Origin of the sequence: Marivita cryptomonadis (genome assembly GCF_002115725.1) — a bacterium.
In the GTDB taxonomy this organism is placed as follows: Bacteria; Pseudomonadota; Alphaproteobacteria; order Rhodobacterales; family Rhodobacteraceae; genus Marivita; species Marivita cryptomonadis.
The window spans coordinates 1-56,384 of the sequence record NZ_JFKD01000009.1 but is presented as its reverse complement, the minus strand read 5'-3'; the positions used below and the strand labels follow the sequence as shown (position 1 = coordinate 56,384).

Annotated in this window: 53 protein-coding genes and 2 tRNA genes (1 of these 55 running past the window's edge); 31 read left to right on the top strand and 24 right to left on the bottom strand. The window is 61.1% G+C overall.

Features of this window, described 5'->3' with window-relative positions; all coding sequences use genetic code 11:
* The 7 genes from MCRY_RS11515 to MCRY_RS11485 form a co-directional block, all read left to right on the top strand.
* Positions 1–574 carry the 3' portion of a sulfite exporter TauE/SafE family protein gene (locus MCRY_RS11515; protein ID WP_085629976.1) on the top strand. 185 nt of this gene lie to the left of the window's left edge, so the window shows 574 of its 759 coding nt (coding positions 186–759); its start codon lies beyond the left edge, outside the window; the stop codon is at positions 572–574.
* 15 nt (positions 575–589) lie between these two features.
* Entirely contained in the window at positions 590–955 is a 366-nt protein-coding gene (locus MCRY_RS11510) for an Mth938-like domain-containing protein (protein ID WP_085629974.1), read from the top strand.
* A 111-nt stretch (positions 956–1,066) separates the two neighbouring features.
* Positions 1,067–1,681, top strand: coding sequence for a heme ABC exporter ATP-binding protein CcmA (gene ccmA, locus MCRY_RS11505; protein WP_085629972.1), 615 nt, complete (start codon positions 1,067–1,069; stop codon positions 1,679–1,681).
* Positions 1,678–2,334, top strand: a complete 657-nt coding sequence (gene ccmB / locus MCRY_RS11500) for a heme exporter protein CcmB (RefSeq protein ID WP_085629969.1) — start codon at positions 1,678–1,680, stop codon at positions 2,332–2,334. The genes ccmA and ccmB overlap by 4 nt, the downstream gene beginning before the upstream one ends.
* Before the next feature lie 58 nt (positions 2,335–2,392).
* Complete coding sequence (locus MCRY_RS11495; protein WP_085629966.1) at positions 2,393–3,121, top strand: heme ABC transporter permease; 729 nt, start codon at positions 2,393–2,395, stop codon at positions 3,119–3,121.
* The gene (gene ccmD, locus MCRY_RS11490) at positions 3,118–3,270 is read left to right on the top strand and encodes a heme exporter protein CcmD (RefSeq protein WP_085629964.1); all 153 of its coding nucleotides are present in this window, start codon (positions 3,118–3,120) and stop codon (positions 3,268–3,270) included. Before MCRY_RS11495 ends, ccmD begins: the two co-directional genes overlap by 4 nt.
* Positions 3,270–3,809, top strand: a complete 540-nt coding sequence (locus tag MCRY_RS11485) for a DsbE family thiol:disulfide interchange protein (RefSeq protein WP_085629961.1) — start codon at positions 3,270–3,272, stop codon at positions 3,807–3,809. Before ccmD ends, MCRY_RS11485 begins: the two co-directional genes overlap by 1 nt.
* A 400-nt stretch (positions 3,810–4,209) precedes the next feature.
* Here MCRY_RS11485 and acnA read toward each other — a convergent pair whose 3' ends face one another.
* Positions 4,210–6,999, bottom strand: a complete 2,790-nt coding sequence (gene acnA / locus MCRY_RS11480) for an aconitate hydratase AcnA (protein ID WP_085629958.1) — start codon at positions 6,997–6,999, stop codon at positions 4,210–4,212.
* 216 nt (positions 7,000–7,215) lie between these two features.
* Between acnA and MCRY_RS11475 the strand changes: the two genes are divergently transcribed.
* Positions 7,216–7,914 (top strand): DUF1223 domain-containing protein, encoded by a 699-nt coding sequence (locus tag MCRY_RS11475; protein WP_085629955.1) that lies wholly within the window; start codon positions 7,216–7,218, stop codon positions 7,912–7,914.
* Here the strand turns inward: MCRY_RS11475 and MCRY_RS11470 are convergent.
* On the bottom strand, positions 7,878–8,804 hold the full coding sequence (locus tag MCRY_RS11470; RefSeq protein WP_085629953.1) for a lysophospholipid acyltransferase family protein: 927 nt from the start codon (positions 8,802–8,804) through the stop codon (positions 7,878–7,880). The genes MCRY_RS11475 and MCRY_RS11470 overlap by 37 nt on opposite strands.
* Before the next feature lie 210 nt (positions 8,805–9,014).
* Between MCRY_RS11470 and MCRY_RS11465 the strand changes: the two genes are divergently transcribed.
* Positions 9,015–9,782: an SDR family NAD(P)-dependent oxidoreductase gene (locus tag MCRY_RS11465; RefSeq protein ID WP_085629951.1), complete on the top strand. Its 768-nt coding sequence runs from the start codon at positions 9,015–9,017 to the stop codon at positions 9,780–9,782.
* Positions 9,783–9,812: 30 nt separating this feature from the next.
* Complete coding sequence (locus MCRY_RS11460) at positions 9,813–10,532, top strand: sirohydrochlorin chelatase (protein WP_085629949.1); 720 nt, start codon at positions 9,813–9,815, stop codon at positions 10,530–10,532.
* Between the two features lie 31 nt (positions 10,533–10,563).
* On the opposite strand, the gene MCRY_RS11455 is transcribed toward MCRY_RS11460, so the two are convergent.
* Positions 10,564–10,640, bottom strand: a tRNA-Ile gene (locus MCRY_RS11455).
* A 114-nt stretch (positions 10,641–10,754) separates the two neighbouring features.
* On the opposite strand from MCRY_RS11455, the gene purM reads away from it, so the two are divergent.
* From purM to rnd, 3 genes are all read left to right on the top strand, one after another.
* The gene (gene purM / locus MCRY_RS11450) at positions 10,755–11,801 is read left to right on the top strand and encodes a phosphoribosylformylglycinamidine cyclo-ligase (RefSeq protein WP_085629947.1); all 1,047 of its coding nucleotides are present in this window, start codon (positions 10,755–10,757) and stop codon (positions 11,799–11,801) included.
* Complete coding sequence (gene purN / locus MCRY_RS11445) at positions 11,798–12,391, top strand: phosphoribosylglycinamide formyltransferase (RefSeq protein ID WP_085629945.1); 594 nt, start codon at positions 11,798–11,800, stop codon at positions 12,389–12,391. The genes purM and purN overlap by 4 nt, the downstream gene beginning before the upstream one ends.
* Before the next feature lie 92 nt (positions 12,392–12,483).
* Positions 12,484–13,641, top strand: a complete 1,158-nt coding sequence (rnd, locus tag MCRY_RS11440) for a ribonuclease D (RefSeq protein ID WP_085629943.1) — start codon at positions 12,484–12,486, stop codon at positions 13,639–13,641.
* A gap of 12 nt (positions 13,642–13,653) precedes the next feature.
* Here rnd and MCRY_RS11435 read toward each other — a convergent pair whose 3' ends face one another.
* Positions 13,654–14,160, bottom strand: coding sequence for a hypothetical protein (locus tag MCRY_RS11435; RefSeq protein ID WP_085629941.1), 507 nt, complete (start codon positions 14,158–14,160; stop codon positions 13,654–13,656).
* Positions 14,161–14,294: 134 nt separating this feature from the next.
* On the opposite strand from MCRY_RS11435, the gene MCRY_RS11430 reads away from it, so the two are divergent.
* On the top strand, positions 14,295–14,708 hold the full coding sequence (locus MCRY_RS11430) for a SufE family protein (RefSeq protein WP_085629939.1): 414 nt from the start codon (positions 14,295–14,297) through the stop codon (positions 14,706–14,708).
* Between the two features lie 125 nt (positions 14,709–14,833).
* On the opposite strand, the gene trpE is transcribed toward MCRY_RS11430, so the two are convergent.
* The 6 genes from trpE to fabI all read right to left on the bottom strand — a co-directional run bounded on the left by trpE (position 14,834) and on the right by fabI (position 21,484).
* The gene (gene trpE, locus MCRY_RS11425; RefSeq protein ID WP_085629937.1) at positions 14,834–16,348 is read right to left on the bottom strand and encodes an anthranilate synthase component I; all 1,515 of its coding nucleotides are present in this window, start codon (positions 16,346–16,348) and stop codon (positions 14,834–14,836) included.
* Positions 16,349–16,353: 5 nt separating this feature from the next.
* Positions 16,354–18,198: a peptidyl-prolyl cis-trans isomerase gene (locus tag MCRY_RS11420; protein WP_085629935.1), complete on the bottom strand. Its 1,845-nt coding sequence runs from the start codon at positions 18,196–18,198 to the stop codon at positions 16,354–16,356.
* A 42-nt stretch (positions 18,199–18,240) separates the two neighbouring features.
* A complete protein-coding gene (locus MCRY_RS11415; protein ID WP_085629933.1) occupies positions 18,241–19,437 on the bottom strand; it encodes an aminotransferase in 1,197 nt (398 codons plus the stop codon).
* A gap of 111 nt (positions 19,438–19,548) precedes the next feature.
* A complete protein-coding gene (gene gpt, locus MCRY_RS11410; protein WP_085629931.1) occupies positions 19,549–20,052 on the bottom strand; it encodes a xanthine phosphoribosyltransferase in 504 nt (167 codons plus the stop codon).
* A gap of 19 nt (positions 20,053–20,071) precedes the next feature.
* Positions 20,072–20,674: a LysE family translocator gene (locus MCRY_RS11405; protein ID WP_085629929.1), complete on the bottom strand. Its 603-nt coding sequence runs from the start codon at positions 20,672–20,674 to the stop codon at positions 20,072–20,074.
* Between the two features lie 3 nt (positions 20,675–20,677).
* Positions 20,678–21,484 (bottom strand): enoyl-ACP reductase FabI, encoded by an 807-nt coding sequence (gene fabI, locus MCRY_RS11400; RefSeq protein ID WP_085629927.1) that lies wholly within the window; start codon positions 21,482–21,484, stop codon positions 20,678–20,680.
* 164 nt (positions 21,485–21,648) lie between these two features.
* Between fabI and pdxH the strand changes: the two genes are divergently transcribed.
* The 6 genes from pdxH to MCRY_RS11370 all read left to right on the top strand — a co-directional run bounded on the left by pdxH (position 21,649) and on the right by MCRY_RS11370 (position 28,106).
* Positions 21,649–22,254, top strand: coding sequence for a pyridoxamine 5'-phosphate oxidase (pdxH, locus tag MCRY_RS11395; RefSeq protein WP_085629925.1), 606 nt, complete (start codon positions 21,649–21,651; stop codon positions 22,252–22,254).
* 111 nt (positions 22,255–22,365) lie between these two features.
* Complete coding sequence (locus MCRY_RS11390; RefSeq protein ID WP_138488148.1) at positions 22,366–22,890, top strand: cold-shock protein; 525 nt, start codon at positions 22,366–22,368, stop codon at positions 22,888–22,890.
* 65 nt (positions 22,891–22,955) lie between these two features.
* Positions 22,956–23,348 carry a DUF192 domain-containing protein gene (locus MCRY_RS11385; protein ID WP_409645242.1) on the top strand — a complete coding sequence of 131 codons (393 nt, stop codon included), beginning with the start codon at positions 22,956–22,958 and terminating at the stop codon, positions 23,346–23,348.
* Between the two features lie 59 nt (positions 23,349–23,407).
* A tRNA-Pro gene (locus tag MCRY_RS11380) sits at positions 23,408–23,484 on the top strand.
* 522 nt (positions 23,485–24,006) lie between these two features.
* Positions 24,007–27,678: a vitamin B12-dependent ribonucleotide reductase gene (locus MCRY_RS11375; RefSeq protein ID WP_085629921.1), complete on the top strand. Its 3,672-nt coding sequence runs from the start codon at positions 24,007–24,009 to the stop codon at positions 27,676–27,678.
* A 113-nt stretch (positions 27,679–27,791) separates the two neighbouring features.
* Positions 27,792–28,106 carry a DUF3892 domain-containing protein gene (locus MCRY_RS11370; protein WP_203276007.1) on the top strand — a complete coding sequence of 105 codons (315 nt, stop codon included), beginning with the start codon at positions 27,792–27,794 and terminating at the stop codon, positions 28,104–28,106.
* A gap of 190 nt (positions 28,107–28,296) precedes the next feature.
* On the opposite strand, the gene MCRY_RS11365 is transcribed toward MCRY_RS11370, so the two are convergent.
* Entirely contained in the window at positions 28,297–28,746 is a 450-nt protein-coding gene (locus MCRY_RS11365) for an RNA polymerase sigma factor (protein ID WP_176234506.1), read from the bottom strand.
* 235 nt (positions 28,747–28,981) lie between these two features.
* Here MCRY_RS11365 and MCRY_RS11360 point away from each other — a divergent pair, with 235 nt between their 5' ends.
* Positions 28,982–29,239, top strand: a complete 258-nt coding sequence (locus MCRY_RS11360) for an EF-hand domain-containing protein (RefSeq protein WP_085629917.1) — start codon at positions 28,982–28,984, stop codon at positions 29,237–29,239.
* A gap of 87 nt (positions 29,240–29,326) precedes the next feature.
* Here the strand turns inward: MCRY_RS11360 and MCRY_RS11355 are convergent, their stop codons facing one another.
* Entirely contained in the window at positions 29,327–32,527 is a 3,201-nt protein-coding gene (locus MCRY_RS11355) for a reductive dehalogenase (protein ID WP_085629915.1), read from the bottom strand.
* Positions 32,528–32,583: 56 nt separating this feature from the next.
* Positions 32,584–33,249: a helix-turn-helix transcriptional regulator gene (locus tag MCRY_RS11350; protein ID WP_085629914.1), complete on the bottom strand. Its 666-nt coding sequence runs from the start codon at positions 33,247–33,249 to the stop codon at positions 32,584–32,586.
* A gap of 174 nt (positions 33,250–33,423) precedes the next feature.
* Here MCRY_RS11350 and MCRY_RS11345 point away from each other — a divergent pair, with 174 nt between their 5' ends.
* The 4 genes from MCRY_RS11345 to MCRY_RS11330 are packed head-to-tail and all read left to right on the top strand — an operon-like array spanning position 33,424 to position 35,895.
* Positions 33,424–33,648, top strand: a complete 225-nt coding sequence (locus tag MCRY_RS11345; protein ID WP_085629913.1) for a twin-arginine translocase TatA/TatE family subunit — start codon at positions 33,424–33,426, stop codon at positions 33,646–33,648.
* 6 nt (positions 33,649–33,654) lie between these two features.
* Positions 33,655–34,107, top strand: coding sequence for a Sec-independent protein translocase protein TatB (gene tatB / locus MCRY_RS11340; protein ID WP_085629912.1), 453 nt, complete (start codon positions 33,655–33,657; stop codon positions 34,105–34,107).
* Position 34,108: 1 nt separating this feature from the next.
* Positions 34,109–35,062 carry a twin-arginine translocase subunit TatC gene (gene tatC, locus MCRY_RS11335; RefSeq protein ID WP_085629910.1) on the top strand — a complete coding sequence of 318 codons (954 nt, stop codon included), beginning with the start codon at positions 34,109–34,111 and terminating at the stop codon, positions 35,060–35,062.
* 8 nt (positions 35,063–35,070) lie between these two features.
* Positions 35,071–35,895 carry an ATP-binding protein gene (locus MCRY_RS11330; RefSeq protein WP_238939506.1) on the top strand — a complete coding sequence of 275 codons (825 nt, stop codon included), beginning with the start codon at positions 35,071–35,073 and terminating at the stop codon, positions 35,893–35,895.
* Between the two features lie 118 nt (positions 35,896–36,013).
* Here the strand turns inward: MCRY_RS11330 and MCRY_RS11325 are convergent, their stop codons facing one another.
* The 4 genes from MCRY_RS11325 to MCRY_RS11310 are packed head-to-tail and all read right to left on the bottom strand — an operon-like array spanning position 36,014 to position 39,012.
* Positions 36,014–37,096 (bottom strand): methyltetrahydrofolate cobalamin methyltransferase, encoded by a 1,083-nt coding sequence (locus MCRY_RS11325; protein ID WP_085629906.1) that lies wholly within the window; start codon positions 37,094–37,096, stop codon positions 36,014–36,016.
* On the bottom strand, positions 37,093–37,752 hold the full coding sequence (locus MCRY_RS11320; RefSeq protein ID WP_085629904.1) for an HAD family hydrolase: 660 nt from the start codon (positions 37,750–37,752) through the stop codon (positions 37,093–37,095). Before MCRY_RS11320 ends, MCRY_RS11325 begins: the two co-directional genes overlap by 4 nt.
* 9 nt (positions 37,753–37,761) lie before the next feature.
* Positions 37,762–38,688: a methylenetetrahydrofolate reductase gene (locus MCRY_RS11315; protein ID WP_085629902.1), complete on the bottom strand. Its 927-nt coding sequence runs from the start codon at positions 38,686–38,688 to the stop codon at positions 37,762–37,764.
* A 27-nt stretch (positions 38,689–38,715) separates the two neighbouring features.
* On the bottom strand, positions 38,716–39,012 hold the full coding sequence (locus tag MCRY_RS11310) for a virulence factor (protein ID WP_085629900.1): 297 nt from the start codon (positions 39,010–39,012) through the stop codon (positions 38,716–38,718).
* Between the two features lie 266 nt (positions 39,013–39,278).
* Here MCRY_RS11310 and MCRY_RS11305 point away from each other — a divergent pair, with 266 nt between their 5' ends.
* Positions 39,279–40,391 carry a Ppx/GppA phosphatase family protein gene (locus MCRY_RS11305; protein WP_085629898.1) on the top strand — a complete coding sequence of 371 codons (1,113 nt, stop codon included), beginning with the start codon at positions 39,279–39,281 and terminating at the stop codon, positions 40,389–40,391.
* A 3-nt stretch (positions 40,392–40,394) separates the two neighbouring features.
* Here MCRY_RS11305 and aroQ read toward each other — a convergent pair whose 3' ends face one another.
* A complete protein-coding gene (aroQ, locus tag MCRY_RS11300) occupies positions 40,395–40,832 on the bottom strand; it encodes a type II 3-dehydroquinate dehydratase (protein WP_085629896.1) in 438 nt (145 codons plus the stop codon).
* 193 nt (positions 40,833–41,025) lie between these two features.
* Here aroQ and MCRY_RS11295 point away from each other — a divergent pair, with 193 nt between their 5' ends.
* The 3 genes from MCRY_RS11295 to MCRY_RS11285 are packed head-to-tail and all read left to right on the top strand — an operon-like array spanning position 41,026 to position 44,072.
* Positions 41,026–41,961 carry a dihydrodipicolinate synthase family protein gene (locus tag MCRY_RS11295; RefSeq protein ID WP_085629894.1) on the top strand — a complete coding sequence of 312 codons (936 nt, stop codon included), beginning with the start codon at positions 41,026–41,028 and terminating at the stop codon, positions 41,959–41,961.
* A gap of 15 nt (positions 41,962–41,976) precedes the next feature.
* Positions 41,977–43,425 (top strand): dihydropyrimidinase, encoded by a 1,449-nt coding sequence (gene hydA / locus MCRY_RS11290; protein ID WP_085629892.1) that lies wholly within the window; start codon positions 41,977–41,979, stop codon positions 43,423–43,425.
* Positions 43,422–44,072: an aspartate/glutamate racemase family protein gene (locus MCRY_RS11285; RefSeq protein WP_085629890.1), complete on the top strand. Its 651-nt coding sequence runs from the start codon at positions 43,422–43,424 to the stop codon at positions 44,070–44,072. Before hydA ends, MCRY_RS11285 begins: the two co-directional genes overlap by 4 nt.
* A gap of 13 nt (positions 44,073–44,085) precedes the next feature.
* On the opposite strand, the gene MCRY_RS11280 is transcribed toward MCRY_RS11285, so the two are convergent.
* From MCRY_RS11280 to MCRY_RS11265, 3 genes are all read right to left on the bottom strand, one after another.
* A complete protein-coding gene (locus MCRY_RS11280; protein WP_085629888.1) occupies positions 44,086–45,171 on the bottom strand; it encodes an FAD-binding oxidoreductase in 1,086 nt (361 codons plus the stop codon).
* A 4-nt stretch (positions 45,172–45,175) separates the two neighbouring features.
* Entirely contained in the window at positions 45,176–46,417 is a 1,242-nt protein-coding gene (locus MCRY_RS11275) for an aromatic ring-hydroxylating oxygenase subunit alpha (RefSeq protein ID WP_085629886.1), read from the bottom strand.
* A gap of 249 nt (positions 46,418–46,666) precedes the next feature.
* A complete protein-coding gene (locus MCRY_RS11265) occupies positions 46,667–48,712 on the bottom strand; it encodes an NADH:flavin oxidoreductase (RefSeq protein ID WP_085630213.1) in 2,046 nt (681 codons plus the stop codon).
* 115 nt (positions 48,713–48,827) lie between these two features.
* On the opposite strand from MCRY_RS11265, the gene MCRY_RS11260 reads away from it, so the two are divergent.
* Positions 48,828–49,463: a TetR/AcrR family transcriptional regulator gene (locus MCRY_RS11260; RefSeq protein WP_085629883.1), complete on the top strand. Its 636-nt coding sequence runs from the start codon at positions 48,828–48,830 to the stop codon at positions 49,461–49,463.
* Positions 49,464–50,005: 542 nt separating this feature from the next.
* On the opposite strand, the gene MCRY_RS11255 is transcribed toward MCRY_RS11260, so the two are convergent.
* The 3 genes from MCRY_RS11255 to MCRY_RS11245 form a co-directional block, all read right to left on the bottom strand.
* On the bottom strand, positions 50,006–52,390 hold the full coding sequence (locus MCRY_RS11255; RefSeq protein ID WP_085629881.1) for an AAA family ATPase: 2,385 nt from the start codon (positions 52,388–52,390) through the stop codon (positions 50,006–50,008).
* An 89-nt stretch (positions 52,391–52,479) separates the two neighbouring features.
* A complete protein-coding gene (locus MCRY_RS11250) occupies positions 52,480–53,049 on the bottom strand; it encodes a PDDEXK-like family protein (RefSeq protein ID WP_139834096.1) in 570 nt (189 codons plus the stop codon).
* A gap of 66 nt (positions 53,050–53,115) precedes the next feature.
* Complete coding sequence (locus tag MCRY_RS11245; protein ID WP_085629877.1) at positions 53,116–54,144, bottom strand: hypothetical protein; 1,029 nt, start codon at positions 54,142–54,144, stop codon at positions 53,116–53,118.
* Positions 54,145–54,590: 446 nt separating this feature from the next.
* On the opposite strand from MCRY_RS11245, the gene MCRY_RS11240 reads away from it, so the two are divergent.
* Positions 54,591–56,339, top strand: a complete 1,749-nt coding sequence (locus MCRY_RS11240; protein ID WP_176234505.1) for a DUF927 domain-containing protein — start codon at positions 54,591–54,593, stop codon at positions 56,337–56,339.
* The last annotated feature ends 45 nt before the right edge of the window (positions 56,340–56,384 follow it).

Sequence of the window (56,384 nt, the reverse complement as noted above, 5' to 3'; positions counted from 1 at the left end):
GTCTGTTGTGACGGTGTTTCCCAAAGCTTTGCCGCTGGTCAACCGCAAGGCTGTGACGGTTCTCATATTGTCGGCCACGGTATCGGCTTCGTTCGGGATATGGGTGCTGCGGGTGACGGATGTCATCGTGATCCGCTGGGCTGTTGTGATCTTCTGCGGTTTGACGCTTGTCGCGTTGATTGCGGGATGGCGCTACCGCGTGGAGCCAACCACGGGCACCCGGGTGATGATTGGTGGCGCCGCTGGCTTTGTCGGCGGGTTGAGCGGATTGATGGGGCCAATCATGGTGCTGTTCCAATTGGCTGGGCGCGACAGCATTTCCACGACCCGAGCGACCACCGTGGTGTTCCTCACGGTGACCAGCATGCTGATGCTGCCTTTGATGGCGGTGCAAGGGGTGCTCACCGCGAAGGCAGTGGCGCTTGGGGTCGTGTTGCTGGTGCCGTATGGGATCGGCGCGTTGATTGGACAGGCCTTGTTCCGCCCCGAGCGCGAACGGTTTTATCGCGCAGTGGCCTATGCCATTATCGGGCTTGCCACGCTGGCCGGAGTGCCGATCTGGAACGGAATGTAACGGAAAGGGAAAGAGATGCGTTTGAACGAAGTGGTCTATACCGACGCGCACCCGATCGAGGGTTATGGTCCGGGGTTCTTCCGAATTGGTGGTATAAGACACGCCGCTCCGCTGGTGACTGGCCCGTCAGGTACGGCCCCTTGGGGTGGGTATGATGATGCGGAAACGCTTTTGCCCTTTGAGGGAAACGTGGATGTGCTGTTCATCGGCACGGGCGACGACATTGCACATATCCCAGCCGGGCTGCGCGATGTGTTGGAAGCACGTGGGATCGGTGTCGAGGTGATGAGTTCGCCCGCCGCGTGCCGGACCTACAATGTTCTCCTCTCCGAGGGGCGCAGGGTCGCTTTGGCATTGCTTCCCGTTGGAGCAGAGAGCTGATGCGTCGACGCATCGTTGCTTTTCGTTGACGGAGAGCACGCGCGTCTTCGAATTCGGAAAAGCGACACTTTCGCGCTTTTGCCCGCGACAGGCTTGGTCTAAGCCGAACCCATGGTTCTGACTGTACGCGATCTGGCTGTCACCCGTGGCGGCCTTGCCATTCTCGAAGGGGTGTCGTTCGAGCTGAACGCAGGCGAAGCGCTGGTGCTTCGCGGCCCGAACGGCGTTGGCAAAACTACCCTGTTGCGCAGCATTGCCGGGTTACAACCACCCGAGATTGGCACCGTCACCGGAGCCGAAGACCAGATCGCCTATGCCGCGCATTCCGATGGCCTCAAGGCCATGTTAAGCGTCACCGAAAACCTGACGTTCTGGGCCTCGGTCTTTGGTCTGTCGGACATCGAACACGCGATCGAGGCCTTCGATCTGGCGGACCTGCGCAACCGGATGGCGGGCACGCTGTCGGCGGGGCAGAAACGGCGACTGGGGCTGGCCCGACTGATGGTAACCGGCCGTCCGATCTGGGTCTTGGACGAACCGACTGTGTCACTTGATGTGGCGTCGGTCGCGCTCTTTGCGGATGCGGTGCGCGGGCATCTCCATAATGGTGGCAGCGCATTGATGGCCACGCATATCGACCTTGGCTTGGCCGAGGCCCGTGTTCTTGACCTGACACCCTTCAAAGCTGCCCCCCGCACGCGCCAAATGGACGAGGCCTTTCTATGAGGGCGCTCTTGGCTCGCGACCTGATGCTTGCGATCCGCGCAGGAGGGGGCTTCGGCCTTGGTCTGGCATTTTTCCTGATCGTCACCGTTCTGGTGCCCTTTGGCGTCGGACCGCAGACAGACCTCTTGTCGCGCATCGCACCCGGCATCCTGTGGATCGGTGCGTTGCTGGCTTGCCTCTTGTCGCTCGACCGCATCCTTGCGCTTGATTGGGAAGACGGATCGCTTGATCTGCTGGCCACAGCCCCCTTGCCGATGGAAGGCATCGTGTCGGTCAAGGCGCTGGCGCATTGGATCACCACAGGTCTGCCTTTGGTGCTGGCCGCGCCGGTTCTGGGCGTGCTGCTCAGCCTGCCTCTGCCAGCATACCAATGGGTGGTGATCAGCCTCGCGGTCGGCACACCCGCGCTCAGCGTGATCGGCACCTTCGGCGCGGCGCTGACCGTAGGGATCAAACGCGGTGGTCTGCTCATGTCGCTGCTCGTTCTGCCGCTTTACGTGCCGACACTGATTTTCGGGGCCGAGGTTGCGCGGCGCGGGGCCGAGGGGCTGACCGTGCAGGCGCCATTGCTGCTTTTGGCGGGGATCAGCTTTGGTGTGATCGCGCTTTTGCCCTTTGCCAGCGCTGCCGTGCTGCGGATCAATCTGCGGTAACACGTCCCATGCGTTTTTTTGAATTGAAGACGCCCCCAAAACCGCCTACCTGACTGTCATGTCATTGTGGGAATACGCAAATCCTGTGAAGTTCATCCGCACCACCGATAAGGTGTTGCCGTGGGTATGGGCATTGACAGGCATCTGTCTTGTGACAGGCTTGGTCTGGGGCTTTTTCTTCACGCCTGACGACTTCCGGCAGGGATCAACCGTCAAGATCATCTATATCCACGTGCCGTCGGCGCTGATGGCGATCAATGCGTGGCTGATGATGCTGGTCGCGTCCCTGATCTGGATCGTGCGCAGACACCATGTCTCTGCACTGGCCGCGCGCGCGGCCGCCCCGGTGGGGGCTGTGATGACCATGATCGCGCTGGCAACCGGTGCGTTCTGGGGACAGCCGATGTGGGGCACTTGGTGGGCATGGGATCCGCGCCTGACCTCGTTCCTGATCCTGTTCTTGTTCTACCTGGGCTACATGGCCCTGTGGGAGGCGATCGAGAACGACGACACTGCTGCTGATCTGACGTCGATCCTATGTCTTGTGGGATCTGTGTTTGCGGTGCTCAGCCGCTATGCCGTGAACTTCTGGAATCAGGGCCTGCATCAGGGGGCGACGCTCAGCCTTGATAAGGAAGAGAATATCTCGGATGTGTTCTGGTTCCCGCTTCTGGTCTGTATCGCTGGCTTTGTACTGCTGTTCATCGCGCTGGTGTTCCTGCGCACGCAAACCGAGATTCGTGCACGCCGAACAAGGGCGCTTTTGGCGCGCGAGGGGCAGGCATGATGCCCGATCTTGGTAAATACGCCTTTGCGGTTCTCAGCTCGTATGGTGTGACCATCATTCTGTTGTCGGTGATCGTGGTGATCAGTTTTTGGCGCGCCCGCAAGGTACGGGCCGCATTGGATGAGATCGAAAACCGGCGGGGCAACTGATGGCGAAAATCTCTCCGCTGATGATTTTGCCGCCGGTGATTTTCGGAGCCTTTGCCGTTATGGCCTATGTCGGCATGTTCCGCGAAGACCCCCAAGGTTTGCCATCGACGCGCATCGGCCAGCCGGCACCCCCGATCACCGAGGTGCCTTTGACCGACTACACGGCCTTTTCGCCCGAGATGCTGACCACGGGCGAAGTCACTTTGGTGAATTTCTGGGCCAGTTGGTGCCCGCCATGCCGCGTTGAACATCCCAAACTACTGGAAATGCAGGCCGAGGGGATGCAGATCATTGGCGTGAACATCCGCGATCAAGAAGGCAATGCCAGCAAGTATCTCGAAGAGGACGGCAACCCGTTTGCCGCCGTGCCATTCGATCCAGCTGGGCGCACGTCTATCGACTGGGGCGTGACTGCGCCGCCTGAGACCTTCATCGTGGATGGGGATGGTACGGTGCTGTTCCGGTTCGCAGGCCCGTTGGTCGGCTCGGACTATGAACAGCGGTTCGCGCCAGCGCTTGAACGGGCGCTGGCGAACTAGCTCTTACGGAAGTAGCGCCGGACCCGCATCGGGGATTCCCGCGAACACGCTTGCACCTGCGAGTAAAAGCAGGGCTGCGGTCTGAATGATCGTCAAAATCTTCATCGTACAACTCATCGGTAAGTGTGCCTGTGTCGAGGATAAGTGGGGCATTCGTTTGGAATTTGTAGGGTCCAAGCTGTCACATGCGACAACTTGAACCAAATTTTGAATATCTTTTTCATTTTTGTGCAGATTTCTGCCGATGATGCTCGCCATTTCGGCAGCGCGGTAATCTGATCTGTCGTTTTCTTGATCTTCAGGTGTGTTTAGGTGGCCGGAACGAAAACAGGCGGGCCATTGCCCGCCTGTTTTGCCGTGTGTTTCGGACGCCTGCCTTGTGGACAGGCCTTTGCGACGCTTATTCCGCTGCAACCACGTCGCGGCCAGCAAGATCGCGCAGCACGTAATGCAGGACACCACCGTTCTCGATGTATTCGATCTCGATTCCAGTATCGATCCGGCACTTGAGCGTGATCGTCTTTTCGGACCCGTCCGCAAAGGTGATGGTGCAGGGCACTTCGGCCAGCGGAGTGATGGTGTCGAGACCGTGGATCGACACGGTTTCTTCACCACTCAGACCCAGCGACTTGCGCGTGTCACCACCGGTGAATTCGAACGGGATCACGCCCATACCAACGAGGTTCGAGCGGTGGATACGTTCAAAGCTTTCGGCGATCACAGCTTTCACGCCCAAAAGCGCTGTGCCTTTAGCGGCCCAGTCACGGGACGATCCAGCGCCGTACTGTTCACCACCGAAGACCACGAGCGGAACGCCCGCCTCTTGGTACGCCATTGCGGCGTCATAGATGGACGTTTCCTGACCATTGGGGCCTTTGGTGTAGCCGCCTTCGACCCCGTCCAGCATCTCGTTCTTGATGCGGATGTTGGCAAAGGTGCCGCGCATCATGATCTCGTGGTTGCCACGACGCGACCCGTACGAGTTGAACTCGCGCTGGGGCACCTGACGTTCGATCAGGTATTTGCCTGCCGGGGTGGTGTCCTTGAACGAACCGGCGGGGCTGATGTGGTCGGTGGTGATCATGTCACCCAAGAGCGCCAGAACCTTGGCACCTTCGATGTTCTCGATTTTCTTGGTATCCATCGTGATGCCCTGGAAATAGGGCGGGTTCTGCACATAGGTCGAGCTGGGCGGCCAATCATAGGTCTTGGCGTCAGTGGTTTCGACACCCTGCCATTTCTCATCGCCTTTGAACACGTCGGCATATTTCGACTGGAACGCCTCGCGGGTCACGGTCTGCTCGACCAGTTCAGCCACTTCCTTGGAGGTCGGCCAGATGTCCTTGAGGTAGACATCATTCCCATCCTGATCCTGACCAAGCGGTTCGCGGGAGATGTCGACGTTCATGTCACCGACCAGCGCATAGGCTACCACGAGGGGCGGAGAGGCAAGGTAGTTGGCGCGCACATCCGGGGAAATCCGGCCTTCGAAGTTGCGGTTGCCCGACAGGACCGATGTTGCAATCAGATCATTGTCGTTGATGCACTTGCTGATCTCGTCGGCCAGCGGGCCCGAGTTGCCGATACAGGTGGTGCAGCCATAGCCGACAAGGTTGAAGCCGATGGCGTCAAGGTCTTCCTGAAGATTGGCCGCTTCAAGATAGGCGGATACAACCTGGCTTCCGGGGGCAAGTGATGTCTTGACCCAAGGCTTGCGGGTCAGACCCTTTTCACGCGCCTTACGCGCCACAAGGCCTGCACCGATCATCACGTAAGGGTTCGACGTGTTGGTGCAGGAGGTGATCGAGGCGATCACGACCGATCCGTCATGCAGCTGGTAGTTGCCGTCCTTGCTGGCGACATAGCCCCGCTTGTGATGGCCTTCGTCACCCGGAATGTCGGTTGGTTCCGGCGCGCCGCCTTCACCTTCCCAGCGGATTTCCTCTTTCGGGCTGGCGTCTTTGCCCGAGCGCACACCCTTGACGTATTCGCCGAATGCGGTGCCGGCCGAGGTCAGCGCGATGTAATCCTGTGGGCGCTTGGGGCCCGAGATCGCAGGCACGATGGTGCCCATGTCAAGGTGCAGCGTATCGGTGTAAACTGGTGCATAATCCGCATCGCGCCAGAAGCCGTTTTCCTTGGCATAAGCTTCGACCAGCGCGATCCGGTCCATGTCGCGGCCGGTGGTCTTGAGGTAACGCAGGGTCTCGTCGTCGATCGGGAAGAAACCGCAGGTCGCGCCGTATTCAGGCGCCATATTGGCGATGGTTGCACGGTCTGCCAGCGGCAGAGTGTCGAGGCCCTTGCCGTAGAATTCGACGAACTTACCAACCACGCCTTTTTCGCGCAGCATTTCCACGACTTTCAGCACGAGGTCGGTGCCGGTTGTGCCTTCCATCATCGCGCCGGTCAGCTCGAATCCGACAACTTCGGGGATAAGCATGGAGATCGGCTGACCCAGCATCGCGGCCTCGGCCTCGATCCCGCCAACACCCCAGCCCAGAACGGCAGCGCCGTTGACCATGGTGGTGTGGCTGTCCGTGCCCACAAGTGTATCGGGATAGGCAACCTCAACACCGTTCTGGTCCGCATCGGTCCAGACGGTTTGCGCAAGGTATTCAAGGTTCACCTGGTGGCAGATGCCGGTGCCCGGTGGCACAACGCGGAAATTGTTGAACGCGTTCTGGCCCCACTTGAGGAAGGTGTACCGCTCCATGTTACGTTCGTATTCGCGGTCGACGTTCATCTGAAAGGCGCGCGGGTTGCCGAATTCGTCGATCATGACCGAGTGGTCGATGACCAGATCAACCGGGTTCAGCGGGTTGATCTTTTCCGGATCACCCCCCAGAGCCACGATGCCATCACGCATTGCGGCAAGGTCGACAACGGCAGGAACGCCGGTGAAATCCTGCATCAGAACGCGCGCCGGACGATACGCGATCTCGCGCGGGTTCTGGCCGCCGTTCTCGCCCCATGTGCCGAACGCCTTGATGTCATCCACGCTGACGGTCTTGCCGTCCTCAAAGCGCAGCATGTTCTCAAGCACCACCTTGAGACAGGCGGGGAGGTTGGAAAACGTCCCAAGCCCGGCAGCTTCGGCCGCGGGGATAGAGTAATAGGCGATGGACTGGCCATTGACCGTAAGTGTCTTACGCGTCTTGGCTGTATCCTGACCAACGATGATGGACATGACGTGGCTCCTCAGAAGGGGGAATTCGGGTCTTTGTGCTGCTATTTGCATGATGCCACAGAGTCGATCAAGGGGGGTGCGTCAATTTTGGTATACTATTGTGCACAATAACGCGATGCCGGACAGATCGCGGGCTCTCGCAAAACCTTGATTGGTTATTTCAGTCCTCTATGGCTAAGTGTCATCAGGCATCAACAAGCATGGGACACCACTGGAATGAACAGGCTTTTCGCTTTGGTGACGGCAATGATCGTCGGCGTGACTGCAACGGCCTCAACGGCCCAGGACACACCGGTCGTGGTCGAGCTGTTTACATCGCAGGGCTGTTCGTCGTGTCCCGCCGCTGATGAAATGCTGGCCCGGTTGGGCGAGCGTGACAACATCATCGCGTTGGCCCTGCACGTTGATTACTGGGACTACATCGGCTGGAAAGACAAGTTCGCCCATGCCGCCTTTACCAAGCGCCAGAAAGGCTATGCCCGAAGCTTTGGAAACCGGTCGATCTATACGCCGCAGATGGTGATCAATGGTGCGGCGGATGTGGTCGGCAATCGCCCGATGGATGTCACCGATATGGTCCAAGACCATGCTGCCAAAGGCCTGCGGGTCGCGTTGACTCTCAAGCGCTCGGGGGACCGGTTGACAATAACTGCGCCTGCGTCCTCCGGTCTTGCCGAAGCCGACGTGATCCTTGTGCGCTACACACCGTCGGAAACGGTGAATATCCCGCGCGGCGAAAACGCCGGCAAGAAGCTCGATTATACCCATGTTGTCACTGAATGGTCCGACATCGGCGACTGGAATGGGCGTTCTCCCTTGTCGTCGTCGGTTCCCGTATCGGGCGCAGCCCCGATCGTCGTGCTGGTGCAGCAAAAGGGCTATGGCCCCATCTTCGCAGCCGCGCGCTTGCGCTGACGTTTGGGCTTCCACCGGCGGTGAATCCAGAACCATTGCTCTGGATGCGCGTGAATGCGTGCCTCAAGGCGTGACGTGACCTCGCACATCATCTCGACCGGATCGCCATGCGCAACGGGTTCTTCGAACACGACATCGAAACTGATCCCGTCTTCCTTACGGATGCCAAAGAACGGCACCAGCAGTGCCCCGGTCTTAAGCGCGATATCTGCAGCCGAGGTCAGGGTCGGGGCAGGTTGCCCCATAAAGTCGATGGGCACGCCTGCACTGTCATAAACATCGAAAAGCAGCACACCCATGCCACCCTCGCGGATGTGCCGGATCAATCCCATTGTGCCGCGCCGACCCTGTTCGAACACGGGATCGGATAGCGCGTGCATATTGGCGGCATAATGCGCGTTGAAGAACGGGTTGGACATCGGGCGATAGAGCCCACCGATCTGATATCCCCGCGCGACTAGAGCGGCCCGTGGCGCTTCGAAATTGCCGAAATGCCCGGTGACGAACAGAACCGGACGGCCTTCGGAATGGGCCTGTTCCACGGCAGTCAAACCATCGCCCCTGATCGCGGCCTTGGCCATACGCCGCATCAGACCTTTGACGTCGTAATTGTCGATCATCGTGCGCCCGGCATTATCGGCCACCAGATCGGCAAGGCGACGCCGGTCGAGCATGCCCATCTCGGGCCAGACATGGGCAAGGTTGTCCATCGCGCGATCACGGTAACCGGCCAGTGGGGCCACGACATGGCGGATCAGCCGACCCATCAGCCACAATCGGGCGCGCAAGGGCAGGCGCAAGGCGCACCAGATCGCGCCGCGCAGCACGCGGTCGGTCATCCAGTCCTGCCAGCCACCGGGAATGTGTTTGCGCTTCTTCGTCTTTGCCAAAAGGAAAACCTGTTATGGTGCCGGCGGGAAGCGCCTTCGAAGGGGCTTGATACGCGATTTGCAAATCGCGTGTCAAAGCCCGTTGCAACGGGCTTGCACCGCTTTCGACATCCGGTGCAACGGGCGGGTTTGTTTTTCCACCTCGAAACACTTCTGTAAGGATCGCATTGCATCACCACCGCTGACTGCAAAGGCCAAGAGGACGCGCATATGATCATCACTGAAAACACCGTCGCCATCGTATCCGGAGGCGCATCTGGCCTTGGGGCCGCTGCCGCCACCACTTTGGCCGAGGCCGGGGCAAAGCTTGTGATCCTCGATATGAATGACAGCGCGGGAACCGCTCGTGCCGATGCCCTTGGTGGGATCTTCATCAAGACCGATGTCAGCGACCCCATCAGCGTTGCGGCTGCGATGCAGACCGTGAAATCCACCTATGGCACAGCCCATGTCGCCGTAAACTGCGCGGGCATCGCGCCTGCCGCCAAGACTGTGTCAAAGGGGGCTGCACATGACCCGAAACCTTTTATCGCCACGATCAACGTCAACCTGATCGGCACGTTCAACGTCGCGTCGCAGGCGGCTGCGCTGATGGCGGTGAACGACCCGCTGGACCAAGACGGCGCACGCGGTGTGATCGTCAACACCGCGTCTGTCGCAGCGTTCGAGGGGCAGGTGGGGCAGGTGGCCTATGCCGCCTCCAAAGGCGGCGTGGTGGGCATGACCCTGCCAATGGCCCGCGATCTGGCCCAACTGGGCATCCGCGTCTGCGCGATTGCGCCGGGCCTGTTCAAGACACCCATGCTCGAAGGCCTGCCGCAAGAGGTGCAGGACTCGCTTGGTGCTCAGGTACCGTTCCCGTCGCGTTTGGGTGGGCCTTCGGAATATGCCCAACTTGTCCGCCACATCGTCGAGAATCAGATGCTCAACGGCGAAGTGATCCGATTGGATGGTGCCATTCGCATGGCCCCGCGCTAAGTCGGGCAGAAAACCAACGCGGAGCATTGCATGTCCTTTGACGCGCTCATCGTCAGCCACGGCCAACCTTCGGACCCCGACGTGGGTGAGGCGGAAATCGCAGCCCTTGCCGCTGCCGTGGCCGAGCATCTGCCCGAGGCGCGGATCGAAGGTGTGACGCTGGCTGCCGAAGGCCGGATCGAGGCACTGTCGGCGGACCGTCCCGGTGCGCTCATTTACCCGATGTTCATGGCCGATGGCTGGTTCACGCAAGCGCAACTGCCCAAACGGCTGGCGGACGGCGTGGGGCCGCAACTGGTCAGCTTTGGTCTGGACTGCACCTTGCCGATGCTCGCCGCCAGCTGGCTGCGGCGGGTCTGTTCGGATCACGGGTTCGAACCGTACGCTACGGATCTGATCATCGCCGGTCACGGATCGGGCAAATCCCGCCGCGTGTCCGAGGCGACCCGCGCCTTTGCCGACCGTGTGGCTGAGGATTTCGGGCCGCGCTCCGTCCGCTGCGGCTTTGTCGAGGAAGACCCGTCGCTGACCGATGCGCTGTCGGGTCTGGGGACAAACGCCATCTGCTTGCCGTTCTTTGCCGCCAAGCGCGGGCATGTCTTGGATGATCTGCCCGAGGCAGTTGCGGGATCAGGGTTCACGGGGATCGTGCTGGACCCTATCGGCCTGCACCCCGACGTGCCCAAGATGATCGCCGACGCCCTGCGCTGGCGGGCGACGACCCCGGATGTGAGCAAATGTCTTTTCTGAGAGCGGTGTTTTTTTACCAAACGGTAAAATATGGTAGGCCCGGCAGGACTTGAACCCGCAACCAAAGCGTTATGAGCGCTCTGCTCTAACCAATTGAGCTACAGGCCCGCCATGTGTGTTTCAGTAGCAGACAACCGGGGCGCGTCAAGAGGTGCAGCACACGGATGATGGACTCGTGTTCGTCGCTGCGCTAAGGCACGCGCGACCTTCGGAGGGTGCAGCATGACAGACGGCAAAAACGGCATCACCTACGCGGATGCGGGTGTGGATATCGACGCGGGCAATGCGCTGGTTGAGCGGATCAAACCGGCGGCCAAGCGCACGGCGCGGCCGGGTGTGATGTCGGGGCTGGGTGGTTTTGGCGCTTTGTTTGACCTCAAGGGCGCAGGGTTCACCGATCCGGTGCTGGTGGCCGCGACCGATGGGGTGGGCACAAAGCTGCGGATTGCCATTGATACCGGCCATGTGGATGGCGTGGGCATCGACCTTGTGGCGATGTGCGTGAACGATCTGGTCTGTCAGGGTGCAGAGCCCCTGTTTTTCCTCGATTATTTCGCGACAGGTAAGCTCGACACCGACACGGCGGCACGGGTGATCGAAGGCATTGCCGAGGGTTGTGCACGGTCCGGCTGTGCGTTGATCGGTGGTGAGACGGCGGAAATGCCGGGCATGTACCCGGCGGGCGATTTCGATCTGGCAGGCTTTGCCGTGGGCGCGATGGAGCGGGGCACGGACCTGCCGTCGGGCGTCGGTGAAGGCGACGTGCTGCTGGGCCTCGCGTCGGATGGCGTGCATTCCAACGGCTACAGCCTTGTGCGTAAGTTGGTGGAGGTTTCCGGGCTTGGCTGGGACGCGGACTGCCCGTGGGCGGACGGGTCGCTTGGCGAAGCGCTTCTGACACCGACGCGGCTTTACGTGACGCAGGCCTTGGAGGCGGTGAAGGCGGGTGGTGTGCATGCGCTGGCCCATATCACCGGGGGTGGCCTGACCGAGAACCTGCCGCGCGTTTTGCCCGAAGGCATGGGTGCCCAGATCGACCTGTCGGCATGGGATTTGCCGCCCGTGTTCAAATGGCTGGCGGCCACCGGCGGGATGGCTGAGGCAGAGTTGCTCAAGACCTTCAACTGCGGCATCGGAATGATCGTCGTGGTGGCTGCAGACCAAGCCGACGCGGTGACGGCAGTGTTGGAAGAGGCGGGTGAAACCGTGTCACGGATCGGCTCTGTCACCGGGACACCGGGTGTCGCCTACACTGGCGCCCTGCTTTGACCAAACGGGTTGCGATCCTGATCTCGGGCGGCGGCTCCAACATGGTGTCGCTGGCCCAAGACATGATGGGCGATCACCCGGCGCGGCCCGTGCTGGTGCTGTCCAATCGCGCGGATGCGGGTGGGTTGGAGAAAGCCAAGGCACGGGGCATTCCTACAGCGGTTGTGGATCATCGCCCTTTCGGGTCTGACCGTCCGGCCTTTGAGGACGCGTTGAACCATGTGCTGGATCAGGCGCGGCCTGACATCATCTGCCTTGCAGGCTTCATGCGGGTGCTGACAGAGGGCTTCGTGACACGTTGGCAGGGCAAAATGCTCAACATTCACCCGTCGCTTTTGCCGAAATACAAAGGTCTGCACACCCATCAGCGCGCCATCGACGCGGGCGATACCGAGGCGGGCTGTTCCGTACACGAGGTTACGGCAGAGCTTGACGGCGGGCAGGTGCTTGGACAGGTCCGCGTGCCCATTGACCCGAGCGACACCGCAGACAGCCTCGCCGCAAAGGTGCTGGTGCAGGAACACATGCTTTACCCGCTGATCCTGCGCCGCTTTGCAGACGGCAACCGGGCACGTATCGACTTGCCCTGACGACACAGGCACCCCCGCTAGGCAAAGCATGGCTTTTGGTCTATACGCGGGTTTGGGGGCCGACAGAACAAGAATAACGAACGACCCGGATTATGCACATCATCACGACCACAACCGATCTTGCCGCGTTCTGCGAGCGTGCCGCACAGACGCCTTATGTCACTGTCGACACCGAGTTCCTGCGCGAACGGACCTACTATTCTAAGCTGTGTCTGATCCAATTGGCATACCGTGGCGATGGCAAGACCGACGCTGTTCTGGTGGACCCCTTGGTCGAAGGGCTGTCGCTTGAGCCGCTGCTGGAGCTGTTCCGCAACCGGGATGTGGTCAAGGTGTTCCATGCCGCGCGGCAGGATCTCGAAATTTTCTATATCGACCACGGGGTCATCCCCGAACCGTTGTTCGACAGCCAGGTGGCTGCCATGGTCGCCGGTTTTGGCGAACAGGTGGGGTACGAGACACTTGTGCGCAAGATCGCCAAGCAAGCGCTGGACAAATCCTCGCGCTTTACCGATTGGTCGCGGCGGCCCCTGTCAGACAACCAGACGGCCTATGCTCTGGCCGACGTGACACATCTGCGGCTGATTTATGAATTCCTGCGCAAGAAGCTAGCCGAGACCGGGCGCGACCGTTGGGTCGAAGAGGAAATCGCCACGCTGCTTGCTCCGGAGACTTATGTCACCCGTCCCGAGGACGCGTGGATGCGGGTCAAGACACGGTCAAATGCGCCGCGTTTTCTGGCGCTGGTGAAAGAGCTGGCGCGGTTCCGTGAAAGCTATGCGCAGGAGCGCAACATTCCGCGCAGCCGTGTCTATAAGGACGATGCACTGGTCGAGCTGGCCTCGACCAAACCCAAGGACATGGCCGATCTGGGTCGGTCGCGGCTATTGCTGCGAGAGGCGCGCAAGGGCGAGATCGCCAACGGTATCCTCGAGGCGGTTCACCGGGCGCAAAGCATGCCCAAGGAACAGTTGCCATCGCAGGACGACGCACGTCCTTCGCCGCAGGTGAACCCGGCGCTGGCTGACCTGCTGCGCGTGTTGCTCAAGGCCAAGACGGAAGCCTCTGGCGTGGCTTCAAAACTGATCGCAACATCGGCGGAACTGGACGCGCTGGCGTCCGGGGAACGGAACGTGCCAGCGCTTCAAGGTTGGCGCCGTGAAGTGTTTGGGCATGACGCGCTGCGTCTGTGCGAAGGACGCGTCGCGCTTGCTGCCAAGGGCAAGCAAGTTCAAATCATCGAATTGTAACGCTTAAGCGCCTTAGCGGCGGACGCTGCGCGCGTTGTCGGCACCGCGCACCGTGACAGTGCGAATGCCTGCCAAATCCTGATCGGTGATCCAACGTCCCACTGTGACCTGCCGCGCCCGCGGGTTGGTGCTGCGCGGACCTGCCTGCTGCAACGCTTTGAGGTCAAACACCAGCGTGCCGTCAACGCTTGCGGCCTCGTCTGCGATCAGCCTGACATCAAACGGCCCGACGCGGTTGGCCTGTCCCGTGGCGCGGATAATGGCCCCGCCGGGGCGGCGTTCGACCAGCACTTCGGTGATTTGGGCAATCGGGCGCCCTGCAAACGCTTCGGGCTGGTTGTTGATGAAGAACGACACGCGACGGCGTGGGATCAGCGGGTTGACCTCGGCATTCGCGACATCCATCGCGGCGGGATCAGGCTGGCTCGACCCAAACCAGTTGAGCGGGTTGAAACGCGACTCGTTTATCGCGGCGCAGCCTGTCAGCGCGACGGTTGCGAGGATCAGAAGCTTGCGCATGGTCGGTTCCTTCGGCTCTGGTATCTTCGACGTAACCGATTGCGCAGCCGTTGAAAAGCGTCAAGCCCGGGCTGGACCTTTGCGCTGTCTCTGCCTAGGTGTGCGTGGAACACGAACCACATCCGGAGACCGCCATGGCGAGCGCCGCTTTTGAAGAGATTGTCGAGGACTTCGAATTTCTGGACGATTGGGAAGATCGCTACCGGATGGTGATCGAGCTGGGCAAGGCGATGGACCCTTTGCCTGACGCTCTCAAGGTGCCGGCCACCAAGGTCGATGGCTGTGCCAGCCAAGTCTGGCTGCACCCGCAGATCGACGGCGGTGTGATCCGGTTTGAGGGCGAGTCGGATGCGATGATCGTCAACGGTCTGATCGCGGTATTGCGCAAGCTTTACAACGACCTGCCACCTGCCGAAGTTGCGGCGATCGACGCGCGTGCAGAGTTGGGGCGGTTGGGTTTGAATGACCATCTGTCGGCGCAACGATCAAATGGATTGCGGGCAATGATCGAGCGTTTGCAAGGGTTTGCACAGGCATCTTCAAGCTGAGGTGAATGCCTGCGGCATGCAGGTTTGCGCTTTTTGACCCTTCGGGTCGCAAAGCCGTTTTGGGGGCGCTGCCCCCAAACCCCCGAGGTATTTACAGCCCAAAGAAGCCGGCATGCGGCCGCAGGTCAGGAATTGCCGTTGCCGGTGAAGCGGGCGGCGTCGGCGGCGGCGCGGCGGATCGCGTTCGATTTGTGGATGGTTTCCTGATATTCGGCCTCGGGGTCGCTGTCGTAGACGACGCCACCACCGGCCTGAATATACAGCTTTTTGTCCTTCACCAGTGCGGTGCGCAGGGCGATGCACATGTCCATGTCGCCACCGGCACTGAAATATCCGACGCCGCCACCATAGATGCCACGCTTTTCGGGCTCCAGTTCGTCGATGATCTCCATCGCGCGGACTTTGGGTGCGCCCGAGACTGTGCCTGCGGGCAGGCCTGCCAGAAGTGCTGAAAGCGCATCATGTTCGGGGCTGAGTTCGCCCACCACGTTCGAGACGATATGCATGACGTGGCTGTAGCGTTCGATGATGAATTTTTCGGTCGGGTGCACGGTGCCGATTTTCGCAACACGGCCCACATCGTTGCGGCCCAGATCAAGCAGCATCAGGTGTTCGGCGCATTCCTTGGCATCTGCCAGAAGATCGGCTTCGAGCGCGTCGTCCTCGGCAGGTGTTGCGCCGCGTGGGCGGGTGCCGGCGATGGGGCGGATGGTGACTTCGCCGCCGAAGACGCGGACGAGGATTTCTGGGCTCGCGCCGATCACCTGAAAGCCACCGAAATTGAAGTAGAACATGAAGGGCGACGGGTTGGTTCGGCGCAGGGAACGGTACAGCGCGAAGGGCGGCAAGGGGAAATCCTGCGTCCAGCGCTGTGCGGGCACCACTTGGAAGATGTCGCCGGCACGGATGTAGTCCTTGGCCTTTTCGACCGCCTGTTTGTAGCCATCATGGGTGAAGTTCGACACCGGGGCCGGGATGTCGGCGGCGTCGCCTATTTCGCGGGCCTGTTGCGGCAGGGCGCGTTCGAGGTCGCGCACGGCGTCCATAACCCGTTCAGCGGCCTGAGCGTACGCGGCACGGGCGGACAGCCCATCGGTGACCCATGCGGGAGAGACGACCGTTACCTCGCCTTTGACGCCGTCCAGAACGGCGACCACTGAGGGCCGCATCATCACCGCATCGGGCAGGCCCAGCGGATCGGGGTTGATGTTGGGCAGGTGTTCGACCAGCCGGATCATATCATAGCCGAGATAGCCGAAGAGGCCGGCCGCGGCCTGTGGCAGGTCGTCGGGCAGGCCGATCTTGGACTCTGCGATAAGAGCCCGCAATGTGGTCAGCGGATCGCCGTCCTGTGGCTCGAACGCGTCAGGATCGTAGCGCGCGGCGCGGTTGATGCGGCTTTGCGTGCCGTGGCACTGCCAGATCACATCGGGTTTCATGCCGATGATCGAATAGCGTCCGCGCACCTCTCCACCTGTGACGCTTTCCAGCACGAAGGCGTCTTTGGCCGCGCCCGTGAGTTTCAGCATCAGTGACACCGGAGTGTCGAGATCAGCGGCAAGGCGGGCATAGACAACCTGGTTCTCACCGGCCTCGAAGGCGCGGGCGAAGCTGTCGAAATCGGGTGTCAGGATGGCCATCAGTCTTACTGGATCAAGGCGTGGACCGCGTTGATCGCGGGTTGGTTGATTTCGACCCCGGCGCGTTGCTGCACGTCGGTTGCAAAGGCGCGGAACAGGTCTTCGGCGATGCTGTTGGAGGCCTGATTGCGCAGGGCTTGCGCCAGCATTTCGATATCGCCATCGCTGCGATCGACCGGGGTGATGGCGTCAAGGCGCATCAGGACCACGTCTCCGATACCGGCCACAGCACGTGTGTCACCGACGCCCATTTCGAACACGGCTGTCAGCAGGCCAATCGGCAGATCGGCGATCTGGGCGTTGCGGCCCAGCCCGGTTTCGGACTGCGGCGCAAGGTTCAGGTCTTCGAAGCTGCTGCCATTGGCGACAGATGCAGACAGATCTTCGGCTTGTGCCATGAGTTGCGCGGTTTGTTCGCGCGTGTCCCACCCTTGGCGCACTTGGTCGATCACATCTTCTATGGGCTGTGGTGCAGGTGGCTGGATGCGGTTGAGGCGCATCGCAAACACACCACCATCGCCAAGCTGGAACACTTCGGGGAAGTCGCCTTCGCCAAGCTGACCAGCGGCGTCGCGGAACGCGTCATATGCCGCGATGTCGCCATCGGCGCCGGGGAACCAGTCGATCTGGCCCAGTTGCGCCTCAGTGGTCTCGGCGATCTCTTCCAGTGTGGCCCCTGCGGCAAGTTCATCATCGATGGTCTGTGCAAGGGTTTCGATCACGCGGCGTGCGCGAACAAGTGCGAGTTCGCCGCGCAGGTCGGGTCGGGCCTCTTCGAACGACGTGGTCTGGGCGTCGAGCACAGCGTTGATGCGGAAGAGGGCGGGTCCAAGGTTGGAGGGAAGCGGGCCCACCACCTCTCCGGTCTCGGCGCTGAAAACGCCGTCGGCGGCCGCGCCCAGTGCGTCTTGGGTGACGTCGCCCATATCCACATCGGGGAGCGTCAGGCCGCGTTCGGCAACAAGGTCTTCGAAGCTGAAATCATCGCCCAGCCGTGCCAGCGCTTCGGTGGCAGCCTCTTCGGTGCTGAAGACCAGACGTTCGGTCAGACGGCGTTCCGGCAAATTGAACTCGTCGAACCGTTCGTCATAGGACGCGCGCAGCGTTGCTTCATCAACCTCGACGGTGTCGACGATCATCTCGGGGGTGATCCACGCGTATGTGATGTCGCGCAGTTCGGGCAGGGTGTAGCGGTCGATATTGTCGTCATAATACGCTTGCAGATCAGCCTCTGACGGTTCCGGTAAGCCGGTTTGCAGGTTTGATCCGGTCAGGCGCGCCCATGTGAAATCGCGGGTTTCGCCCGTATAGGACAGCAGCGTGTCGATATAGGTGTCGGGCAGAGTGTTGCCCGCGATCAGCGCGCTTTGCAGGATGGTGCGAGCAGTATCGTCGCGCAGCTGTTCCTCGAACTCGGATTCGGACAGGCCTTGGTTGCGCAGGGCAAAGCTATAGGCTTCGCGGTTGAAGCTGCCGTCTGCCCCCTGAAAGGACGGCACTTGCAGCAATTGCTCGGCCACCAGATCGTCGCCGACAGACAGGCCGATGCGGGCCGCTTCGTTGTCGAGGCCGCGGGCGGTGACCAGTTGTGACAACACCTGACGGTCGATCCCCAGCATTTGCGCTTCGGACATCGGGACAGCGCGGCCGGCTTGGGCCGCAAAAGCGTTGATTTCGGTGCGCAGGCTGCGCAGGTACGCGTCGGTGGACACTTCCTTATTGCCGACCGTGGCAACGCTGCGCGCTGTGCCAGACAGGCTGGTTGCACCGAACCCCGCAAGGCCGACGATGAGAAGCCCCATCAGAATCCAGATGAAGGTCTTCGACAGCTTGCCTTTGCCCATGGCCATGCAGGTGTGCCCCTTGCTTAGGTGTGATTTCGTGCGACGTGTCTACGCGGCAGAGACTGGGGTCGCAAGGGGCCAGTCGAGGCTGGCCAGACGGGTGAACAGTGCTTCGATCCCGGCCCGGTCCACATTGGCAAAGGCGACACGGAATTGCCGCGCGCCGTTGGGGTCGTGTTCGGGTGTGAACATTGTGCCGGGCAGGGCGAGCACGCCGATTTCTTGTACGAGTTTCGGGGCAAGGGCAGCGCTGCTTTCGGCGAACGGGTGTTCAAGGTAGGCGAAATACGCGCCACAGCCCATCAGCCGCCAGCCTTTGGCTGAGATCAGGGGCATGTGGTCATGGATCGCCGCGCGGCGGTCGAGGATCTCGTCGCGTTCACCCGCAAGCCAATCGCGCAAATTCTGCAGCCCCCAAAGAGCGGCACGCTGTCCAAGCTGCGACGGGCAGATGGCAACGGTGTCGAGGAATTTCTCGACCTCGGCCAACAGGGGGGGGGCCGTAATGATCGCGCCCACGCGATGACCCGTCAGTCGGTATGCCTTGGAGAAGGAGTAGAGCTGGATCAACGTGTCGTCCCAGTTCGGATCGGACAAAAGGCTATGCGGCGGGGTCGGTCTGCTGTCGAAATCGCGGTAGGTTTCATCGACAATCAGTTTGATGCCTGTCTCGCGGGCGAGGTTGAAGAACGCGGTCAGTGTCTCTGCCGGGTATTCGACGCCACCGGGATTGTTTGGCGAGACAAGCGCGATGGCGCGGGTGCGCGGCGTGATCAGGGCGCGGGCGGCCTTTGCATCGGGGATCAGATCGGTGCCTGTGGGCAGGGCCACGGCGGTGACACCTGACATGTCGAGCCACATTTTATGGTTGAAGTACCAAGGGGTTGGCAGGATAACCTCATCCGCTTCGGTGCAGATCGCCGTGATGATCGCAGCAAAGGCTTGGTTGCAGCCAGAGGTTATGGCGACCTGATCCGGGCGTGCGGTGCCATTGTAATGCGTCGACCATTGCGCGCTGAGTTCGGCGCGCAGGGCGGGCAGGCCCAGCACGGGGCCGTAAAGATGGGTTTCTGGTAGCTCCAGCGCGTCGGCCATGGCAGCGCGCAGGGGTGCGGGTGGCGGTTCAACGGGCGCGGCCTGGCTTACGTTGATCAGCGGCTGGTTGTCGGGGAACGTGACACCGTCAAGCCAGCGACGGGCTTCCATCACCGGAGGGGCGAATGTGGTCTGGGTGCGTGAGGTCATGCGTGTCTTTCCACATTGAGCGCCTGCGGCGCGCTTATTTGTTGTCTTCAGGGGCGCTGCCCCTCGGCCTTCGGCCTCACCCCGAGGTATTTGGAGCCCAAAGAAGCAGGGTCAGTCTTTCCCGCGATAGGGTTCGACATATTGCAGCGCCATGTCCCACGGGAAGAAAATCCAAGTGTCCTGGCTGACTTCGGTGATGAAGGTGTTGACCTGCGGGCGGCCCATTGGTTTTGCATAGACAGTGGCGATATGGGCTTTGGGCATGTGTTTGCGCACCACTTCGAGTGTGCGGCCGGTATCGACCAGATCGTCCACCACCAGCACGCCAGTGCCATCGCCGACCACGTCCATATCGGGGGATTTTATGACCTTTGGTTCGGCCTGTGTCTGATGATTGTAGCTTTTGACGCTGATTGTATCGACCATGCGGATGTCCAATTCTCGGGCGACGATCATCGCGGGCGCCATGCCGCCGCGCGTGATGGCGACCACGGCGCGCCAGCCGCCTTCGTCTGGGCCTTCGCCTTGAAGCCGCCACGCGAGGGCGCGGGCATCGCGGTGCAGTTGATCCCAGCTGACGTGGAATCCTTTTTCGTGGGGCAGGCGGTCGGTCATGGTTGGCTCCTTTGTGGGGTCAGCGGCCGAAGAGCAGACGCAGGCCGAGCGCGCCAAGGATGACAGAAGCGGCGCGGTCGACAATGGGTTTCAGGCGCAGATATCCGGCGCGAGCGGGGGCGCTGGAGAGGCAGGCGGCGAAGAGGGTGTAGACGATGAGTTCGACAATGAAATGGTTGGCGACGATCAGCGCCTTTGTGCCCGGGCTCAGGTCAGGTGGAAAGATCACCACTAGAACAGCACCGGCAAACAGCACGGATTTCGGATTGGCAAGGTTGACGAGCATCCCACCGAGAAAAGCGCGCGCTCCTGGGTGGGCACTGTCCGAGACGGGTTGGTGAGCGTTGCGCCAGAGTTGGATCGCGATCCAGATCAGGTAGAGCGCGCCAGCGGTCTTGAGCACAAGGTACGCCCAAGGCACCAGCGCAAAGACGGCGTTCAGGCCAAGAAGCGCGGCGGCGGTCCAGAGCGCCGCCATCAGACCGAGGCCCGCGCCGGTGGCGACACCTGCAACAAACCCACCCGCCACCGACTGGCGCAGGGCATAAAGCAGGGCTGGGCCGGGGGCCGCCATTGCGGCCAGCAGGGTCAGGTTGAACGCGATGAGCTGGGCCGTGGTCATCCGTTACTCTTTGCTCATGTCCGGTGCATCGACCGCCTTCATTCCGACAACGTGGTAACCTGCATCGACATGGTGGGTTTCGCCGGTCACACCGGATCCGAGATCGGACAGCAGGTAGAGTGCAGATTTGCCCACGTCGTCGATGGTCACGTTGCGGCGCAGCGGCGAGTTGTATTCGTTCCATTTCATGATGTAGCGGAAGTCGCCAATGCCAGAGGCGGCCAGCGTCTTGATCGGGCCTGCGCTGATGGCGTTGACGCGGATGCCGTCTTTGCCGAGGTCTTCGGCGAGATAACGGACCGAAGATTCCAGCGCCGCTTTGGCCACGCCCATCACATTATAATGGGGCATGATCCGTTCGGCACCGTAATAGGTCATCGTCAGGGCCGCGCCGCCATTGGTCATCATCTTTTCGGCGCGCTGCATTACTGCGGTGAAGGAGTAGACCGAGATGTCCATTGTCATCATGAAATTGTCGCGGCTGGTGTCGACATAGCGCCCGCGCAGTTCGGACTTGTCGGAAAAGCCTATGGCATGCACCACGAAGTCGAGGGTGTCCCATCGCGTCTTCAAATCGTCGAAGAGGGAATCAATCGACGCGCCGTCGCTCACGTCGCAGGGCAGAACGATGTCCGAGCCAAGTTGGGCTGCCAGCGGATCAACGCGTTTCTTGAGCGCTTCGCCTTGATAAGAGAAAGCAAGCTGTGCACCCGCGTCAGCGAGATTTCGCGCAATCCCCCATGCGATGGATTTATCATTGGCCAGGCCCATGATAAGCCCGCGCTTTCCGGCCATTATTTCGCTTTTCATGATGCCCCGCCCTCTGCTGTTGGTGTTCTTTCGTTTAGGCGATGGACGCTGGCCCGGCAAGGCTGTGAATCCAAGAGTGGCGTGCGGGTGTTTGCCTGACACGAAATGGGTGTAGACATTTTTACGCGTTCTCCGTAGGGCGCGCCTGCTAGTGGGAGATGACGATGAGTGATCGCACGGGAATTTTCGCGGGCGACGATCCTTTCGAGATCGCGCGCCGCTGGTTGTCTGAAGCTGAGGTGGCCGAGATCAATGATCCGAATGCCATTGCTTTGTCGACAGTGGATGCCGGTGGCATGCCAAATGTCCGCATGGTGCTTCTGAAAGAGATCGAGGCGGATGCGTTCGTGTTCTATACGAATTACGACAGCCGCAAGGGGCAGGAGATCGAGGCCGCCGGAAAGGCTGCATTTGTCCTGCACTGGAAATCTTTGCATCGGCAGATCCGGGTTCGTGGGCTGGTGAGCCGTGAGGACGGTGAAAAGGCGGATGCCTATTACGCGTCGCGGTCGCTCAAGAGTCGGCTTGGCGCATGGGCCTCGCAGCAATCTCAGCCACTCGGATCGCGCACCGAGCTTATGGCCGAAGTTGCAAAGACCACTGCCAAGCTTGGTCCAAATCCGCCCAGGCCGCCGTTCTGGGGAGGCTTTCGCATCCGCCCCACCGAGATTGAATTTTGGGCAGATGGTGCATTTCGATTACATGACCGTTTCCGCTGGGAACGGGCCGATGAAAAAGTTTCTTGGAAAATCAGCAGGTTAAATCCTTGACATTCACGTCACGTGAATTGTGGGGGTGAAATAACCTCAGTTTTTCTTATACTTGCAACATCGGTCGGGGCGTCGCAAACTATTGTTGGGAATTTGAAGTTGGATACGATCGTGGAACAGTCACAGCAACCTGACTCGCGCATAGCCGGTCACGTGAAGTGGTTTGATCCTGCAAAGGGTTTCGGTTTTCTGGTCTCTGATGAGGGCGGCCCCGATATCCTGCTGCATGCAAACGTTCTTCGCAATTATGGGCAGGGGTCAGTCGCGGATGGCGCACGGATTGAAGTGGTCGTTCAGACCACGGGCCGTGGTCTGCAAGCCGTTGAAGTCTTGAACATCACACCGCCAGCGCAATCGGGAATTGCGCCTCTGGAAGATTTCAGTGGCGTCACACCTGAAGAGATCGCGTCAGCTGAACTGCAGCCGGCACGGGTCAAGTGGTTCGACAAGGCAAAAGGGTTTGGCTTTGCCAATGTCTTTGGCCGCTCGGAAGATATTTTCATTCACGTGGAGGTCTTGCGCCGTTCGGGTCTTTCGGATTTGTTTCCGGGAGAAGCCTTGGCGCTGCGTTCGATCGAAAGCAGCCGAGGGCGTATGGCGGTCGAGGTTCTTCCATGGGAAAGTGGTGTGTCCTAAGCGTCTTTTTTGCATACGCGACCGCATCGGCGGTCGCTGCAGAGACGCAATGCCAAGAGGATGTCGTGTATCTTCGGGGAGACTGGGGGTCAGCCCGTGTTTCCGTCGATATCGCAGACACGCCTGAATTGCGCAGCCGTGGTTTGATGTTCGTCGAAAACATGCCTGCGATGCAGGGTATGTTGTTTGTGTATGAACGCGAACAACCGGTTTCTTTCTGGATGAAGAATACGTTGATCCCGCTCGACATGATCTTTGCGGATGCAAGTGGTGTTGTGCAACGTGTGCACGAGAATGCCATCCCGGGTGATCTGACCGGTATCCCGGGCGGATCCGAAATACAATTTGTCTTGGAAATCAATGCAGGTATGGCCGATCGGCTGGGCATTGATGCCGGGACAGAGATGAGACATCCCTCAATTTCGGACGACACGGCCGCTTGGCCCTGTGCTTCCTGAAGTGAGTTGGAAAAAACCGCTTTTCAAATCAGGCGTCGGTCGCTAAACGACCCCTCAGTCGGGGCGTAGCGCAGCCTGGTAGCGCGACGGTTTTGGGTACCGTAGGTCGCAAGTTCGAATCTTGCCGTCCCGACCATTTACCTTTCTTACCTTGGACACGACCGTTCGCCATATGGGTGCTAACGGTTGATGCGGCTTGTCCGTGGGATCTTGGCAACAGCAGCGCTGGGGTCAGAATCGGATCAGTGCGTGTGGTGCCGCGCGCGATGCGAGAGTCTGCGTTGAACCGGCTTCTGAATGGCTGTGGATAACTTTCTGGGAGCGTTGACTTTTCAGTCCCTGACTTATCCACAGACCTATACACCGGACATCCACAGTTGAATCGCTACCAGTTGTGTCCTCTGGGTTGGTCAACCCAAAATCTATGACCAAAAGTGCAAAAAACGTGTTGACGACTCTGTGAGATATCCGCCAGTTTGTGCGGGTCGGTGCGATCAACCACAACATATAGTGTCTGGGCCGACAACAGGGACGGGAATACCGGTTAACAGCTTTTGAGGCGGTTGCCTGCGCGGACAGCGCGCGGGACTGGAAAACTCGTGCCTATCGCGGCCTGAACAGGGCCTTGGGGTACACACAGATAAAAGAGACCGGTGCGATGAAAATCGAAAGAAAATTTACGAAGTCTGGGCAGGATGCATATGCGGGGCTCGAGTTCGTCTCGACCACATCTGAAATTCGGAATCCTGACGGGTCCGTGGTGTTCAAACTCGACAATGTCGAAGTTCCCAACAGCTGGAGCCAGGTTGCCAGCGATGTCATCGCACAAAAATACTTCCGCAAGGCGGGCGTTCCGGTCGCGCTGAAAAAGGTCAAGGAAAAGGACGTCCCCAGCTTTCTGTGGCGGTCGGTTCCGGAAAGCGACGACACACCGCGCACTGGTGAAACCTCGTCCAAGCAGGTGTTCGACCGTCTGGCGGGCGCGTGGACCTATTGGGGTTGGAAGGGCGGCTACTTCACAACCGAAGAAGACGCACAATCCTATTATGATGAAATGCGTTTCATGCTGGCCACGCAAAAGGCCGCACCGAACAGCCCGCAGTGGTTCAACACCGGTCTTCACTGGGCCTACGGCATCGACGGCCCAAGCCAGGGCCACTTCTATGTTGATTACAAGACAGGTGAGTTGACCAAATCCTCCTCGGCCTATGAGCACCCGCAGCCCCATGCGTGCTTCATTCAGTCTGTGGCAGACGATCTGGTCGGTGATGGCGGGATCATGGACCTCTGGGTCCGCGAGGCGCGTCTGTTCAAGTATGGCTCCGGCACTGGCACCAACTTCTCGTCACTCCGCGCAGCCAATGAGCCGCTGTCGGGCGGCGGCAAGTCATCGGGTCTCATGGGCTTCCTCAAGATCGGTGACCGTGCTGCGGGTGCCATCAAGTCGGGCGGCACCACGCGCCGCGCAGCCAAGATGGTGATCTGCGATGCCGACCACCCGGATATTGAAGAGTTCATCAACTGGAAGGTCAAGGAAGAGCAGAAGGTCGCAAGCATCGTTGCCGGATCCAAGATGCACGAGAAGATGCTCAACGCGATCTTCAAGGCGATTGGTGCGTGGGACGGGCTGGAAGAAGACGCCTATGACCCCAAGAAAAACAACGGCTTGAAAGACGCAATTCGCGCAGCGAAGAACGTCATGATCCCCGAGACCTACATCAAGCGCGTGCTGGATTACGCACGGCAGGGCTATAGCAGCATCGAATTCCCGACCTATGACACAGATTGGGACTCTGAGGCCTATGCCAGCGTTTCGGGCCAGAACTCGAACAACTCCATCCGTGTGACCAATGCGTTTCTTCAAGCGGTCAAGGATGACGCCGATTGGGAACTGATCCGCCGCACCGATGGCAGCGTCGCCAAGACCATCAAAGCGCGCGACCTTTGGGAAGACGTGGGTCACGCCGCTTGGGCCTGTGCCGATCCGGGCATTCAGTTCCACACTACTGTGAACGAATGGCACACTTGCCCGGCGGATGGCGAGATTCGCGGCTCGAACCCGTGCTCTGAATATATGTTCCTTGACGACACGGCGTGTAACCTTGCGTCGATGAACTTGCTGACCTTCCTTAAAGATGGCGAGTTCCAGTCCGAAGACTACATGCACGCGACACGTCTGTGGACTCTGACGCTGGAAATCTCGGTGATGATGGCGCAGTTCCCGTCCAAGGAAATCGCGCAGCGCTCGTATGACTTCCGCACGCTGGGTCTGGGCTATGCCAACATCGGCGGCCTGCTGATGAACCTGGGTTTCAGCTATGACAGCGACGAGGGCCGTGCGCTCTGTGGTGCGCTGACCGCGATCATGACCGGTGTGTCCTATGCAACTTCGGCCGAGATCGCCGGAGAGTTGGGCCCGTTCCCGGGCTACAAGAAGAACGCCGATCACATGCTGCGCGTCATCCGCAACCACCGCAACGCCGCCTACGGTGCGACGGATGGGTACGAAGAGCTTTCGGTCAAGCCCGTCGCATTGGACCATGCCAACTGCCCGGACAGCCGTCTGATCGATCTGGCAATGGCAAGCTGGGACGAGGCACTGCGCCTCGGGGAAAAGCACGGCTACCGCAACGCGCAATCCACAGTGATCGCGCCGACCGGCACAATCGGCCTGGTCATGGATTGCGACACCACAGGGATCGAACCGGACTTCGCTCTGGTGAAGTTCAAAAAGCTCGCGGGTGGTGGTTACTTCAAGATCATCAACCAGTCGGTTCCTGCCGCGCTTGAAAAGCTGGGTTACGGTTCTGCACAGATCGAAGAGATCGTGTCCTACGCGGTGGGCCACGGCACCATCGGCAACGCGCCTGGGATCAACCACACCTCGCTCGCAGGCCACGGCTTTGGCCCGGCACAGTTGGAAAAGGTCGACAAGGCGCTGGCTTCGGCCTTCGACATCCGCTTCGTGTTCAACCAGTGGACCCTGGGCGAAGAGTTCTGCCGTGAAGTGCTGGGCATCCCGGCGGATAAGCTGAACGATCCGACCTTCGACCTGCTGCGTAGCCTTGGCTATACCAAAGCCGATATCGACGCCGCAAACGATCACGTCTGCGGAACCATGACGCTGGAAGGGGCTCCGCATCTGAAGGTGGAACACTACCCGGTCTTTGACTGCGCGAACCCGTGCGGCAAGAAGGGCAAGCGTTTCCTGTCGGTGCAATCGCACATCACCATGATGGCAGCAGCGCAGTCGTTCATCTCGGGCGCGATCTCCAAGACGATCAACATGCCGAACGATGCGACCATCGAGGATTGCCAGAAGGCCTACGAACTGAGCTGGTCCTTGGGCACCAAGGCCAACGCGCTGTACCGCGACGGCTCCAAACTGTCCCAGCCTTTGGCGGCAGCACTGGTCGAAGATGATGAAGACGCGGCAGAGATCCTTGAATCCGGTTCCATGCCCGAAAAGGCGCAGGTGCTGGCCGAGAAGATCGTCGAAAAGGTGATCATCAAGGAAATCCAGAAGTCGCACCGCGAAAAGATGCCGGAGCGCCGCAAGGGCTACACCCAAAAGGCGGTTGTCGGTGGGCACAAGGTGTACCTGCGCACGGGTGAATATCAGGACGGCAGCCTTGGCGAGATCTTCATCGACATGCACAAGGAAGGTGCGGGCTTCCGCGCCATGATGAACAACTTTGCCATCGCGGTTTCGGTTGGTCTTCAGTACGGCGTGCCGCTGGAAGAGTTCGTCGATGCCTTCACCTTCACCAAGTTCGAACCGGCGGGCATGGTGCAGGGCAATGACAGCATCAAGAACGCGACCTCGATCCTCGACTACATCTTCCGTGAACTGGCGGTCAGCTATCTGGACCGCACCGATCTGGCGCATGTAAAGCCGGAAGGCGCGTCTTTCGATGATCTGGGCCGTGGCGAGGAAGAGGGCGTTTCCAACGTCAAGGAACTCTCTGACACGGCAGCCTCGCGGTCTCTCGAAGTGCTCAAGCAGATCAGCTCTACCGGTTATCTGCGCAAGCGTCTGCCGCAGGAACTGATCGTGCTGCAGGGCGGTCAGACCGGGGCTGTGGCCTTTGGCGGCGGTGTTGATGCGGTGGCCGCATTGAACACGCTGGTTCCCGAGACCGGCGGCGTGGCGACAGCGGTGGCAACGGCCAGAGCAAGCACATCGGTGCCCGCCATGACAGCAGTCACACGGGCCAAGATGCAGGGCTACGAAGGCGAGGCCTGCGGCGATTGCGGCAACTACACGCTGGTCCGCAACGGCACCTGCATGAAGTGCAACACCTGCGGCGGGACATCGGGGTGTAGCTAAGAGATTGAGGGTTGGGGCGCAGAACTGGTACTTCTGCGCCCCAGCTCGCACTCCGCTTTATCAGAGCGAGCGAAGTGCAAAGCCTTTCGTCCCGAACGGGGCGATTGTCTACCATGATCATCGCAGTGAGAGGCATTCAATGGCGCTCTGCTTTTCCTCCACAAGAAATCCACTCTGCTGTGGATCAATTGTGGATAGCTGCCAAGGAGAAAACTATGGCTAGGAAAAACATCACTGTTTCGCGCGAGCGCGAGAGTGGTCTCAACACTCACTTCAAGGTTCCTGGACAAGGCGAGATCACGAGAGGCGAGTTTGCCAATCAAATCGAACGGGGCAAACATCCTGACTATCATGTAGTGCGTGATCCACAAGGAAGACGTATTCCTCGCTCGAACCCAGATGGAAGCAGGAACAACAATTTGGATTAACCAGTCACGAGGCGGGTGCGCCCGCCTCTGACGCGCGTCGGGCCGCAGGCAAGATTATTCCGAGCGGTGTACAACTTGAGAGCTTGACGAGCGAAACTCCAAAGGGGGCCACTGCGGCCCCCTTTTTTTTGCGCTTCTTTGGGCCTCAAATACCTCGGGGGAGGCCGAAGGCCGGGGGCAGAGCCCCCAATCAAAACACCGACGCAATCCCCGCGGCGTCCCGCAATCGCGCTCGGGCGCGGGCGAGGCGGGACATGATGGTGCCGACAGGAACGTCCATGTCTTGGGCCAACTCTGATGGGGTGACGCCCTCGAACGCCACCCGCCGCAACAAGGCGCGGTCTGGGGCGGGTAGGTGGTCCATATGCGCCAGCACTTGTGAGCACAGACAAGCCAGTGCCGCATCTTCGACCTGTGGTTCGTGTTCAGCTTCCATCGGGGTTTCGCGTGCCATCCTGCGGGACCGCGCGCTGGCGGCATGGCGCAAGGCGGTCATCATATAGGGCAATGGGCGCGCAATCCGTGCGCCCAATGCCTCTTGTTCCAGAATGGCCAGACAGACCTCATGACAAAGATCCTCGGCATCCTGCGGGCTGCGCGTCAGGCGCCGGGCGCGCGCGCGCAATCGGGTAAGGTGCATTGTGTCCATGGCGCAAAGTATGACAGCGGGAAAATCCCCGACCATCCCGGGGGTTTCCGCCGATGGCGGAACGCAGCCCAAATTGCGCGGCGGATTGCGCAGTCCGTGAGCGGGTTTGGGCAGGTCTGTGCCGCAGGGATGGGTGGGCGGGACGCCAGCATCGGTTTCGCGCTCATACCTCGTGAAGGCCGCAAAGCGCGGTGCTTCGCAAAACAGGACCAAATGGGAGACCAACATGACACTGACACTGACATTGACCCGACTGATCGCTGCAAGCCTGATCACGCTGCCGGTGGTGGCGATGGCCGCAGACTACATGGCCGCTGATGCCAATCAGGATGGGATGCTGTCCTATGAAGAGGTGCAGGCCATCCTGCCCGAAGTGACGACAGACACATTCATGGCGGTGGATGCCGATGGCGACGGTCTTATCAATGCCGATGAACTGGCAATGGCCCAGACCGAGGGGTTGATGCCCGAAGCCGACAGCTAATGGCACATGGCTGCGCGGTCCATTGGTGGGTCGCGCAGCCAAACTCTTCGAAGAGTTTGGTGAAATCCTTCAAAGGATTTCAGCCGCTTACAAGTCGATCGTGATCTCTCCATCCGGCTCGGCTGCGCGCGATTGGCATAGGATGATGTGATCTTTGCGCTGAGCTTTGGACAGCACGAAATCCCGGTGTTCGACTGCACCGCGGACGATCCGTGCCTTGCACACACCGCAGATGCCATCCGAGCATTTCACATCCACTGATACGCCGTTTTCATTCAGCACATCCGTGGCGGTCTTGTCAGCTGGTACGTGAAAGCTGCGCCCATCTGTCATTTTAAGCGTGAAGGCGTGATTTTCGTACTCCGGCACTTCGGGCACGGCAAAGTATTCGAGATGCTTTGAGTCTTCTGGAAACCCTTTTTTTTCAGCGGCTTCCATGACCGAATTCATGTAAAGATCAGGTCCGCAAGTGTAAATATGCTCTCCGTCCGTATAGTCGGGGAACACCCCATCCAGATCGACGCGCGTGCCTTCATCGCTGACATGAATGTGTACCTTGTCGGCCCAGGGCATGTTGGCCAAATCGAATAGATATCCCGCCTCGGCGCGGGTTTTTAGCGAATAATGCAGCGCAAAGGGCCGCCCCAAAGCGTACAAGCGGTGCGCCATGGCAATCATCGGAGTGACGCCGATGCCACCGCCCATAAGCCATGTGAACGTTGCATCCTCGACCAGCGGGAAGTGGTTGATGGGTTTGGACACGAAGACGCGCCGCCCCTCGGCAAAGATGCGATGTAGCAGCGCCGACCCACCGCGCCCCAGATCCTCGCGCAGGACGCCGATCTGGTAGACCGACCTGTCCGCCGGGTTGCCGGACATGGAGTATTGCCGCAGGAATTCCGGCGCGACGACCAGATCCAGATGTCCGCCTGCCGCCCATTCCGGCAGGTCATGCCCGTCGACATGGCGGAATTCGTACTTGGTGACAGAAGGCGACATTTTCTCGACCTTGCTGACCACAACCGGAACCACAGGGCTTTCGGCGGCGTCCTTGCGGCGGTGCAGGTGGGACGTGTCGCCTTTGGCCAGCCGGGCTTTGTGGGCCTCCGCACTGACCATCTTGGTATAGGCCTCGATCCCGGCTTCGCGGTCCATCGGGTCGGGGTATGGGTAGGGGTGCGGGGCCAGCGGGGCCGGGTAGACGGCCAACGTCTGGTCTTCATATTTGAGGTCGAGGCCCTTTTGCAGATCGCGCGCGTTGACCGGATGGTTGGTGGGCGCGTAGCTGCCGTTCTCCTGCAACTCCAAGTCCCACCACCATTTTTTTACCGGGTTCAGGCCACCGCGCCCTGCGGCGTCGTCCAGTTTGGCCAACAGAGGTGCGGCTTTGGGTACATTCATCGCAGCCCATCGGAATGGCTTTTCGGCAAACAGCCCTTCGAGGTTCCACGGGCAGGTTTTCATACAGCGGCCACACATCGCACCGCCTTCGGTTGTGATGCGGTAGGTGGCGCATTTCTGGCTGTCGGATTTCCAGATCTCGTAGCCGTTGAACATAAGTTTTGGCCCGGCTGTGATCGCCCCCGAGGGGCATTCACGGGCGCATTTGTTGCAGCTTTCGCAGAAGGTCTGCAGGCCGAAGTCGATGGGCTTGTCATGTGCCAGCGGCATATCGGTGGTGACGACACCGGACTTGAGGCGCGGTCCAAGGAACGGGTTTAGGATGACCTCGCCAATACGGCTGACTTCGCCAAGGCCAGAGAGCAGCAGAAGCGGCGGTTGCAGCACTTCACCATCCAGCACGGTATGCGCCTTAGCTGAATAGCCCAGATTTCGGATTTGCTTGGCCAGAACACCGCCCAGCAACGAGAAGCGCAGGTAGGCCCGCATGGATTGCGCCACGCTGATCCAGTCGTCGCCTGATGCGCCGTCCATCGTCTCGTAGCCTTGGTCGATGATGATGCTGATGGCCTGATCATGCGGTGGGTCGATCACGTCGCCACGCGCGTCGTGGCTGTACCATGTCCAGTCGGGGCACCGGCTGATCCCCAAAGCATCGACGCCAAGCCAGTATCCTGTCGCCTTGATTGCGTCGGCATGGGCCTGGGGATCCGGCTTAACGGGATCGGTGGATGGTGGGCCGTCTTGCAAAAGCACAAACGCGCCCAGCATCCGGCGCTGCGCAGAAGAGGGCGCGGCCTTGCGGGCATAATAGCCGCCTTTCGCGCCGTCTTGCAGCTTTTTGCCCATATCTCCGAATTGCGCGCGAGCGAACATATCGGTGCGTTTCGGCACGCGCGCAACGTTGGCTTCGTCGATATAGGTCGTGGGTGTTTCGACGCGCTTGAGCGTTTCGAACGGACGTGGGCCATCGACATAGCGGCGGTTGTCGAACGGGTTGGTGTTCAACCCTGACCGCGCTGATGTTGTGCCCAGCTTCCACGCCAGACCGTTTGTCAGGGATTTCGGCTGCTCGATTGCTAATGGGGCATCATGCGCAAGCTCCAGCGCGGTAGTGACAACAGCGACACCAAAACGGTCTCCGAGCCAAGGGTTTTCCAGCTTGCGGTCCTGCATCGACGCGAGACCTGCGGCAACAGTGCAGAGATTGAGGTCCACATCGGTGCTGGTGGCGGAATGTGCCTTGGCGTCCCATCCCAGCAGGCGGATGTAATTGGCGATGACAACAGCGGTTTCGGTGGCACGTAGGCAGGCACGGTGGGCTTGTGCGTCATTGATCCACTCGGTCCCGCTTTCGCCGGCTTTCGGGTCGCGTGGAATTTCATAGAGAAACACCAGCACGGTCTGGTGGCCGTCGATGGTGCTGGGTGGGGCCTCCATCGACTCTTTGAGGTCGGCCATGATCATGTCGATGCCTGACGCCAATGTCTTGGTCTGGCGGGTCTTCAGATCGTTGGACAACCTGCCGATATCAGGATTTTGACGTGGTTCATTCAGGTGGGCCTCGGGCAATAAAGGGCCGATCCCGACCATGGTCGCGTCTGAGAAATATCCAAACGCTTTCAGATGATTGGCGCGCTCTGTTAAATCTTGCGGGCAGGTGGAGCGCACCTTGTTCACAAACCCGTCGCGGATGGCGTCCATCATCGCTTGATACTCGCCCATGGCATTGACGATCGAGGCCGGGTCTTTGGGTCGGTGAAAGCTGAGGCCGGGATGAGAGGGGATTGACGCAGGGTCCGGCATTGGCCCGCGTGCCGCACGTTCAAGCGGGAATGGCCCCAAATGAACGGGCCGATTTTTATCGGAAAAGAACCGCAAACCCATGATGTCCTCCCATCAGCGCGGTCTTCCGCGTCCGGACCGAGTGCAGCATTCTGCGCTCAAGACTGCAAGGCATGAAAATCCTTCAGGGTTTTGCCCACCTCATCGACGAACAAGCCGGGCAGCGGCGTGAGGTCGGTCACGCGATCCATGCGGAAGGTTGCGAAGGTTTCGTCGGTCTCGTCCCAGACCACGCAGGTCCAGATGCGTCCCCAGTAATCAAGGTGCAGCGGGCGGACGGTGTGGGTTTGGGTCTCACCCTCGAGTCGCAACCGCAACTTCTGGCGGGCCCGTATCGCCTTGCGGAAGGCGGGCATGTGGCGAAAGCCCTGCGCTGCCTCGGCAAAGGGGTAGGTGGCAAAGCCGAATTTCCCAGCGGGTGTGCCCACATCTTCGGGAAGTACCGCGTCGATTTTGTCTGCAAGGGCACGGGCGGCGCTGGCAAGGTCTTCGGTTTCAGACGCACCGATAGCGGCAAGACCGATATGGAGCGCTTCGAGTTCTGTTTGGGTCAGGTTCAGAGGCGGCAGGGTGATCATCTCTTGCGCAGTGTAGCCAGATCCGCGCGCACCTTCGACGGGCACGCCAAAGGCCGCGAGCGTGTCCATGTCGCGATAGATCGTGCGCACCGACACACCCAGATCCTGTGCCATTGCCTCGGCTGTGTGCAGGCGGCCATCCTTGAGGCGTTGCATCAATGCATAGAGCCGGTCGCTGCGTTTCATGTGATTCTCCGTGCTGCGCTGCAATGATACTGACAAAAACCTGTCAACTGACAAGCTCTTGACAAAAACGGCCAGAATTGGCGTGTTTTCATCCTTTCGCAGCGCGGCGCGAGTCATTACATAACCGCAATGGAATGCAACGCAGGCTGCGGCCTGCTGGTAAGGAGAAACTTCATGGGTATCGGAAATATCGGTCTGCCGGGCCTCTTGCTCATCGCCGTCGTGGTGCTGGTGCTGTTTGGTCGTGGCAAGATTTCGTCGCTGATGGGCGAAGTCGGCAAAGGCATCACCGCGTTCAAGAAGGGCGTGGACGAGGGCAAGCAAGAGCTTGAAGAGCAGAAGGCTGACGCGGCCACGGACGTGACGCCTGAAGAGGCGAAAGACAAGGACAAGGTCTAAACGATTATGTTCGATCTTGGCTTTGCCGAGCTTTTGGTGATCGGGGTGGTGGCGTTGATCGTCGTCGGTCCTAAGGATTTGCCTGTGCTCTTTCGGAAGGTGGGGAATTTCATGGGCAAGGCCCGTGGTATGGCCCGCGATTTCTCCCGCGCGATGAATGACGCTGCGGACGAGTCCGGTGTGCGCGACGTTCAAAAAACCTTCAAATCGGCGACCAATCCGCTGGGGAGTGCCATGGACGGGGTCAAGGACGCGGCGAAGTCGATGACCAATGTAAACCCCGAAAGCAACACCGGAAAGTTGTCTGCCGAACGTGAGGCTGCAAAGAAAAAGATCGAAGCAAGCGCTGCACGTGCGGCCGCGGATCGCAAGAAACGTGAAGCCGACGAGGCGTTGAAAAAGGCCGAGGAAATGGAATCGGCTTTGAAAGCCGATGCCGCTCCGGAAAAGGACGCCTGAGATGAGTGCCCGGGACGACGATATCGAGGACAGCAGCGCGCCGCTGATCGAACATCTGGCAGAGCTGCGCACTCGGTTGATCCGATCCGTGCTGGCGCTGTTTGCTGGCATCTGTGTGCTGTTCATCCCGGTCCAAGGTGATTTTCTGGCCGAGCATGTGCTGCGCTTCCTGCTGGTCCCGATCGAAGAAACACTGCGTGCCCTGGGCGATCCCGCGCCGACGCTGCAATATACCAGCCCGCAGGAATACCTGTTTGTGCTGTTCCGCATCGGGCTTGTGTTCGGCTTTGCCTTGGCGTTCCCGGTGATTGCGCACCAGATGTGGCGGTTTATTGCGCCTGGTCTGTATAAATCCGAGAAATCCGCATTCCTGCCGTTCATCATCGCGTCGCCGGTGATGTTCATGGCGGGTGCCGCGTTCGCGCATTATGTCGTGACGCCACTGGCGATGGCATTCTTCCTTGGCTTTACCGACGCGCCGTCGCTGTTTGCCAACGTGTTGTCCGGCGCGGTCGATGTCGATCCGACCGCTGTTGCACCGGTTGCCGATCAGGGATTGAAGATCACCTTCTTCGGCAAGGTCAACGAAAGCCTGCAAACGTCGTTGGTGTTCATCATGGCGTTTGGGCTGTGTTTTCAGTTGCCGGTGTTGTTGACGCTGATGGGCAAGGCAGGTCTTGTGTCTGCCGCTGGTCTGGGGGCTGTGCGCAAATACGCGATGGTCGGTATTCTGGTACTGGCCGCGTTGGTGACTCCGCCAGACGTGGTGACCCAGTTGATCCTCTTTACCGTGGTCTACGGGCTTTACGAGGTGTCGATCATTCTCGTCCGCCGCGTTGAGAAAAAGCGCGAGAAAGAGCTCAAGGCGCAGGGCCTGTGGTTCGAAGACGATCCTGCCGAGGGTATAGATGACGACCCGCTCATGCGTGAATTCGACGAGGACGCGAAGAAGTGACCGACCCGATGGAGCGGATTGCCGCCGCGCTGGAGCGACTTGCTCCGGCACCGCAGCCAGCCCCGGATTACGACGTGGCGGACGCGTTCGTTTGGCATGTCGATCCTGATCATTTGCAGCCCGTGCCCAAGGTCAGCCGCGTTCCGGTGGAGCTTTTGGTGGGTGTGGACCGCAGCCGCGACACGCTTCTGGCCAATACCCGTCAATTCGCGCGTGGTCTGCCTGCCAACAATGCGCTGCTCTGGGGCGCACGGGGCATGGGCAAGTCGAGCCTTGTGAAGGCCGTTCATGCCGCAGTGCTGGCCGAGGATATCCCGGTCAAGCTGGTCGAATTGCAGCGCGAGGATTTGCCCAGCGTGGCGCGTCTTTTAAACCTGCTGCGGGTGTCGGATCACCGCTTTTTGCTGTTCTGCGACGACCTGAGTTTCAGCCATGATGATCAGCATTACAAATCGCTGAAAGCGGTGCTCGATGGGGGCGTCGAAGGCCGGCCAGACAATGTGGTCTTTTACGCCACATCGAACCGCCGCCACCTGATGCCACGCGATATGATCGAAAATGAACGATCATCGGGGATCAATCCGTCTGAGGCGGTCGAGGAGAAGGTTTCTTTGTCGGACCGGTTCGGGCTTTGGCTTGGGTTCCACCCGTGCAATCAGGACGACTACCTTGCCATGATCCGGGGCTATTGTGACGCTTACGGGGTGGATGTCGATGATGCGACCCTGAGAGCCGAAGCGATCGAATGGCAGGCCACTCGCGGGGCGCGGTCAGGCCGTGTGGCGTGGCAGTATTTCACCGATCTGGCAGGACGGCGCGGCGTCGCGCTGTAGTCTGGGTTCGGACCGCTTGCGCGGTCCGACGCATTGGGGGGCAGCCCCGCCGCCCATTGTGCTTGAACCAATGGCGCCACAATAGGCGGCCCCCGGCATATTTTGAAAAAGAAGAAGATCAGGCGCGGCGGCGGCGGCCACCGGTGCGCGCATCGCGACCCCGACCTTCTTGACCGGCTTTCGGCGGCTGGCGGTTGAAGGCGATCCACGCGCCACCGCCTTCATCATTGTTGGTGAGGAAGTTGGCGGCACGGATGGCTTCCATTTCCTTGCCGGGCTTCGGCTTGGTCGAGCCGAGACCGAACAAGATGCAGAACGTTTCGTCGTCCATGTCCTCTGGCAGAATGAGGCCGGCTGCGGCGACTTCGGCACGCTTTTCGGCGATCCTCGTGGGTCCGACGGGCAGGGCGACCGGGTTCATGATCGCGGAGGTCATGCCGGCCGTCATGGCCATGGGCAGGAACGCGTTGTTGATGCCATGCCTGTTGGGCAGACCAAAGCTGATGTTGGACGCGCCACAGGTGGTGTTCACGCCCAGTTCCTCGCGCAGACGGCGGACCAGGGTGAAAACCTGAAGCCCGGCAGTGCCCATGGCGCCAATCGGCATGACCAGCGGATCGACCACGATGTCATGCGCCGGGATGCCGAAATCAGCGGCGCGTTCGACGATTTTCTTGGCGACGGCAAAGCGGACATCGGGGTCTTCGGAGATGCCGGTGTCGTCGTTCGAGATCGCCACAACAGGCACGTTGTATTTCTTGACCAGTGGCAACACCAGCTCCAGCCGCTCTTCCTCGCCGGTGACGGAGTTCAGCAGCGGGCGGCCTTCGGCGGCGGCGAGGCCGTTTTCGAGCGCGCCAGGAACTGACGAGTCGATGCAAAGCGGGCAATCGGTGATCGCCTGTACCCGCTGGACCAATTCGCGCATCAGCGTCGGTTCGACAAAGTTGTTGTCGGCATAGCGCGGGTCTTCAGCCATCTTGTTCGAGAACACAGCACCCGAGTTGATGTCGAGGATGTTTGCACCGGCTGCAACTTGCGCCAGCGCGTCGGCTTCGACCCGGCTGAAATCGCCGCGTTCGAGTTCTTCGTTCAGGATCTTGCGGCCCGTGGGATTGATCCGTTCGCCGATGACGCAGAACGGCTGATCGAACCCGATGATGGCGGTTTTGGTCTTGGACTCGACAATCGTGCGGGTCATGCGGCTACTCCTTCAATGCGGGCCAGAATCTCTGGCAGCGCGGGGTCTGTGAAATCCTCAATGGTCATCTTTGCGCCGACGGCGCGCAATTGGTCGTCGGTCAGCGCGGACCGGACGCCGATGCTGTAGGCTCCGGAGGCGGCGGCGGCGCGCATTCCCGACGGGCTGTCCTCGAACGCGATGCAGGTCTTTGGTGTTTCGCCCAATTGCTCCATCGCGGTCAGGTATGGCAGGGGGTGTGGCTTGCCATGGGCGCACTCCTCGCCGATGACGATCACCTCGAACCGGTCGCGCAGGCCAATGGCACCGAGCATCGCTTCGGCGTTCAGGCGCATGGCGTTGGTCACCACTGCCAGTTGCCAGCCTTGCGCCTGCGCGTGGTCCAGAAACGCCGTAAGTCCCGGTGTTTCGGGATAGGGGGTCGGCAAACGGTCACGGAACTGCGCCTCTTTCCACTCGCTCAGCTCTTGCGGATCGGGCTCGTCTGGCAGGTGGTCGGCAAAGACATCGACGTTCAGGCGGCCATGTACCTGCTCTATGTAAAAGCCCTCGGGCACGGGCAGGCCGCGCGCCGTCCAAAGCTCTGTGAACACGGCCTCGTGGATCGGGTCCGAATTCAGCATGGTGCCGTCGAGATCAAAAAGCAGGGCTGGCATCAGGACGGATCAGTTCGTGGCGGCGGGCGCTGTGCCGGCACGACCGTTTTCGATGGCCCAGGTTGCGTTGGTCTTGATGCCGCCCAGTGGGAAGAAATGCACCTGTTCGATGTTGAACTCGGGGTTCTTGGCCTTGTGCGCGGCCAGCTTGGTCAGCACCTCTGTCGGCTCGTAAGGCAGAAGCAGCTTCGACACGTCCATGGCGCGTTTCTGCAGGACCTTGAGCGACGGGCCGACACCGCAGGCGATGGCGAATTTGATCAGGGTTTGCAGTTTGGCGGGGCCAGCAATGCCGATATGCACCGGCAGCTTGATGCCTGCTGCTGACAGGTCGTCGACCCATTTGATGATAGGGTCGGCGTCGAAGGCGAACTGGGTGGCCAGCGCCATCTTGGCATCGGTGCGTTCCGAGAACGCCTGTTTCCAGCGCAGCGCGTCTTCGACGTTTTTCATGCCGCCGTTCGGATCGATGTCTTTGTTGCCCTCCGGGTGACCAGCGACATGCAGGCGCTTGAAACCCGCCTTGTCGAAAAGGCCGGTTTCCATAAGCTGCATGGAACTGTCGAAATCGCCGTGGGGCTTGGCCACACCTCCGGCCAGCAGCAGCGCCTGATCGACACCGGCTTCACCCTGATAGCGCGCGATCCAATCTGCCAGCGTGGCTGCGTCTTTGATGATACGGGCCGGAAAATGCGGCATGACCGGGTATCCATCGTCAGAAAGTCGCTTCGCGGTTGCAACCATCTCCTCGATCGGAGTGCCTTCGATATGGGCGATGTAGACGCGGGTGCCGGGGGCCAGAAGGGCGCGGAAATCCTCGACCTTTTCGGCGGTGCGCGGCATCACCTCGATGGAATAGCCCTTAAGGAATGCCTCCATCTCGGGCGTGGTGCCGTTTTCGACGGTTTCGCGCTTGCGGAAATTCAACAATGCCATGATGGCCTCCCTCAGGGTCATGCGGGGTTACGCCCAGCCTTCGTTATCAATCAGCGTTTTCAGGCGCTCTTTGTCGTATTCCGCATCAATGCGGGCCGCCTCGGCAGAGCAGACCTCTTCGGGGTCGCCTTCGAGCTCGTATGGCGCGGCCTTGCGCCATTCGGCAAGATAGCTGTCAGTGTCCGACGCGCCGATTTTCATTGCGGCACGATCGATGGCCTGCTCGAACCGTTCGGGCAGTTGGGCTTTGGCACCACGACGGCCTTTGCCTACGATCACCTGAGCCGGGATATCCCGCCAATAGACAACTGTGACGTCCGGCATGTTCGTGATTCCTTTGCTCTGCTTGCGTCTTCGTAATTGAGGCCATGCACGACATAAGTGCAAATTTCGACTTGTCCGCTTCCGTCTGCGACCCACGGCGACAATAGGACAGCCAGGCGGGTATTGCGATGCCATATCAGGTCCAAAATTCTCAGGCTTTGCATGAAGGGGCTTCATAACTGTGTGGCAAGTGATCACGAAACTTGCGCCGCATTCAAAGCGGGCTTAGGGTCGGGGTAACTTACATATTCGGAAGGCGCGAAGTCATGGCGCCAAAGCGTCCCAAAGGTGCGGGCGCATTCCCGAAACCGGTAGAGAGCCCCGCGCCGTCACGGCCCGATCCATCAGAGCTTTATGCCGCGCTGGATCTGGGCACAAACAGTTGTCGCATGTTGATTGCCCAGCCCAAGGGCAACCAATTCCATGTGGTCGACAGCTTTTCCAAATCGGTCCAACTGGGTGCCGGGCTTGAAAAGTCTGGGCGGCTCAGTCGCGCGTCGATGAACCGGACGATTTCCGCGCTGCGGGTGTGCCAGCAGAAGATCCGCCGCCACGAAGTGACACGGATGCGGCTGGTCGCGACCGAAGCGTGCCGCCGGGCGCACAACGCCCGCGACTTTATCCGTCAGGTGAAACGTGAGACCGGGCTGAACCTCGAGATCATCCAGCCCGAAGAAGAAGCGCGTCTTGCCGTCATCTCTTGTGCGCCTTTGGTCAGCACAAAGACTGAACAATTGCTGGTGGTGGATATCGGCGGTGGGTCGACCGAGCTGGTTTGGATTGATCTGACAGCCGTGCCCGCCTTTGAACGTCCCCGCGCGATCATGCGGCTGCATGCCGGTTTCCACACCAAGGACAGCCCGTTTCCCGCCGCCCGCGTGGTGGACTGGATCAGCGTGCCTTTGGGTGTTGCGACGCTGCGTGACCAGTTCTCAGACGTGGAAAGCGACAGCGCGCGGTATGCCTTGATGAGCTGGTATTTTGAGGAAAACCTTGCCGAGTTTGCGCCTTACAAGGACGAACAGACGCGTGAAGGCTTCCAGATCGTCGGCACCAGCGGGACGGTGACGACTGTGGCCGCCAGCCATCTGGGCCTCAAGCGCTATGACCGGACCAAGGTGGATGGTCTTCGCATGACCTCGGATCAGATCGAAAAGGTGATCTCGGGGTATCTGGAGCTTGGGCCAGAAGGGCGCCGGGCCGATCCGCGCATCGGGCTGGACCGTCAGGCGTTGATCATGTCCGGGGCCGCGATCCTTCAGGCGCTGCTGCGCTGCTGGCCGACAGACCGTCTGTCCGTCGCGGATCGTGGGTTGCGTGAAGGTTTGCTTTACGCACAGATGTCGGCGGATGGCGTTTTGGAGGATGGCCCGTTCTAGGGCTTAGCCCAAGAGGCTGATCACCCGGCGCAGAGCGAGTTCATAGCCTTCCACGCCAAACCCGGCGATCACGCCTTCGGCGCGGGCGGACACGTAGGAATGATGCCGAAACGCCTCGCGTTTGTGGACGTTCGAGATGTGGACTTCGAACACCAGCCCTTCATAGGCTTGCAGCGCGTCATAAATCGCGATCGAGGTGTGGGTGAAGGCACCGGGATTGATGATGATTGCCTGCGCTTCGTCGCGCGCCTGATGAATCCAGTCGATGATCTGGCCTTCATGGTTCGACTGCATGGACTTCAGATCGAATTTCGCGGGCTTGGCCAGCGCCTCGCAGCGGTGCGCCACATCTTCAAGCGTGTCCGCGCCATAGATCGCGGGTTCCCGCTTGCCCAGAAGGTTCAGGTTGGGGCCGTTGATCAGAAAGACGGTCTTGGACATGGGGTGCTCCGAAGTGAATACATATAGCTGTGCCAGCTTGCAGCCACGCGTGCAACCCGCTGCACGTTTGGCGCCACATGCAAGATCGGTGTTGTCGGTGCTGGCGTGTCGAAACAGGATGGGTATTCTGCGACGATGAGATAGCCCGGCGCAGCAACGACCGGGGTGACCGACATTCAGGGAGTAGAGGACGATGAACCAGCGTATCGACAGGCATTCCGCAGGTGTTTTCATCATCGCCGCCACGCCGTTTTCCAGCGATGGGGCGCTTGATTTGGACAGCACGGACAGGATGGTGGATTTCTACCTCGACTGCGGTGTGACGGGCATGACCATCCTTGGCATCATGGGCGAAGCTCCGAAACTGTCGGGCGAGGAATCCGCGCAATTCGCACGCCACGTGCTGGACCGGGTTGCGGGCCGCGTTCCGGTTGTCGTTGGCGTGTCCGGAGCCGGTTTGGACAACATGGCGCGGTTGTCGCACAGCGTGATGGATGCGGGTGCGGCGGGTGTCATGGTGGCGCCGATGCCGGGGCTGGGGACAGAGGTCAAACTGCAGGGCTATTTCGCACAGGTCTGCAAGGCGCTTGGGCCGGATGTGCCGGTCTGTGTGCAGGATTATCCGCAGACCACAGGTGTTCAGTTCAGCGTTGAAACCATCCTGCAGCTGACCCGCGATCACGACCAGATCGTCATGCTCAAACACGAGGATTGGCCGGGGCTGAACAAGCTGTCCCGCGTGCGGTCTGAGAGCGGCACTTCCGACACACCGCGCCTGTCGATCCTGACGGGCAACGCCGCGCTTTTCCTGCCTCAGGAATTGGCGCGTGGCGCTGATGGCGCAATGACCGGGTTCGCGTATCCCGAGATGCTGGTGCAAGTGGTCGACCGGCACAAGTCGGGGGATGTAGACGGGGCGGAAGATCTGTTCGACGCCTATCTGCCGATGGTGCGATACGAGCAGCAGTTGGGCATCGGCCTCGCCATTCGCAAGGAAATCCTGCACCGTCGGGGTGTGCTGGCGGCCCCCAAGGTGCGCGCGCCGGGGCCGTCGATGACCAAGGCCGATCACGAGGAACTGACGCGGCTGATGAACCGGCTGGATCGCAAGCTGGCGGCACTGGGCTAGAAGGGAAACGACATCATGCAGCATGATCTGGTGATCAAGGGTGGCACGCTTGCCACTGCATCTGAAACGTTCAGCGCCGATATCGGCATCCGCGACGGCAAGATCGCGACCTTGGGCCATGACCTGAGCGGTGAGGACGTGATTGACGCCACGGGCAAGCTGGTCATGCCCGGCGGGATCGAAGCGCATTGCCATATCGCGCAGGAAAGCGGCATGGGGCTGATGACTTCGGACGATTACGAATCCGGATCGATCTCGGCTGCGTTCGGGGGCAATTCCTGTTTCGTGCCCTTCGCGGCACAAAAACCGGGGCAGAGCGTGGCCGATACCCTGGCCACCTATGATGGACGGGCGGCCCCCAAGTCGGTGATCGACTATTCCTACCACCTGATCCTGACCGATCCGAACCCGTCTGTTCTTGACGAACTGCCGGGGGTATTCGACAGAGGCATCACGTCCTTCAAGGTCTTCATGACCTACGCAACTCGTGTCAGCGATGCGCAGTTTCTGGACATCCTGACCGTTGCGCGGCGGCATGGCGGGCTGACGATGGTGCATGCCGAAAACCATGACATGCTGACATGGATGGCCTCCGCCTTGGCCGATAATGGCTATACCGAACCCAAGTACCACGCCCCTGCGCGCCCCGGTCTGGCCGAGGAAGAGGCGATCAACCGTGCGATCAGCCTGTCCAAGCTGACCAATGCGCCGCTGATGATCGTGCATGTGTCGACACCTAAAGGGGCGGAACTGGTTGCGCAGGCCCGCGCGGATGGAGCCTATGTCTTTGGTGAAACCTGCCCGCAATACCTGTTCCTGACAAAACACGATCTGGACCGTCCGGGCATGGAGGGCGCGAAATACATCTGTTCCCCGCCTCTGCGCGATACTCATACACAAGAGGTGCTTTGGCGGCACATCGCGCGGGGGACGTTCAGCGTTGTGTCCTCGGACCATGCGCCGTTCCGGCTCGACGACACCGGCAAGTTTTCCAACGGGCGCGACGTGGATTTCCGCAAGATCGCCAATGGTATGCCGGGGATCGAGATGCGGCTGCCGATGATGTTTTCGGAAGGTGTGGTCAAGGGAAGGATCAACCTTAACCAGTTTGTCGCGCTGTCCTCGACCAATGCCGCGCGGCTTTACGGGATGCACCCGACCAAGGGCACACTGGCGATTGGCGCGGATGCCGATATCGCGATCTGGGATCCGACCGAGACCCGCATCGCGGGCGACATGCATGACGCGATGGACTACAACCCGTTCGAGGGGATGGAGGTCACGGGCTGGCCGGTCACGGTGCTCACCCGTGGGCGGCGAGTTGTGGATCAGGGTGAACTGGTTGCCAAGCCGGGCGACGGCGGCTTTGTCAAACGCGGGCGCTCCGACCTGTCGGGTCTCACGGGAACGCGGCTGCCGGAAACTGATCCTGCCACCAATTTTGGGGCGGAGATTCTGCGATGACCGGACCCATCGTGGTCATCAACCCGAACTCCAATCAGGTGGTGACCGACGGTCTGAGCGGCGCGCTCTCTGCGTTCACCTTGCAAGGTGGACCAAAGATCGAATGCCTCACGCTTAATGAAGGCCCGTTCGGCATCGAAAGTCAGCGCGATTCCGACAGTGTGATCCTGCCGCTTGCCACTCTTGTGCAGTCGCGCCCCGATGCGGCCGCCTTTGTGATCGCCTGCTATTCTGATCCTGGCCTCGACACCTGCCGGTCGGTGGTGCCGCAGCCGGTATTCGGCATTCAGGAAAGCGGCGTGCTGACTGCGATGGCCCGTGCGGATCGGTTCGGGATCATCGCTTTGGCTGATGGGTCGATCCCGCGCCACCGCCGCTACATGGCGCGCATGCAGGTTCTGGACAGGTTGGCCGGCGAGATTGCGCTGAACATGAGCGTCGATGACAGCGCGCGCGGGGAGGGCACCTATGCCCGGCTGGTCGAGGCGGGCACCACGCTCAAGGCGCATGGTGCAGGCGTTGTGATCTTGGGCTGTGCCGGGATGGCCCGGCATCGCCGCCCACTTGAGGCAGAGCTTGGCATCCCTGTCATCGACCCTGTTCAGGCTGCGGTGACGATGGCGCTTGGTGCTCTGCTTGCGGGTTGACCCGCTTGCAGGATCAGACGTCGATTTCGACCGCGCCGATGGGCTTCGAACAGCAGGCCAGAATATAGCCGTTGTCGATGTCCTCTTCCGAGATGCCCCCGTTGTGGACCATGTGCACCTCTCCGGCAGTTTTGCGGATCTTGCAGGTGCCGCAGACGCCAAAGGTGCAGCCAGACGGAATGACAATTCCGGCGCTGCGGGCGACGGCCAGAACCGTATCTGTCTCAAGACACTCTGCCGTGACATCCGACCGGGCAAAGGCGACACTGGCGGTGGCGCTGTCATCGGGGACGACGTCGTCATGTTCTGGAAGCTGCTCTTCCTTCTTGACCGGTGCGACAAAGCTTTCCTGGTTATAGCGCTCCATGTCGTAGCCCAGACCAATGAGCATGTCGCGCACCGCGTCCATGAAGAGTTCCGGCCCACAGCAGTAAATCTCGCGTTCCAGATAGTCGCCTGCGATGAGACCGATCATCAACTGGTTCAACCGCCCGCGAAGCCCTGTCCAAACACGGTAGGGGTCGTCTTCTTCGACAATGAAGAACAGTTTGATCGACGGCACCCGGCTTGCCATCTGTTCCAGTCGCTGGCGGCAGATGATGTCCTGCGGGCGCTGCGCACAGTTGACGAACACGATGTCGATATCGGTGCCCCGGTCGTAGAGGTACGTGGTCATCGACAACGACGGTGTGATGCCCGACCCGGCGGAGATAAAGAGATACTTTTTCTTGGTCGCGCGGGGCAGGGTGAAGATGCCCGCTGGTCCCGTCGCTTTGATCTGCATCCCCGGCTTGAGGTGGTCCAGCATCCAGCGCGTGCCGATGCTGCCCGGCTGGGCTTTGACCGTCACGGCGATGGTCAGCGGTCGCGAGGGCGAGGAGGAGATTGTGTAAGTCTTCCACAATGTCCCGCCCGGCACGGGCAATTCCAGCGTCAGGAACTGTCCAGGCTCATAGCGAAACTGCTTCCCCGAGGGCGAGACAAAGCTGAAGGTCGCCGTATTCGGCGCTTCGGGGACCACTGCGCAGCAAACCAGCGGTTCGCCATCGGTCCAGATTCCCGCATCGGAAGTGACGGTCAGATCGACGTCCAAGGCCATCGGCTTACTCCGCCGCAATCGGGGTGACGCCACCGGTGATCCCGCGGATCATCGTTGCTGCGTACCAGTTGGTGAACTGAATATTGCCGCCTTCATGCGTCGGTGAATACGGGCCGGGGGTATAGGCCGGGGATTGGATGCCGCGCTGGTTGTTCTCGACCACTTCGCGGTCTTCGTCATTGGTGGCCAGCCAAACTTCTGTCAGGCGTTTGAGATCGTAGTCCTGACCCTCGACCGCATCCTTGTGCACGATCCACTTGGTGCACACTTCGGTTTCCATCGCGCTGATCGGGGTCACGCGGAAAAGCAGGATGTGGTCCGACAGAAAGTGGTTCCAGCAGCCGGGGTATTTGTACTTGAGCAGCGAACCAGCGTCCTTGAATGGGATCGAGGAGTTCGGCTTTGACACCGCAACCTTGCCGTCCATCGTATAGCTTTCCGCCTTATCCAACAACGGCGTGCGCACGTAACGCCAATCGCCCAGCGCGGATTCAAGAAAAGCGGAGGGCGCACCAACCGCCTCGCAGCGGGTCACGTGGTTTGATGCCACCTCGGACAGAACGCCCGAATTGTCCGACCCGATATAGCGCGGGTCTTCGGGGAAGGTGCGGCAGAGCGACGGGTGATTGCCCGAACAATGATAGCACTCGCGATTGTTTTCCCACACCAGCTTCCAATTGCCATGTTCGACAATGGTGCTTTCAAAAGCGACCTTGGAATTCTCTAGATCATGCGGGGCCAGATAGCGCGCGGTCTGTTGGGCAAATTCCGTGATGTCAGGCGCATCGTCGTCCAAACAGATGTAAACCATGCCCGACAGGTTGCGGCAATGCACCTGCTTCAGACCATGTTTCGAAGGGTCGAAGTCCGGACCCATGTCCCGCGCCCAAAGCAGCTTGCCGTCCAGTTCGTAAGTCCACTGGTGATAGGGGCAGACCAGCTTGGGGTGCGATCCCTTCTTCGACTTGCACAGAACCGAGCCGCGATGGCGACAGGAATTGTGGAAGGCGCGGATTTCGTTGTCGTGGCCGCGCACGATGACGACCGAATAGGCGCCGATGTCGTGGACGATGTAATTGCCCGGCTTGGGGATCTCACAGGAGGGCAGCACGAACAGCCATTCCTTGTACCAGATCCGCTCCATATCGGCCTGAAACACACCGGGGTCGCAATACAGATCTTGCGCAAGGGAATGCGCCGGTTTGCGACGCATCAACGTGGACAGGACATCGGCTTCACGCAGCATGGGACACCTATGAATATGGTCTTTCGCCCAAGGGCGATGGGGTGGAAGGAAAATAATCCAAGGCTGTGGCCTCTGATTGCGCAATCGCATGCAAATCGCGGCGCGACGTCGTGGATTGCGACGCAGCGAAATCGGTTTGCGACCCGCGTTTCAAAGCAGTTTCCAAGGCGTCGGTTTCGTGTGGCAACAGGGCGCAAACACTGCCCGTGACCAGCAGGAAATTGCCTGAATATTTGGCATCTGCATGTCTCAGATGTCCTTGACCAAGCGCAGCGCGTCATAGATCGCGGCATGTGTATTCCGCGCGCTGACCGCGTCACCGATGCGGAACAGTTGGAACGTACCCGCCGCGTTACGCGCCATGTCCTGCGGCGCGCCCGCGATCAAGGCGTCGTAGTCGACAGCACCGCCATTCGATGAGAGCGGTTTAAGCGCAAAATAGAGATCATCAAGCGGCATCGTGCCGTAGTTGACCACGATCTGGTCATAGGTTTTTTCGCTGGTGTGATCGCTGTAATCCGTCCCGATCACGGCCTTCAGGCGATTGCCATCGCGCTGCACGTCCTTGAGACGTCGGGTGACGGTGAAGGTGACATCCTTGTCCTGAAGCGCGCGCATATACGGCACGAGGTTCATCGCCATCACATCGGGCGCAAACGTGCGGTCCGGTGTCATGATCTCGACTGTGCTGCCTGAACTGGCCGCGACTTCGGCGGCCATCAGGGCAGGGTGGTCGCCACTTTCATCATAGATCAGCACCGATTGTCCCGGTTTCACATCCCCCGCGATGATATCCCAGGATGAGGTCACAAGCTCGTTCTCGCGTCCGCTCTCGAAAAGTTCGGTATTGGGCAAACCGCCAGTGGCGACGACCACAACATCGGGGTTCAGTTCGGTCACATCCTCTGCTTCGGCCCATCTGTTGAAACGGAAGTCCACATCGCGCGCCGCGCATTGCGCCATGCGCCAGTCGATGATGCTGATCATCTCGCGGCGGCGTGGGTTCTGCGCGGTCAGGCGCACCTGACCACCGGGATCGGGCTGGGCCTCGAACACGGTCACGTCATGCCCCCGCTCTGCCGCGACACGCGCAGCTTCCAGTCCAGCGGGACCAGCGCCCACGATCACCACCTTCTTGCGGGTCTCCGCGGGCGTGATCTCGTGCGGCATGCTTAGCTCGCGGCCCGTCGCTGCGTTGTGGATGCACAGCGCCTCACCCGCTGCATAGATGCGATCCAGACAGTAGGTCGCGCCGACGCAGGGGCGGATGTCATCCTCGCGCCCTTCGATGATCTTTCTCACGATATGCGGATCGGCCATGTGCGCGCGGGTCATGCCCACCATGTCCAATAGCCCCGCCTGCACCGCATGGCGCGCGGTGGCCACGTCGGGGATGCGCGAGGCGTGAAAGGTGGGCATGCCGGTTGCCGCCCTGACAGCCCCCGCGAAATCAAGATGAGGCGCGCTTTTCATGCCTTGCACTGGGATCACGTCGGTCATTGCCGGATCGGTGTGGATGCGGCCCCGGATCACGTTCAGGAAATCCACCATACCGGTCGCGGCCAGCCGTTTCGAGATTTCGATACCGTCTTCGGGCGAAATCCCGCCCGCCTCGGCCTCGTCGGCGGTGTAGCGGATGCCGATGATGAATTCATCACCCACACGCTTGCGGACACCCGTCAGCACATCGAGCAAAAGCTTCATCCGACTGTCGAGTGTCTGCCCACCATATGGCCCGTCCAGATCATTGGTGAGCGGTGACCAGAACTGATCAAGCAGGTGGCCATAGACCTGCAATTCGATCCCGTCCATGCCACCCTCCTTCATCCGCTCGGTTGCATCGGCGAAATCGGTGATGATGCGTTCGATGTCCCAATCCTCGGCCAGCTTGGGAAACGCCCGATGCGCCGGTTCGCGGTGTTTGGAGGAGGAAACTGACGGCAGCCAGTTGCCTTTGTTCCATGTTGTGCGCCGCCCCAGATGCGTGAGCTGGATCATCACTGCGCAGCCGTGATCGTGGCAGGCGTCGGTCAGCTGCCGGATATGGGGCACAACCTCGTCCTTGTAAGCGAGGATGTTGTTGAAGACGGGCGGGCTGTCCTTGGACACTGCCGCCGATCCTGCCGTCATCGCCAAAGCGACACCTGCCTTGGCGCGTTCCGCATGATAGGCGGCATAGCGTGCCTTAGGCATGCCGTCTTCGGGATAGGCCGGTTCGTGGCTGGTGGTCATGATGCGGTTGCGCAGCGTCAGATGCTTGAGCTGATAGGGCTGCAGAAGGGGGTCGTTGGACATGGTCACTCCGCGCGTTTTGAGGAAGCGTTGTCGTAAATGTTCATACCTGTCAAGTTTGTGTTCATAGCTGACCATTTTGCTTGTCGCCGCCGACATCCACGCATAGATTTGCGACATGGCAGACGCATTCGATATCGACCCGAAAGCAAAAGGATGGCGCGGCTCCCGCGAGGTCTGGCTGGCCGCGGCCCGTGATGCGTTTCTCGATTCGGGGATAGACGCGGTGAAAATCCAACCGCTTGCCAACCGCCTTGGCCTGTCGCGCACCAGCTTCTACTGGTTCTTCGAGGATCGCGATGCAGTGCTGCAAGCCCTGCTGGAGGACTGGGACGAGACCAATACAAAACCGATCGTTCAGGCGTCAGAGGCGTTTGCCGAAACCATCGCCGAAGCCGCGTTGAACATGATCGCCGTGTTTTTGCCGGGGGGCGGGTTTGAAAACAAACTCGACCTCGCCATCCGGGGCTGGGCTCACCAGTCCGATGCGGTCGCGGCAACCGTCAACACCACGGACGAGATGCGCCTTTCTGCGTTGCGCGCAATGTTTGAACGGTTCGGCTATTCGGTGGACGAATCTGACGTAAGGGCGCGCACCATGTATCTGGTACAGATCGGCTATATCTCGATGCAGGTGCAGGAAGACCTCAACCTACGCCTTACGCGAATTCCCAACTACGTCAAAACCTTCACCGGCCATGCACCCACGCAAAGTGAGTTGGACAGATTTCATGCGCGGGTCGGGAAGGTCTGACGGCTCCGGCGGACCATAAGCGCGAACCAATATGCCAAAATCGTCCAAGCCTGCAGAGTGCAGGATAAGCTAAATAATTGCTTTCTTGGAAGTTTTGGCTCCGGCGGTAGGGAACGGAGCCATATTTTGCGTACCCATAAGTATCTGATTTCAAACCAGAAAAATTTAAAGGTCGGTCCGTGGTGTCACAGTCAGGTGTCACAGTGTGCCACCCGGCCTTGGAATGCAAGCGGGTCAGGCAAACCGTAAGCGGATTCGGTCGATCTCAATGCAGCGCCCCGTGAATACGGGAGGGGCGTCGCGCGCCATAGGCGCGTTTCTCTGAACAGGAACCAGTTATGAAGGTGTCGGTGGAGAATAGATCGAGCGCGGCGCCGCTCTGCGATCGAGACTGGGATCACGTGATCAAGCCTTTCCATTCTGACGAAGTCTCTAATCGAACGCACTACCCTCGAGACGGGCGTCCTGACCACGGTTAGCGTCTGCGCTGACTTCGCCGACCGCCTGCACGGGGTCGAACAGGCGGCCGGGTACGGGGCGGATCAGGCGGCGCGATCGAGTGGTCGGTAGGCCGCTGACCAGTCCGCAAGCGGGTTGTCCGCTCGTTCGTCGCCGGGCCCGGACTGGTCCATCTCACCCGGGATAGCCACCGCGGCCTCTTCGGGCGTCTGGAGCGCAGCCTCCGGCTTCACCCGGGAGATCAGCTCATCCAGCGCGGAACCGGTGAGCATGCCCCTGTTGTGGAGCGCGGTGGCGATGGCTTCGAGAACCGGCCTCTGGGCCTGCAGGATGTGGAGCGCACGCTCTTCTGCGCTGCGGAGATGCTCCTCGACGCGGGCCGCGAGCCGGGGGTCGAAGCGCAGGCGGGCGGCGATGGTCTCGGGGTCACCGAGCCAGGTTAGGCGTGCGCCGAGACCCCAGCCCCCTTCGATCGCGCTAGCCATGGTCGTGGCCCGGGCGAGATCGGAGTCCGCAGCACCGCCCGCCCCGGCCGACGCCTCGCCGAATACGATGAGTTCCGCCGCGCGCCCGGCCATATCGAGGGCGAGCGCGGCGTCGAGTTCGGACCGTCGCTGATGCACGACGCGCCGCTCCGCATGGGTGACCCCGCCGTCGCCCTGAAGCGCAAGCAGGCGGGGTTTCGCGATCCCGGTGGCCGCGCCGACCACGGCATGCCCGGCCTCGTGCACCGCGACCTGCCAGCGCAGGGCGTCACCCATAGCGGGCCGGAGCTCGCCGAGGGCGGCGGAAAGATCCTCCACGCTGAGTGGATGGCGTGCGCGCCGGGCCTTTGCCCGGGCGGTGCGGACCACGCCCGCGACATCAGCGCCGCTCATGCCGGCCGCCTGCGCAGCGATGGCGGTCAGGTCGGCGTCGCGCAGATCCGGCCACACCTGCCAGCGGATCGCCTGCGGCATCAAATCTGCGGTGGGGTGGCCCAGGCGGAGGATGCGGTCAAAACGGCCGGGGCGGCGCAGGGCGGGGTCCACCCTGTCGACGTGATTGGTCGCGGCCATGGCCACGACCCCCTCCTGAGCCGTAAAGCCGTCGAGGCATTCCAGCAAACTTCCGACGACATATTCCGTCCAGGAGGCATTGTGGTCCCGGCGGTTCCTGTCCCCGAATACGTCGATCTCATCGACGAAAATGATACAGGGTCCTTCGCTGGCGGCCTTGGCGAAATCCGCCTTCATCGCGCGGAGCAGATCGGAAGAGCGCTCCCCACGCGCCTGCCACGTGGCGAGCGAGGCCGCGATCATGCCGATGCCTGCCTCACGCGCGACCTGGCGGGCCGTTTCGGTCTTGCCGGTCCCCGGAGGGCCGGCGAGCAGGATCCCACGGCTGACGTTGCGCCAGGGGATCTCCCCCGCCTTCCAGGCGCGGAGGTCCTCGACGAGCTGCTCCAGCGGGCCGCGGACCTCGTCGGGAAGCGGGAATTCGGCAAGCCCCGGCCCGGTCTCGGTCTCTTCGGGGGTCAGCGCGGCGGCCAGAGTGGCGACGGCGCGCTCCGGGTCGGGCCAGCGCAGGGCGAGGAGCAGGTCGCCGGGGGTGAGCCGCGCGACCGGCGCTTCGGTGGACAGTGCGCTGAGCGCGGTGCCGGGGGCGTCCGCCTCCGGATAGCTATCGCCGAGGATCTGCGCCAGCATCGTCCGGTCGAGGGGCGCGAGCGCGATCACCTCTGGGTTGAGGGGCTTGAGCGCCTTCGGCACGGTTCCGGCCGCCGGGGCGATGAGGGCGGCCGGGCGGCGCGTGTCGAGCGCCAGCCGCAGGGAACCCGAAAGCGCAGCAACAGCCGGTTCGGACGCGCCCGGCTTGGTGGCCCCGGCTTTCTCGGCAGTGAGGACCACGGGGATCGCCGCGCCGCGCGGCCAGAGCGCATGGGGCTGGGTGACATGCTCGATGAGCTGGATGAGATGCGCATCGATCGCGGGGTCGGCGGTGGTGATCAGGGTCACAGCGCCTGGCGCACCAAGGACCCGCACCATCGCCTCGGCGGAGCCGAAGGTCGCTGCGAGGCGGACCACGGCCAGTGCGGCCTCGGGGCGCAGGCGGTAGACCTTGCGCCGTGCCGGGGCGTCCTCCGGGACCGGAGGCAGCGCGTCGGCGAAGCCGCTCATGGCCACATCGGCCTCGGCCTCGACCAGGTCGAGAAGGTCATCGAGGTCCCAGCTGTCGTTGTGGGCGCTCGAACGTGCGGTGTCGGCCGTCGCCTCATCGCCATTGCCGGCGTCGGTGGCCGTCACAACGGAGGTCTCGGCGTCGTCTTCCTCGGTGAAGTCGGAGACGGTGTAGGCGGTGACGGCCCAACTAGCGGCCCGCGAGAGGAGGCTGTCCCGGATCTGGGCGGCGAGGACGGTCCAGTCCAGGCTATCGGTGACCGGGGCGGTAGCGGGAGGGATCGAGAAGGAGGTCGAGGGCTGGGTCATGGGAAAGCTCCGGGAAAAGGGGTGGCCGTCGGCCCGCCGCCGAGGGGCGGGCCGAGGAAGGATCTGCGGGTGGGAAAGCGACCGGCCGGTCAGGCGGCGAGATCGAGGTCCGGCCCGTCAACGTGACCAGGGATCGCGTGGGCGTGCCCAAGGCGCATGAGGGCCGCGTCCAGCGTCGCGCGCGGGTTGCGCCGAAGGTCCGGACACTCGCTCGCGTAGATCGTGTGGCGCGTCTGCCAGTCGGCGGTGAAGCGCACGGCCATTTCGGGCAGTGCGACCATCGCCAGAATATCGAAGTCCGCCGCCGAATACGGACCACGCCCAGTGGCGCCCCGTTCCGAGCTCTGCTTCAGGTTGAAGACATAGTCGCCGGCGGGCGTCCGCGTGTGGCGCGTCTTGACTTGAATGCGCAGGGGCGTGTCACCGGGAAGAAACAGGACCCTGTCGTGACGCTCGAACTCGGGCGCGGGAAAGTCCCGTTCCCCGAGACGCATCAGGATCGAGGCAACGACAAGTTCTGCCGAATGGCCGAGGATCTTCGCATAGCTGCAGAGATCCTCGGTGGACATGTTCGGATAGGCCGCCAGCGCGTCACGGGCGTCGCGGGCCTCGGCGGGCCGGGTCGGCAAAGTGATGCCGGGAAGAAGAAGCTGCCTCATGCGCGCCTCCATCGTTCGGGAAGAGGGAAAGGGGGTCACGGGCCCCCTTGCGAGGTCCGGCGCGGTTCAGGCCGCGAGGCCGGGCGCGTCGTCCGTGCCGTCATCCTCCGGCCCGGATCCCTTTCCTCCGTAGTCCGCCATCGACATGAGCCGCGCGACGCCGTCGAGGAAACGCTGCTGCAGGGCGCGTACCCGGCGCTCCACGGGCGCATCCCCCCGCACGAACAGATCGTGTGCGCTGCCGGCCAAGACGCCGTGCATATGCTGGCGATCGCCGTCATCCTCCACCGAGAGGAGCGCCTGCAGGGCCTTCGCCAGCAGACGCAGCGGACGGTCGAGATCACGCTGCTCCGGCAGGGCGGTGACATCTGCCAGCCGGGTGAGGAGACCTTCGCGCGCGGCCTCAGCCGCAGCCAGATCCGCCATGACCTCCGGAGCGAACACGTCGGACACGGCGTCGCGCTGAATCCGCCGCTCCGCAGCCACGGAGGCGTCGAGATCGCGCAGAACGGCGGTGAAGGCGACGCTCACCTCGGTATGGGCGACCGGGACCGGATGATCGTCCCTCGCCACCGCGGCACCGGCCTCCATCACCGTCTGGCACCCTGCAGTCGGCGGCGTGTGCTCCGGTTCGTCAGGCCCGTCGATATAGCCGCTGAGTGCGTCAAGCGCGGCATCGAGGGTCGAATTATAGAAGGCGTGGCCCGTCACGGTGGTCGGCAGCTGCCAGACCCAGCGCGCCACGGTCAGAGCAGACCGGATGCGCCCCACCTCGGCCGGATCACCGGAGCGGACGACGGACGCCACCAGCACCGCGACCCGCTGGAGAGAGACAGCCTGCGGCGTGTTGGAGGGCTGGGCGATCAGGGCCTCGCAATGCCCGAGAACGCGGGCCCGGGCCTCATCGACGGCGGCCTGATAGGCGAATAGCGCCGGGTCGAAGCCGCCATCATCGCCGAGGTCGCGCTCGGCGGTGGTCAGATCGACCAGCGCGCGGGTCATCGCGCGAGCGCGGATGAGCTGGGACAGGCTGAAGGTGAAGGGGGATGCGGAATTGAATCCGTCCGCGTGCGGGGTTACGTAGTTCTTAGCCATGACGGGTCTCCACAGGACACGTTGTGGTCAGGGCGGGGTGGAAGTTGGAGCTTCCGCTTCGCCCGCTCATCGGGCGCCCGGTGACCATGGTAGGAAGTTGGGAGCGACTGCTCTGAATGTCAATAGTGCGACAAGAAAAACTTTAATCTTCACGAACAAGCGTATATATCTGTCTATAAACAATAATTGGTCGGACAAAAGAGCAGACAGGCCGACGGACTGCGTGGCTTGCTCATCCGGAGGGCCTCTCGGATCGGTGCGGGAGGGTCTCCGCGCGTCTCGCTCGGCGCGACAGGTGCCGGGCTCGGTCAAAATCTTCGTGTGAACAAGCTGTACCCATTGGATGGGCGGACATAATTGTTATATATGTGAAAATCGTCGGACCACGTGAGGGTATCTGTCCACCCGGGCAGGCGTGATCCTCGAAGCCAGCCAAGGAGATGCGCATGTCGGACAAGACCACGGAACGTGAGGGATCTGCCCCGGATAAGGTCGCGCCTGAAGATGCGCCGCAGCCGCAGGCTGATCCGCTGCTGGAACAGATCCGCGCCCGCCTGCCGGAAGACTATGAGCTGATCGGCCCCATGATCCACCAGAACCGATCCGCCGGGCGCACGAAGCCCCTTTGTGGCCCGGTCCTCGTGCGCTCGCAGGCCCGCGGGGCGGATGGAACTGGCTGGAGCCTGGACGTGGCATTCCGCACCTTCGATGGGGACTGGCAAAGCGCCGTGCTGCCGATGCGGGATTTGCTGAAAGCGCCGGCGCGGGTGGTGGCGGCGCTTGTCGATCGGGGGTTCGATCTCCGGGGCAAGCCCACCGAGGTCTGCGATCTGGTGCGGGCGATGGAGGTCGAACGCGTCGGTCTTGCGGTCGGTGTGACCGGCTGGGTCGGGACCGACTTCGAGCGGTTCATCCTACCCTCGGGTGAGGTCCTGACCGGGTCAGAAAACTCCGATGCGGCGGGCGTCCTCTTCACAGGTGCCCCCCGGGTCACGGCACGCCCGATGGCCGAGGCTGACCGTGCCGCGTCTGCTGCAAAGTGGATCGAGGGGGTGATCGGGCGGAAGCCAGATAATGCCGTCATGCTGGGTCTCTGCGCCGCGATCGCGCCGGTACTGATGCCGATCCGGGCGGAGCATTCGTGGTCCTTCCTGCTGCATCTGCACGGCAGCGACGGTGCCGGCCGGCTGAGCCGTGCGGTCGCCGCGAGTGTATGGGCGCAGCCGACCGAGCTGCATCTGACCTGGTCCGAGCCGCAGTCGCGCCTTCTTGCGGCGGTACGCGAGGCCCGGGACGGTCTGGTGCTGATCTCCGGATACGAGCCGCGTCATCACCGCAAGATCCCGGCGATCGCCGAGGCTTTGGCCGGGATTGACGCCGTCGGTCGCGGCCGGGTCGTCGTGCTGTCGACGGGCATGGTCCCGCTGCTTGGCGGCGACGGCAAGGCATTGCCGGGTCAGGATCTGCGCAACATCCTCGATATCGATTGCCGATCCTGGGATGTCGATGACCCCGAGCTGGTCCTGGCGGTCGCAGCGCAGCATGCGGGCAGCTTCGGTCCAGAGTTCTTGCGGGCGAGCATCGAGTGGGGAGTCGGGTCACGAGGTCAGTACCTTGGTATCAGAACCGATGACATTCGCGACAGTGCGGCCGGACCGGATAACCTCCCGCTTGACGCTGAAACCGAGCGCGTCGTGCTTGCTTGCGGGGCGATGTACGCAGCGGGGCATCTGGTAACCCTACGAATGAAGTCTTTCCTGGCCGGGCCGCAGGCCCCGCTCCAAACGAGGCTCAAGACCTTCTGCGCCCACCTTCTCGAAAGCTGGATCGCCAAGCACCGTGGCGTGCTGTCGGCGCAGGATCGCGCCCTGCTCAGCCGCGCGGCCACGTCGGTTCGGGACCTCCTGCGAGACCAGGCGTTGGTGTCGCTGGATCACCCGGACGGGACCGTTCCGATCAGCGAGACCGGGTGGTTCGACGACAGCTTCGTCTATCTCACCGCGCCCACGATGGCTGGCATCGCGCAGGCAGCAGAAGCGGATCTGGGCCGGCTCTTCGAACTCCTGCAGGTTCAGGACTTGCTCAAGCCTGCAGGAGAGAGAGGATTCCAGTACAAGCTGCCCAGCCGGGTGCCCGGTCGTCCTCGTGCATACCGCATCTCCCGGGATGTTTTGAGGTTTGCAGCAGCCGGATAAGAGAGTGAGCGCATCGAGAAGGTCGGGGCGCACGATATGGGCGGA

Bases quoted from the DNA above. Each gene is read 5' to 3' on its own strand.
- MCRY_RS11510 (WP_085629974.1), top strand. From the start codon at position 590: ATGCGTTTGAACGAAGTGGTCTATACCGACGCGCACCCGATCGAGGGT.
- ccmA (WP_085629972.1), top strand. From the start codon at position 1,067: ATGGTTCTGACTGTACGCGATCTGGCTGTCACCCGTGGCGGCCTTGCC.
- ccmB (WP_085629969.1), top strand. From the start codon at position 1,678: ATGAGGGCGCTCTTGGCTCGCGACCTGATGCTTGCGATCCGCGCAGGA.
- MCRY_RS11495 (WP_085629966.1), top strand. From the start codon at position 2,393: ATGTCATTGTGGGAATACGCAAATCCTGTGAAGTTCATCCGCACCACC.
- ccmD (WP_085629964.1), top strand. From the start codon at position 3,118: ATGATGCCCGATCTTGGTAAATACGCCTTTGCGGTTCTCAGCTCGTAT.
- MCRY_RS11485 (WP_085629961.1), top strand. From the start codon at position 3,270: ATGGCGAAAATCTCTCCGCTGATGATTTTGCCGCCGGTGATTTTCGGA.
- acnA (WP_085629958.1), bottom strand. From the start codon at position 6,999: ATGTCCATCATCGTTGGTCAGGATACAGCCAAGACGCGTAAGACACTT.
- MCRY_RS11475 (WP_085629955.1), top strand. From the start codon at position 7,216: ATGAACAGGCTTTTCGCTTTGGTGACGGCAATGATCGTCGGCGTGACT.
- MCRY_RS11465 (WP_085629951.1), top strand. From the start codon at position 9,015: ATGATCATCACTGAAAACACCGTCGCCATCGTATCCGGAGGCGCATCT.
- MCRY_RS11460 (WP_085629949.1), top strand. From the start codon at position 9,813: ATGTCCTTTGACGCGCTCATCGTCAGCCACGGCCAACCTTCGGACCCC.
- purM (WP_085629947.1), top strand. From the start codon at position 10,755: ATGACAGACGGCAAAAACGGCATCACCTACGCGGATGCGGGTGTGGAT.
- rnd (WP_085629943.1), top strand. From the start codon at position 12,484: ATGCACATCATCACGACCACAACCGATCTTGCCGCGTTCTGCGAGCGT.
- MCRY_RS11435 (WP_085629941.1), bottom strand. From the start codon at position 14,160: ATGCGCAAGCTTCTGATCCTCGCAACCGTCGCGCTGACAGGCTGCGCC.
- MCRY_RS11430 (WP_085629939.1), top strand. From the start codon at position 14,295: ATGGCGAGCGCCGCTTTTGAAGAGATTGTCGAGGACTTCGAATTTCTG.
- trpE (WP_085629937.1), bottom strand. From the start codon at position 16,348: ATGGCCATCCTGACACCCGATTTCGACAGCTTCGCCCGCGCCTTCGAG.
- MCRY_RS11420 (WP_085629935.1), bottom strand. From the start codon at position 18,198: ATGGCCATGGGCAAAGGCAAGCTGTCGAAGACCTTCATCTGGATTCTG.
- MCRY_RS11415 (WP_085629933.1), bottom strand. From the start codon at position 19,437: ATGACCTCACGCACCCAGACCACATTCGCCCCTCCGGTGATGGAAGCC.
- gpt (WP_085629931.1), bottom strand. From the start codon at position 20,052: ATGACCGACCGCCTGCCCCACGAAAAAGGATTCCACGTCAGCTGGGAT.
- MCRY_RS11405 (WP_085629929.1), bottom strand. From the start codon at position 20,674: ATGACCACGGCCCAGCTCATCGCGTTCAACCTGACCCTGCTGGCCGCA.
- fabI (WP_085629927.1), bottom strand. From the start codon at position 21,484: ATGAAAAGCGAAATAATGGCCGGAAAGCGCGGGCTTATCATGGGCCTG.
- pdxH (WP_085629925.1), top strand. From the start codon at position 21,649: ATGAGTGATCGCACGGGAATTTTCGCGGGCGACGATCCTTTCGAGATC.
- MCRY_RS11375 (WP_085629921.1), top strand. From the start codon at position 24,007: ATGAAAATCGAAAGAAAATTTACGAAGTCTGGGCAGGATGCATATGCG.
- MCRY_RS11370 (WP_203276007.1), top strand. From the start codon at position 27,792: ATGATCATCGCAGTGAGAGGCATTCAATGGCGCTCTGCTTTTCCTCCA.
- MCRY_RS11365 (WP_176234506.1), bottom strand. From the start codon at position 28,746: ATGCACCTTACCCGATTGCGCGCGCGCGCCCGGCGCCTGACGCGCAGC.
- MCRY_RS11360 (WP_085629917.1), top strand. From the start codon at position 28,982: ATGACACTGACACTGACATTGACCCGACTGATCGCTGCAAGCCTGATC.
- MCRY_RS11355 (WP_085629915.1), bottom strand. From the start codon at position 32,527: ATGGGTTTGCGGTTCTTTTCCGATAAAAATCGGCCCGTTCATTTGGGG.
- MCRY_RS11350 (WP_085629914.1), bottom strand. From the start codon at position 33,249: ATGAAACGCAGCGACCGGCTCTATGCATTGATGCAACGCCTCAAGGAT.
- MCRY_RS11345 (WP_085629913.1), top strand. From the start codon at position 33,424: ATGGGTATCGGAAATATCGGTCTGCCGGGCCTCTTGCTCATCGCCGTC.
- tatB (WP_085629912.1), top strand. From the start codon at position 33,655: ATGTTCGATCTTGGCTTTGCCGAGCTTTTGGTGATCGGGGTGGTGGCG.
- tatC (WP_085629910.1), top strand. From the start codon at position 34,109: ATGAGTGCCCGGGACGACGATATCGAGGACAGCAGCGCGCCGCTGATC.
- MCRY_RS11330 (WP_238939506.1), top strand. From the start codon at position 35,071: ATGGAGCGGATTGCCGCCGCGCTGGAGCGACTTGCTCCGGCACCGCAG.
- MCRY_RS11325 (WP_085629906.1), bottom strand. From the start codon at position 37,096: ATGACCCGCACGATTGTCGAGTCCAAGACCAAAACCGCCATCATCGGG.
- MCRY_RS11320 (WP_085629904.1), bottom strand. From the start codon at position 37,752: ATGCCAGCCCTGCTTTTTGATCTCGACGGCACCATGCTGAATTCGGAC.
- MCRY_RS11315 (WP_085629902.1), bottom strand. From the start codon at position 38,688: ATGGCATTGTTGAATTTCCGCAAGCGCGAAACCGTCGAAAACGGCACC.
- MCRY_RS11310 (WP_085629900.1), bottom strand. From the start codon at position 39,012: ATGCCGGACGTCACAGTTGTCTATTGGCGGGATATCCCGGCTCAGGTG.
- MCRY_RS11305 (WP_085629898.1), top strand. From the start codon at position 39,279: ATGGCGCCAAAGCGTCCCAAAGGTGCGGGCGCATTCCCGAAACCGGTA.
- aroQ (WP_085629896.1), bottom strand. From the start codon at position 40,832: ATGTCCAAGACCGTCTTTCTGATCAACGGCCCCAACCTGAACCTTCTG.
- MCRY_RS11295 (WP_085629894.1), top strand. From the start codon at position 41,026: ATGAACCAGCGTATCGACAGGCATTCCGCAGGTGTTTTCATCATCGCC.
- hydA (WP_085629892.1), top strand. From the start codon at position 41,977: ATGCAGCATGATCTGGTGATCAAGGGTGGCACGCTTGCCACTGCATCT.
- MCRY_RS11285 (WP_085629890.1), top strand. From the start codon at position 43,422: ATGACCGGACCCATCGTGGTCATCAACCCGAACTCCAATCAGGTGGTG.
- MCRY_RS11280 (WP_085629888.1), bottom strand. From the start codon at position 45,171: ATGGCCTTGGACGTCGATCTGACCGTCACTTCCGATGCGGGAATCTGG.
- MCRY_RS11275 (WP_085629886.1), bottom strand. From the start codon at position 46,417: ATGCTGCGTGAAGCCGATGTCCTGTCCACGTTGATGCGTCGCAAACCG.
- MCRY_RS11265 (WP_085630213.1), bottom strand. From the start codon at position 48,712: ATGTCCAACGACCCCCTTCTGCAGCCCTATCAGCTCAAGCATCTGACG.
- MCRY_RS11260 (WP_085629883.1), top strand. From the start codon at position 48,828: ATGGCAGACGCATTCGATATCGACCCGAAAGCAAAAGGATGGCGCGGC.
- MCRY_RS11255 (WP_085629881.1), bottom strand. From the start codon at position 52,390: ATGACCCAGCCCTCGACCTCCTTCTCGATCCCTCCCGCTACCGCCCCG.
- MCRY_RS11250 (WP_139834096.1), bottom strand. From the start codon at position 53,049: ATGAGGCAGCTTCTTCTTCCCGGCATCACTTTGCCGACCCGGCCCGCC.
- MCRY_RS11245 (WP_085629877.1), bottom strand. From the start codon at position 54,144: ATGGCTAAGAACTACGTAACCCCGCACGCGGACGGATTCAATTCCGCA.
- MCRY_RS11240 (WP_176234505.1), top strand. From the start codon at position 54,591: ATGTCGGACAAGACCACGGAACGTGAGGGATCTGCCCCGGATAAGGTC.